General features: G+C 61.8%; 54 protein-coding genes, 1 tRNA gene and 2 pseudogenes. 26 read left to right on the forward strand and 31 right to left on the reverse strand.

Translation table 11 applies throughout. From position 1 onward, the window contains the following. Positions 1-164, forward strand: a pseudogene (locus tag HJC00_RS29310) (electron transfer flavoprotein subunit alpha/FixB family protein); the annotation flags it as partial. Between the two features lie 147 nt (positions 165-311). After that, complete coding sequence (locus tag HJC00_RS29315; protein WP_011426994.1) at positions 312-1,193, forward strand: 3-hydroxybutyryl-CoA dehydrogenase; 882 nt, start codon at positions 312-314, stop codon at positions 1,191-1,193. Positions 1,194-1,370: 177 nt separating this feature from the next. Here HJC00_RS29315 and tlpA read toward each other — a convergent pair whose 3' ends face one another. After that, positions 1,371-2,033 carry a thiol:disulfide interchange protein TlpA gene (gene tlpA, locus HJC00_RS29320; protein WP_210632876.1) on the reverse strand — a complete coding sequence of 221 codons (663 nt, stop codon included), beginning with the start codon at positions 2,031-2,033 and terminating at the stop codon, positions 1,371-1,373. 24 nt (positions 2,034-2,057) lie between these two features. Here tlpA and argH point away from each other — a divergent pair, with 24 nt between their 5' ends. From argH to HJC00_RS29340, 4 genes are all read left to right on the forward strand, one after another. Further along, positions 2,058-3,461, forward strand: a complete 1,404-nt coding sequence (gene argH / locus HJC00_RS29325) for an argininosuccinate lyase (protein WP_221147766.1) — start codon at positions 2,058-2,060, stop codon at positions 3,459-3,461. A 153-nt stretch (positions 3,462-3,614) separates the two neighbouring features. Next, entirely contained in the window at positions 3,615-3,809 is a 195-nt protein-coding gene (locus HJC00_RS29330) for an LPS translocon maturation chaperone LptM (RefSeq protein WP_003582619.1), read from the forward strand. Between the two features lie 12 nt (positions 3,810-3,821). Continuing rightward, a complete protein-coding gene (gene lysA, locus HJC00_RS29335; protein WP_221165041.1) occupies positions 3,822-5,090 on the forward strand; it encodes a diaminopimelate decarboxylase in 1,269 nt (422 codons plus the stop codon). Positions 5,091-5,358: 268 nt separating this feature from the next. Further along, positions 5,359-8,028 carry a TIGR02302 family protein gene (locus HJC00_RS29340; protein WP_221165042.1) on the forward strand — a complete coding sequence of 890 codons (2,670 nt, stop codon included), beginning with the start codon at positions 5,359-5,361 and terminating at the stop codon, positions 8,026-8,028. Positions 8,029-8,173: 145 nt separating this feature from the next. On the opposite strand, the gene HJC00_RS29345 is transcribed toward HJC00_RS29340, so the two are convergent. The 3 genes from HJC00_RS29345 to HJC00_RS29355 form a co-directional block, all read right to left on the reverse strand. Beyond that, entirely contained in the window at positions 8,174-8,533 is a 360-nt protein-coding gene (locus HJC00_RS29345) for a response regulator (RefSeq protein ID WP_010028815.1), read from the reverse strand. Positions 8,534-8,668: 135 nt separating this feature from the next. Continuing rightward, positions 8,669-9,211, reverse strand: a complete 543-nt coding sequence (gene hpt, locus HJC00_RS29350; protein WP_064805282.1) for a hypoxanthine phosphoribosyltransferase — start codon at positions 9,209-9,211, stop codon at positions 8,669-8,671. A 129-nt stretch (positions 9,212-9,340) separates the two neighbouring features. Continuing rightward, a complete protein-coding gene (locus HJC00_RS29355; RefSeq protein WP_221165043.1) occupies positions 9,341-9,994 on the reverse strand; it encodes a hypothetical protein in 654 nt (217 codons plus the stop codon). Between the two features lie 206 nt (positions 9,995-10,200). On the opposite strand from HJC00_RS29355, the gene ftsE reads away from it, so the two are divergent. The 4 genes from ftsE (at position 10,201) to HJC00_RS29375 (ending at position 13,540) form a co-directional block, all read left to right on the forward strand. Beyond that, complete coding sequence (gene ftsE, locus HJC00_RS29360; protein ID WP_064805284.1) at positions 10,201-10,860, forward strand: cell division ATP-binding protein FtsE; 660 nt, start codon at positions 10,201-10,203, stop codon at positions 10,858-10,860. Then, entirely contained in the window at positions 10,853-11,872 is a 1,020-nt protein-coding gene (locus HJC00_RS29365; RefSeq protein WP_210632881.1) for an ABC transporter permease, read from the forward strand. The genes ftsE and HJC00_RS29365 overlap by 8 nt, the downstream gene beginning before the upstream one ends. Positions 11,873-11,938: 66 nt before the next feature. After that, positions 11,939-12,655, forward strand: a complete 717-nt coding sequence (locus tag HJC00_RS29370; RefSeq protein WP_221165044.1) for a YdcF family protein — start codon at positions 11,939-11,941, stop codon at positions 12,653-12,655. 87 nt (positions 12,656-12,742) lie between these two features. Continuing rightward, positions 12,743-13,540: a 1-acyl-sn-glycerol-3-phosphate acyltransferase gene (locus tag HJC00_RS29375; protein ID WP_210632883.1), complete on the forward strand. Its 798-nt coding sequence runs from the start codon at positions 12,743-12,745 to the stop codon at positions 13,538-13,540. On the opposite strand, the gene HJC00_RS29380 is transcribed toward HJC00_RS29375, so the two are convergent. Then, positions 13,541-14,071, reverse strand: coding sequence for a gamma-glutamylcyclotransferase (locus HJC00_RS29380; RefSeq protein ID WP_210632884.1), 531 nt, complete (start codon positions 14,069-14,071; stop codon positions 13,541-13,543). A gap of 49 nt (positions 14,072-14,120) precedes the next feature. Here HJC00_RS29380 and HJC00_RS29385 point away from each other — a divergent pair, with 49 nt between their 5' ends. Then, complete coding sequence (locus HJC00_RS29385; protein WP_221165045.1) at positions 14,121-15,137, forward strand: DUF2125 domain-containing protein; 1,017 nt, start codon at positions 14,121-14,123, stop codon at positions 15,135-15,137. 28 nt (positions 15,138-15,165) lie between these two features. Here the strand turns inward: HJC00_RS29385 and HJC00_RS29390 are convergent, their stop codons facing one another. From HJC00_RS29390 to HJC00_RS29405, 4 genes are all read right to left on the reverse strand, one after another. Continuing rightward, positions 15,166-15,585, reverse strand: a complete 420-nt coding sequence (locus tag HJC00_RS29390; protein WP_221123588.1) for a GNAT family N-acetyltransferase — start codon at positions 15,583-15,585, stop codon at positions 15,166-15,168. Positions 15,586-15,594: 9 nt separating this feature from the next. Next, on the reverse strand, positions 15,595-16,521 hold the full coding sequence (locus HJC00_RS29395) for a prephenate/arogenate dehydrogenase family protein (protein ID WP_210632887.1): 927 nt from the start codon (positions 16,519-16,521) through the stop codon (positions 15,595-15,597). After that, positions 16,518-17,627 carry a histidinol-phosphate transaminase gene (gene hisC / locus HJC00_RS29400; protein ID WP_221165046.1) on the reverse strand — a complete coding sequence of 370 codons (1,110 nt, stop codon included), beginning with the start codon at positions 17,625-17,627 and terminating at the stop codon, positions 16,518-16,520. Before hisC ends, HJC00_RS29395 begins: the two co-directional genes overlap by 4 nt. 110 nt (positions 17,628-17,737) lie before the next feature. Continuing rightward, positions 17,738-18,514: a class I SAM-dependent methyltransferase gene (locus HJC00_RS29405; protein WP_210632889.1), complete on the reverse strand. Its 777-nt coding sequence runs from the start codon at positions 18,512-18,514 to the stop codon at positions 17,738-17,740. Between the two features lie 53 nt (positions 18,515-18,567). Here HJC00_RS29405 and gloB point away from each other — a divergent pair, with 53 nt between their 5' ends. Together gloB and HJC00_RS29415 are read left to right on the forward strand one after the other, a co-directional pair. Further along, positions 18,568-19,338 carry a hydroxyacylglutathione hydrolase gene (gloB, locus tag HJC00_RS29410; RefSeq protein ID WP_221123585.1) on the forward strand — a complete coding sequence of 257 codons (771 nt, stop codon included), beginning with the start codon at positions 18,568-18,570 and terminating at the stop codon, positions 19,336-19,338. Next, entirely contained in the window at positions 19,338-19,760 is a 423-nt protein-coding gene (locus HJC00_RS29415) for a cupin domain-containing protein (protein WP_221165047.1), read from the forward strand. Before gloB ends, HJC00_RS29415 begins: the two co-directional genes overlap by 1 nt. 3 nt (positions 19,761-19,763) lie before the next feature. On the opposite strand, the gene HJC00_RS29420 is transcribed toward HJC00_RS29415, so the two are convergent. Both HJC00_RS29420 and HJC00_RS29425 read right to left on the reverse strand, forming a co-directional pair. Further along, complete coding sequence (locus HJC00_RS29420) at positions 19,764-20,654, reverse strand: DMT family transporter (RefSeq protein ID WP_221123583.1); 891 nt, start codon at positions 20,652-20,654, stop codon at positions 19,764-19,766. 30 nt (positions 20,655-20,684) lie between these two features. Next, the gene (locus tag HJC00_RS29425) at positions 20,685-21,464 is read right to left on the reverse strand and encodes a DUF3108 domain-containing protein (RefSeq protein WP_210632893.1); all 780 of its coding nucleotides are present in this window, start codon (positions 21,462-21,464) and stop codon (positions 20,685-20,687) included. 237 nt (positions 21,465-21,701) lie between these two features. Here HJC00_RS29425 and rpmB point away from each other — a divergent pair, with 237 nt between their 5' ends. Then, complete coding sequence (gene rpmB / locus HJC00_RS29430; RefSeq protein WP_003567078.1) at positions 21,702-22,001, forward strand: 50S ribosomal protein L28; 300 nt, start codon at positions 21,702-21,704, stop codon at positions 21,999-22,001. A 109-nt stretch (positions 22,002-22,110) separates the two neighbouring features. Beyond that, positions 22,111-22,746, forward strand: coding sequence for a VUT family protein (locus HJC00_RS29435; RefSeq protein ID WP_221147761.1), 636 nt, complete (start codon positions 22,111-22,113; stop codon positions 22,744-22,746). Between the two features lie 9 nt (positions 22,747-22,755). Here HJC00_RS29435 and HJC00_RS29440 read toward each other — a convergent pair whose 3' ends face one another. The 5 genes from HJC00_RS29440 to HJC00_RS29460 all read right to left on the reverse strand — a co-directional run bounded on the left by HJC00_RS29440 (position 22,756) and on the right by HJC00_RS29460 (position 28,265). Continuing rightward, complete coding sequence (locus tag HJC00_RS29440) at positions 22,756-23,322, reverse strand: AAA family ATPase (protein WP_221123582.1); 567 nt, start codon at positions 23,320-23,322, stop codon at positions 22,756-22,758. A 58-nt stretch (positions 23,323-23,380) separates the two neighbouring features. Further along, on the reverse strand, positions 23,381-24,406 hold the full coding sequence (locus HJC00_RS29445) for an esterase-like activity of phytase family protein (RefSeq protein ID WP_210632896.1): 1,026 nt from the start codon (positions 24,404-24,406) through the stop codon (positions 23,381-23,383). A 24-nt stretch (positions 24,407-24,430) separates the two neighbouring features. Beyond that, on the reverse strand, positions 24,431-26,332 hold the full coding sequence (gene cobT, locus HJC00_RS29450) for a cobaltochelatase subunit CobT (protein WP_221103897.1): 1,902 nt from the start codon (positions 26,330-26,332) through the stop codon (positions 24,431-24,433). Positions 26,333-26,345: 13 nt separating this feature from the next. Then, on the reverse strand, positions 26,346-27,338 hold the full coding sequence (gene cobS, locus HJC00_RS29455) for a cobaltochelatase subunit CobS (RefSeq protein ID WP_210632898.1): 993 nt from the start codon (positions 27,336-27,338) through the stop codon (positions 26,346-26,348). Positions 27,339-27,647: 309 nt separating this feature from the next. Further along, on the reverse strand, positions 27,648-28,265 hold the full coding sequence (locus tag HJC00_RS29460) for a J domain-containing protein (protein WP_210632899.1): 618 nt from the start codon (positions 28,263-28,265) through the stop codon (positions 27,648-27,650). 102 nt (positions 28,266-28,367) lie between these two features. Here HJC00_RS29460 and HJC00_RS29465 point away from each other — a divergent pair, with 102 nt between their 5' ends. Then, positions 28,368-28,652, forward strand: a complete 285-nt coding sequence (locus tag HJC00_RS29465; RefSeq protein ID WP_210632900.1) for a BolA family transcriptional regulator — start codon at positions 28,368-28,370, stop codon at positions 28,650-28,652. Positions 28,653-28,699: 47 nt separating this feature from the next. On the opposite strand, the gene HJC00_RS29470 is transcribed toward HJC00_RS29465, so the two are convergent. The 3 genes from HJC00_RS29470 to HJC00_RS29480 are packed head-to-tail and all read right to left on the reverse strand — an operon-like array spanning position 28,700 to position 31,727. After that, entirely contained in the window at positions 28,700-30,013 is a 1,314-nt protein-coding gene (locus tag HJC00_RS29470; RefSeq protein ID WP_210632901.1) for an HlyC/CorC family transporter, read from the reverse strand. After that, the gene (gene aroB, locus HJC00_RS29475) at positions 30,010-31,143 is read right to left on the reverse strand and encodes a 3-dehydroquinate synthase (protein WP_221156634.1); all 1,134 of its coding nucleotides are present in this window, start codon (positions 31,141-31,143) and stop codon (positions 30,010-30,012) included. The genes HJC00_RS29470 and aroB overlap by 4 nt, the downstream gene beginning before the upstream one ends. Then, positions 31,140-31,727: a shikimate kinase gene (locus tag HJC00_RS29480; protein ID WP_221156632.1), complete on the reverse strand. Its 588-nt coding sequence runs from the start codon at positions 31,725-31,727 to the stop codon at positions 31,140-31,142. The genes aroB and HJC00_RS29480 overlap by 4 nt, the downstream gene beginning before the upstream one ends. Before the next feature lie 148 nt (positions 31,728-31,875). Between HJC00_RS29480 and HJC00_RS29485 the strand changes: the two genes are divergently transcribed. From HJC00_RS29485 to HJC00_RS29505, 5 genes are all read left to right on the forward strand, one after another. Then, a complete protein-coding gene (locus tag HJC00_RS29485; protein WP_221156631.1) occupies positions 31,876-32,052 on the forward strand; it encodes a hypothetical protein in 177 nt (58 codons plus the stop codon). A gap of 5 nt (positions 32,053-32,057) precedes the next feature. Continuing rightward, entirely contained in the window at positions 32,058-33,011 is a 954-nt protein-coding gene (gene xerD, locus HJC00_RS29490; protein ID WP_221165048.1) for a site-specific tyrosine recombinase XerD, read from the forward strand. Between the two features lie 63 nt (positions 33,012-33,074). Beyond that, a complete protein-coding gene (locus HJC00_RS29495) occupies positions 33,075-34,028 on the forward strand; it encodes an acetyl-CoA carboxylase carboxyltransferase subunit alpha (protein ID WP_210632906.1) in 954 nt (317 codons plus the stop codon). Between the two features lie 196 nt (positions 34,029-34,224). Continuing rightward, positions 34,225-35,457 carry a murein L,D-transpeptidase family protein gene (locus tag HJC00_RS29500; protein WP_210632907.1) on the forward strand — a complete coding sequence of 411 codons (1,233 nt, stop codon included), beginning with the start codon at positions 34,225-34,227 and terminating at the stop codon, positions 35,455-35,457. A gap of 5 nt (positions 35,458-35,462) precedes the next feature. Beyond that, the gene (locus HJC00_RS29505) at positions 35,463-35,687 is read left to right on the forward strand and encodes a sulfurtransferase TusA family protein (protein WP_210632908.1); all 225 of its coding nucleotides are present in this window, start codon (positions 35,463-35,465) and stop codon (positions 35,685-35,687) included. Positions 35,688-35,747: 60 nt separating this feature from the next. Here the strand turns inward: HJC00_RS29505 and HJC00_RS29510 are convergent, their stop codons facing one another. Next, a complete protein-coding gene (locus HJC00_RS29510; RefSeq protein WP_221165049.1) occupies positions 35,748-36,923 on the reverse strand; it encodes a GTP-binding protein in 1,176 nt (391 codons plus the stop codon). A 28-nt stretch (positions 36,924-36,951) separates the two neighbouring features. Beyond that, complete coding sequence (locus HJC00_RS29515; protein ID WP_210632910.1) at positions 36,952-38,085, reverse strand: D-alanyl-D-alanine carboxypeptidase family protein; 1,134 nt, start codon at positions 38,083-38,085, stop codon at positions 36,952-36,954. Positions 38,086-38,242: 157 nt separating this feature from the next. Here HJC00_RS29515 and HJC00_RS29520 point away from each other — a divergent pair, with 157 nt between their 5' ends. Beyond that, positions 38,243-39,406, forward strand: a complete 1,164-nt coding sequence (locus HJC00_RS29520; protein ID WP_221165050.1) for a M20 aminoacylase family protein — start codon at positions 38,243-38,245, stop codon at positions 39,404-39,406. Positions 39,407-39,460: 54 nt separating this feature from the next. Further along, positions 39,461-39,537: transfer RNA gene (locus HJC00_RS29525), tRNA-Arg, on the forward strand. A gap of 92 nt (positions 39,538-39,629) precedes the next feature. Here HJC00_RS29525 and HJC00_RS29530 read toward each other — a convergent pair. Then, positions 39,630-40,154: a DUF2937 family protein gene (locus HJC00_RS29530; protein ID WP_221165051.1), complete on the reverse strand. Its 525-nt coding sequence runs from the start codon at positions 40,152-40,154 to the stop codon at positions 39,630-39,632. Between the two features lie 146 nt (positions 40,155-40,300). On the opposite strand from HJC00_RS29530, the gene HJC00_RS29535 reads away from it, so the two are divergent. Beyond that, the gene (locus tag HJC00_RS29535) at positions 40,301-40,558 is read left to right on the forward strand and encodes a hypothetical protein (protein ID WP_210632913.1); all 258 of its coding nucleotides are present in this window, start codon (positions 40,301-40,303) and stop codon (positions 40,556-40,558) included. Between the two features lie 114 nt (positions 40,559-40,672). Further along, positions 40,673-40,825, forward strand: a complete 153-nt coding sequence (locus HJC00_RS29540; protein WP_210632914.1) for a hypothetical protein — start codon at positions 40,673-40,675, stop codon at positions 40,823-40,825. A 75-nt stretch (positions 40,826-40,900) separates the two neighbouring features. Here the strand turns inward: HJC00_RS29540 and HJC00_RS29545 are convergent, their stop codons facing one another. Both HJC00_RS29545 and HJC00_RS29550 read right to left on the reverse strand, forming a co-directional pair. Then, positions 40,901-41,191: a BON domain-containing protein gene (locus HJC00_RS29545; protein ID WP_221147758.1), complete on the reverse strand. Its 291-nt coding sequence runs from the start codon at positions 41,189-41,191 to the stop codon at positions 40,901-40,903. Positions 41,192-41,251: 60 nt separating this feature from the next. After that, positions 41,252-41,902, reverse strand: coding sequence for a hypothetical protein (locus HJC00_RS29550; RefSeq protein WP_210632916.1), 651 nt, complete (start codon positions 41,900-41,902; stop codon positions 41,252-41,254). A gap of 377 nt (positions 41,903-42,279) precedes the next feature. On the opposite strand from HJC00_RS29550, the gene dxr reads away from it, so the two are divergent. Further along, positions 42,280-43,470 carry a 1-deoxy-D-xylulose-5-phosphate reductoisomerase gene (gene dxr, locus HJC00_RS29555; protein WP_221147757.1) on the forward strand — a complete coding sequence of 397 codons (1,191 nt, stop codon included), beginning with the start codon at positions 42,280-42,282 and terminating at the stop codon, positions 43,468-43,470. A gap of 18 nt (positions 43,471-43,488) precedes the next feature. Here the strand turns inward: dxr and HJC00_RS29560 are convergent, their stop codons facing one another. The 7 genes and pseudogenes from HJC00_RS29560 to HJC00_RS29590 all read right to left on the reverse strand — a co-directional run. Next, positions 43,489-44,574, reverse strand: coding sequence for an ABC transporter ATP-binding protein (locus HJC00_RS29560; protein WP_221165052.1), 1,086 nt, complete (start codon positions 44,572-44,574; stop codon positions 43,489-43,491). A gap of 11 nt (positions 44,575-44,585) precedes the next feature. Continuing rightward, positions 44,586-46,508 carry a glycoside hydrolase family 127 protein gene (locus HJC00_RS29565; RefSeq protein ID WP_210632919.1) on the reverse strand — a complete coding sequence of 641 codons (1,923 nt, stop codon included), beginning with the start codon at positions 46,506-46,508 and terminating at the stop codon, positions 44,586-44,588. Between the two features lie 135 nt (positions 46,509-46,643). Beyond that, positions 46,644-47,507, reverse strand: a complete 864-nt coding sequence (locus HJC00_RS29570) for a carbohydrate ABC transporter permease (protein ID WP_210632920.1) — start codon at positions 47,505-47,507, stop codon at positions 46,644-46,646. Then, entirely contained in the window at positions 47,504-48,421 is a 918-nt protein-coding gene (locus HJC00_RS29575; RefSeq protein ID WP_210632921.1) for a carbohydrate ABC transporter permease, read from the reverse strand. Before HJC00_RS29575 ends, HJC00_RS29570 begins: the two co-directional genes overlap by 4 nt. Positions 48,422-48,494: 73 nt before the next feature. Further along, positions 48,495-49,733, reverse strand: a complete 1,239-nt coding sequence (locus tag HJC00_RS29580; protein WP_221147754.1) for a sugar ABC transporter substrate-binding protein — start codon at positions 49,731-49,733, stop codon at positions 48,495-48,497. A 55-nt stretch (positions 49,734-49,788) separates the two neighbouring features. After that, a complete protein-coding gene (locus tag HJC00_RS29585) occupies positions 49,789-50,766 on the reverse strand; it encodes a LacI family DNA-binding transcriptional regulator (RefSeq protein WP_221165053.1) in 978 nt (325 codons plus the stop codon). Between the two features lie 337 nt (positions 50,767-51,103). Further along, positions 51,104-51,245, reverse strand: a pseudogene (locus HJC00_RS29590) (5-aminolevulinate synthase); the annotation flags it as partial.

Below are 51,245 nucleotides of genomic sequence, written 5' to 3' on the forward strand. Positions count from 1 at the left end.
CCTGCGGCATCTCCGGCGCCATCCAGCATCTCGCCGGCATGAAGGATAGTAAGGTGATCGTCGCCATCAACAAGGACGAGGAGGCGCCGATCTTCCAGGTCGCCGACTATGGCCTCGTCGCCGATCTCTTCGAAGCACTGCCGGAATTGCAAAAGGCGCTCTGAGCGAGGCAAATGCCTTTCTTTCGCACTTGCGAATGACTGGAAAATTGTCTTTTATCGGTCTACTACATACTGCCGGACGATCCTTCGTCCGGCAGTATTGCTAATAATGCGGCAGCGCGGGGGCGAATGCCGAGCGGGGGTTTGGAGATGAGTGCGGTGTTGAAGAATATTGGTATCATTGGTGCCGGCCAGATGGGCTGCGGCATCGCGCATGTTTCGGCCGCCGCAGGTTACCGGGTCCACATCTACGATCTCTCACAGGACCGCATCGAATCCGGCCTCGCCACCATCAACGGCAATCTCGCCCGCCTGGTGACGAACGGCAAGATGACCGACGAGGAACGCAAGGCGACCTTGTCGCGCATATCAGGCTCCGCCGATGTCAACGATCTCGCCCCGTCCGATCTCGTCATCGAGGCGGCCACCGAGGACGAAAGCGTCAAGCGCAAGATCTATAGCCAGGTTTGTCCGGTGATGAAGCCGGAAGCGCTGCTGGCCACCAACACCTCTTCGCTTTCCATCACCCGGCTTGCTGCCGCCACCGACCGCGCCGAGCGCTTCATGGGCATACATTTCATGAACCCGGTGCCTGTCATGAAGCTGGTCGAGCTGGTGCGCGGCATTGCGACCGATGAGAAGACCTTCACCGCCGCCAAGGAGTTCGTCGGCTCGCTGGAGAAGACCGTCACCGTCGCCGAGGACTTCCCGGCCTTCATCGTCAACCGCATCCTGCTGCCGATGATCAACGAGGCGATCTATACGCTCTACGAAGGTGTCGGCACCGTCGACGCCATCGATACGGCGATGAAGCTCGGCGCCAACCATCCGATGGGGCCGCTGCAGCTTGCCGATTTCATCGGCCTCGACACCTGCCTGTCGATCATGCAGGTGCTGCATGACGGCCTGGCGGACTCGAAGTATCGCCCCTGCCCGCTGCTGGTGAAATATGTCGAAGCCGGCTGGCTCGGACGCAAATCCGGCCGCGGCTTCTATGATTATCGTGGCGAAGTGCCCGTCCCGACGCGATAAGCAGACATCATCAGAAAGGGCGAGTGGACCGCACGCCCGCGAAATGCTTTCCTTGCCGAGAACGGGAGGAATGCCATGTCGACCGAAACACCCATGTTCCTGCTGCAATGCTGCGTCCTGATCGGACTCGCGGGCGTCTTCCTCATAAGAGGAGATGGAGACTCCTGAGCAATATCCTCACGACCCGATCACAGCCTTGATCAGCGCCTTTGCATCTTCACTATCCCAGGCGGCAGGCCCGTTCATGGCGGAGATCAGGCAGCCTTTGTCGTCGAGCAGCAGCGTCACCGGCAGGCCGAAAGCGAGACCTTCCTTCTTCAAGCTGTTGAAGACGCCGATCGTATTGTCTCGGTAAAGCTGCAGCGCATCGACACCGGTCTCGGCAAGGAAACTCTTCGGCTTTTCATCATTGCCAGTGTCGATATTGACGGGCACGACCTGGAACTTGTCGCTGCCCATCTCCTTTTCCAGAGCGTTCAGCGCCGGCATCTCCTCGCGACAGGGCACACACCACGTGGCCCAGAGATTGAGAAGAACGGTCCTGCCGGCGAAATGATCGAGCGTCAGCGGTTTACCGTCCGGTTCGTTGAAGGAAACCGCGGTCAGCTTGCGCGGCTCGTTGGCGGCAACCATGGCGGCGACCTGCCCCTTCATGAGCGGCGCCAGATTGGCGGCGCGCTCCTTTGCCAGCGCGCATTCGGCTGAAGCGCTGCTGGCGATGCCATTGCCAATGCCCGTCTCCTTCACGTATACCGCTGCCGCACCTGCAACGACACCTGCGACGGCGGCGATTGCGATCAGTTTTCCGGACGGCAGGCCGAATGGTTTTTTCGTCGTCATTTCATTCTCCAGGACGGGCATCTTATGGCCGAGAACAATACGGACACCAAATCCTCCAACCAGATGTGGGGTGGGCGCTTCGCCTCCGGCCCGGACGCGATCATGGAGGAGATAAATGCCTCGATCGGTTTCGACAAGAAGCTATTCGCGCAGGATATCCGCGGTTCCGTCGCCCATGCGACGATGCTCGCCCATCAGGGGATCATTTCATCAGACGATAGGGACAAGATCGTTCACGGGCTAAACACGATCCTGTCAGAAATCGAAAGCGGCAATTTCGAATTCTCGCGCCGGCTCGAAGACATCCACATGAATATCGAGGCGCGCCTGGCGACGCTGATCGGACCGGCGGCCGGCCGGCTGCACACCGCCCGCTCGCGCAACGACCAGGTGGCGCTCGACTTCCGCCTCTGGGTGAAGGAAGAACTCGAGAAGACCGAGAAGATGCTCACCGGCCTGATCGCCGCCTTCCTCGACCGCGCCGAGGAACATGCCGAAAGCGTCATGCCGGGCTTTACCCATCTGCAGACCGCCCAGCCCGTCACCTTCGGCCATCACTGCATGGCCTATGTCGAAATGTTCGGCCGTGACCGCTCGCGCGTGCGCCACGCCATCGAGCACCTGGACGAAAGCCCGATTGGTGCGGCCGCCCTTGCCGGCACCGGCTATCCGATCGATCGCCACATGACGGCCAAGGCGCTTGGTTTCCGCGAGCCGACCCGCAACTCCATCGACACCGTCTCCGACCGCGACTTCGCCATCGAATTCCTGTCGATCGCCGCGATTACGGGCATGCATCTGTCGCGCCTCGCCGAAGAGATCGTCATCTGGTCGACCCCGCAATTCGGCTTTGTGCGCTTGTCCGACGCTTTCTCGACCGGCTCCTCGATCATGCCGCAGAAGAAGAACCCCGATGCGGCCGAACTGGTGCGCGCCAAGACCGGCCGCATCAATGGCTCGCTGATCGCGCTGCTGACGATCATGAAGGGCCTGCCGCTCGCCTATTCCAAGGACATGCAGGAAGACAAGGAGCAGGTCTTCGACGCGGCCGAGAGCCTGGAGTTGGCAATCGCCGCCATGACCGGCATGGTGCGCGACATGGCCGTCAATACAGCGCGCATGAAGGCGGCGGCCGGCTCCGGCTTTTCGACGGCGACCGATCTTGCCGACTGGCTGGTGCGCGAAGCGGGCCTGCCCTTCCGTGACGCCCATCACGTCACCGGTCGCGCCGTGGCGCTCGCCGAAAGCGAGGGCTGCGATCTTGCCGAGCTGCCGCTCTCCGATCTGCAGGCGATCCATTCCGCGATCACCGACAAGGTCTACGACGTGTTGACGGTGGAAGCCTCGGTCGCCAGCCGCAAGAGCTTCGGTGGCACGGCGCCCTCCGAGGTACGCAAGCAGATTGCCTTCTGGCGCGCCCGCAATTGAGAGATAGGGGGAGGCTGAAAGCCGCCTCCCCCTTGCTGCAAGCGCGGGAATGCCGTCCAACAATCAGGGTGCACAAGGCGGACAAACTTCGCTATGAAGATCCCGTCGTTCGAAATGAACGATATCAGCCATACGCCGCACAAGAGGATATCCATGCAGAAGAGCTTGCCGCACCTCATCCGCCTGACGGCGGTGCTCGCCGTCATCGGCCTTGCCGTTGCCGGATGCGGACGCAAGGGTGATCTCGATCCGCCGAGTGCTGCGGCGACGAAGGAAGGCGACGTTTCCAAGCCGACGAAACAGCCCGGCACCGTTGATAAGCCCTTCCTTCTTGACCCCCTCCTTTAAGGCGCGCACCCCGTGAACCATTTCGATTACCGCGACGGCATCCTTTACGCGGAGAACGTCCCCGTTCCCGAGATCGCCAGGGCGGTCGGCACGCCGTTCTACGTTTATTCCACAGCAACGCTGGAGCGCCACTATCGCGTTTTCTCGGAAGCCTTCGCCGATGTCGACTCCATGGTTTGCTACGCGATGAAGGCGAACTCGAACCAAGCCGTGCTGAAGACCCTGGGACGCCTCGGTGCCGGCATCGACGTCGTCTCGGAAGGCGAACTGCGCCGTGCGCTTGCTGCCGGCATTCCGGCCAGCCGCATCATGTTTTCGGGCGTCGGCAAGACGCCGCAGGAGATGGATTTCGCCCTCGAGGCCGGCATCTACTGCTTCAACGTCGAATCCGAACCTGAGCTCGAGATTCTCAACCAGCGCGCTGTCAACGTCGGCAAGAAGGCGCCGGTCTCCTTCCGCATCAATCCTGATGTCGATGCCAAGACCCATGCGAAGATCTCGACCGGCAAGAAGGGAAACAAGTTCGGTATCTCCTGGGATCGCGCCCGCGCCATCTATGCCCATGCCGCCAAGCTGCCCGGCATCGAAGTCACCGGCATCGACATGCATATCGGCAGCCAGATCACCGAGCTGCAGCCCTTCGACGACGCCTTCAAGCTGCTGCGCGATCTCGTCGCGACGCTGCGTGCCGACGGCCACTCCATCCATCACGTCGACATCGGCGGCGGCCTTGGCGTTCCCTACAAGGATGACAACAATCCGCCGCCGCTGCCCGATGCCTATGCGGCGATCGTTAAGAACCAGCTGCGCGGCCTGAACTGCAAGATCGTCACCGAACCCGGTCGGCTGATCGTCGGGAATGCCGGCATCCTTGTGACCGAAGTTCTGTACGTGAAGGACGGCGGCGAGAAGACCTTCGTCATCGTCGACGGTGCGATGAACGATCTCATCCGCCCGACACTCTACGAGGCCTATCACGAGATCCGTCCGGTGACGATTTCGGCAGCGAACGCGCCGCGCATCCGCGCCGACGTGGTCGGCCCCGTTTGCGAGACGGGCGATTATCTGGCGCTCGACCGCGAAATGGCGATGCCGAAGCCCGGCGACCTGATGGCCGTCAGCACTGCCGGCGCCTATGGCGCGGTGCAGGCCGGCACCTATAATAGCCGTCTGCTGGTGCCCGAGGTTCTGGTCAAGGGCAGCGATTTTCATGTGATTCGCCCGCGCAGGACCTATGCTGAGCTGATCAGCCTGGATTCCGTTCCGGCCTGGCTCGACTAGAGCATGTCGCGCAAAAGTGTGAAGCGGTTTTGCGATAGCGACATGCGTAAAACAAAGAGCTAAAGCGCAAGAAGCGAATCTGAATGATCGCGACGCGCTTTAGCAGCGCCATCACTTTTCGGCGAATAAACGTGAAAAGGCGGTATTCCTGCCCGTTCGCCCTCGCCTTCGCCACAAAGAGTGTTATCCTTTCATTCATGAGCGTATTGCCCCGCAATCGCCGGAAGCGCCCTCTGTACCAGAACGCCAGAGCGCGGAGACCGGCCCGATGACAAGCCCCTCGAGGCGGAACAAGGGTGCATTTGTGCTCCGGCCCTCGCTTGCCCGGCTGGTAACGACGAAACGCCTGCTGGCGCGCACCGTGCTCTTCTTCGAGCGGTTGCTGCCGCTGCTGATGCCGGTCCTCTGCATCGTCGCCCTCTATCTCTCAGCCTCTTGGTTCGGCATCTTCCGCAACGTACCGGACTGGCTGCGCATCCTGCTGCTGATCGCCTTTGCCGCGGCGTTCCTCGTCTCGCTTGTCCCCTTCCGCCATCTGCGCTGGCCGAAAACCGCTGTAGCCGATCGCATGCTGGAAGAGCGCAACGGCCTGCCGCACCAGCCAGTTGCCGTCCAGGAAGACGAACCGGCCTACGACACGCCCTTTTCGCGGGCACTTTGGCGTGAGCACCAGGTGCGCATGGCCGAAAATATCGCAGCACTCGACGCCGGCATGCCGCGGCCTGATATCGCCGCACATGACCGCTTCGCCCTGCGCGCCATCCCTGCTCTGCTGCTCTTCACCGCTTTTGGCTATTCACTGTCGCTCAACGGCGGCTCGATCGGCGACGCATTGCAGTCAGCGCCTGAGCAGGTGGCGGTCGATCCGGCGGTGCGCATCGACGCCTGGGTGACGCCGCCCTCCTATACCGGTCGCGCGCCGATTTACTTGACCGCGGACGGCAGCGAACAGGGACCGATCGGCATTCCGCAGTTTTCCGGTCTCACCGTGCGTGTCAGCGGCGGAAAGACGGCTGAAAAGGTCGTGTTCCGCAAGGCGAACGGCGAGGCGCGGGATATCGCCCTGCAGGCCGACGCAAAGCCGCCGCAGGTGCCTGCACCTGCCGGCGAGCAGCCGACGGCCGGCGCGCCTGCCAACAATGCCCTCGTCGCGCAGACGCATGTGATGAAGCTTGAGGAAAACGGCGCGCTCGAGGTCAATGGTCGCCGCTGGAGCTTCGACGTGCTGCCTGACAAGGCACCCGAAATCGCCTTTGATGGCATGCCGAAGGTCAGCGTCAATGGCGCGCTGGAAATCGGCTTCACCGTCAAGGATGACTACGGCGTCCAGGAGGCCCATGCGGAGATTATTCCCGTCGAGGCCGATCCGACGGCGACGCCGCTCTATCCGCTGCCGGAGTACCGGCTGGATATTCCCCGCCGCAACGCCCGCGACGCCAAGGGCGTGACCAGCCGGAATCTGACCGAACATCCGCTTGCCGGCAAGCCGGTGCGCATTACCCTCGTCGCCAAGGATGCCGCCGGCCAGACCGGCCGCAGCCCGCCCTATGAGATGACGCTGCCCTCGCGGCCTTTCAGCGAGCCGCTTGCCGCAGCCGTCGCCGAGGAACGGCAGGTTTTCGCGCTCGATACCCGTAAGATGCCGCAGGCGATCGCGCTGAACGAGGCGCTGACCATCCGTCCCGAGGAGACCATCCCCAAGCTTACCAACTACCTGCTGCTGCAATCGGCCTTGGCCCGCATGAAGCTGGCAAAAGGCGAGGAGGCGCTGAAGGATACGGCCCAATATCTCTGGGAGATTGCGCTCGGCATGGAGGACGGCGATCTTTCGCTTGCCGAACGCAAGCTGCGCGACGCCCAGCAGAAGCTTGCCGATGCGTTGAACCGCAACGCCCCCGACGAAGAGATCAGGAAGCTGATGGACGAGCTGCGCAAGGCGATGCAGGATTACCTGAGCGAGCTTGCCCAGCGCATGCAGAACGCCCCGACGATGCAGCCGAACCAGAATGCGCAGAACATCCTGCGCCAGCAGGATCTGGAACGGATGATGGACCAGATCGAAAATCTCGCCCGCTCCGGCAATCGCGACGCGGCGCAGCAGATGCTGTCGGAATTGCAGCGCATGATGAACAACCTGCAGGCCGGCCGGCCGCAGCGGGGCCAGCAGGGTCAGGAAAACAGCGAAGCCCGCAAGCAGATCGATAAGCTCGGCGAGATCCTGCGCGATCAGCAGAAGCTGATGGAAGAAACCTTCCGCCTCGATCAGCAGCTCAAGGACCGCATGCAGCGTGGCGAATCCGATATGGGCGAAAACGATCCGCTGCTCGACGAGATGATGCCGGGAGAGAATGGCGAGCCGCAGGATCAGCAGCAAGGGCAGCAAGACCAGCGCCAGCAAGGTCAGGGCCAGCGACCTTCCGACCAGATGACGGCCGAGCAGCTCAGGGAAGCGCTGAAACAGTTGCGCGCCCGGCAGGATGGCCTCGACAAGCAGCTCGGCGAATTGCAGAAAAAACTCGGCGAAATGGGCATGAAGCCCGGTCCCGGCTTCGGCCAGGCTCAACGCGAGATGGAGGGCGCCGGCCGCGAACTCGGCCAGGGCCGCGGCGACACGGCCGTCGAGAACCAGGGCCGCGCGCTTGAAGCCCTTCGCCAGGGGGCCCGCGACATGATGAACCAGATGATGCAGGCGCAACGGGGCCAGCAGGGACAGGGCCCGAATGGCCAAGTCGGCCAAGGCGATCAGAACGGCCGCGATCCACTGGGACGACCGCGCATGAGCAACGGCTATCTCGGCGACGACGGTGTGAAGGTGCCGGATGAGATCGACGTCCAGCGCGCGCGGGAAATCCTCGATGCGATTCGCGAGAAGCTCGGCAACAATCCGCCACAAGAGATGGAACGGCGATATCTCGAACGGCTCCTGGATATCCAGTAGGCGAGAGCAATTCCAGGAAAAGTACAAAGCGGTTTTCCCAGGCAAAGCGCGAAGCGCTTTTGCCGGGAATTGCTTAAGTCCAAAAGAATAGAGCGGTTCTGCGCTTCAGAAAAAGCTGAACCGCTCTTGCGTCATCAATATCAGGTTAAGCGACGAGTGCCCGGGCGACAGCCTTGCGAATATCGGGAAGCGCAAATGGCTTGGCGACGACGTCGATGATTTTTTCTGCGAGGTCGTCGGCGCGCTCGCGCTGCTCGGCATAGCCGGTCATCAGCAGGATCTTCAAAGCGGGGAAGGCGTCTTTCGCCTGATGGGCGAGTTCGATTCCGTCCATCACGGGCATGCGGATGTCCGACAGCAGCAGATCGTAGACCCCGTCCTTCAGCTTCTCCAGCCCCTCGGCGCCGTCGGCCGCCTCATCGGTCTCGTGACCGTCGAGCCGCAAGGCCCGGGCTACGAAAGACCGCAGGGAGTCCTCGTCTTCCGTAATCAGAATTCTTGCCATATGTGCATTGCTCCGTCTTCAGCCCCGCGACGGAAATCACCAGACTTTCCTTTTCGATCGGTAAAGATGGTGAAGCGATGGACGAGATGGTTAACAACCCGTCTTCACGCGGCAAGGGAGCGACGCCTGCATTCCTCAGGCGTCGCCGGTCACCACACCGACGAAGGGCAGTTCGCGAAACGCGTAGGCAACGTCCATACCGTAGCCGACGACGAAGTAATCGGGACATTCGAAGCCGACATAATCGGCCTCCAGCTTTTCCTTGCGCTTGACCCGCTTGTCGAGCAGCACGGCGATCGTCACGTTGCGCGCGCCACGTTCGAAGAGCAGTTCCTTGGCAAAGAGCAGCGTCCGGCCGGACTCGAGAATATCGTCGATCAGGAGGACGTCTCGGCCATGCACGTCGCTGTCGATATCCTTGACGATGCGCACGCCCTGCGAAACCGTGCCGGTGCCGTAGCTCGACAGCGTGATGAACTCGACCTCGGGGGCAAGCCCGGTGTCGTGCAGGGCGCGGATCAGGTCGGCGGCGAAGATGAAGGAGCCCTTGAGCACGGCAATGACGAGCAGGTCCTTGGTCGGCCCGTTGGCGATCTCCCGCGCCATGGCATGATTGCGCTCCGCGATCTGCTCGGCGGTGAAGAGCGGCTCGATGTTTTTTCCGCGCACAACAGGCATAAGGGCTTGCTCCATGAAAAGAAGGGTAAGCCGTTAGCACATATGCGCGCCTGAAACAGCCTCGCCGGTCAGGAAATCAACGGGATCGGCGCATCTTGCGGCGGAAAGCCATCACGAATCGCGTTATTTCTACGGCAGGAAGGAAAGCCGGACCTCGGGCAATTTTCCGCCGGCGTGCTGGACTCGGGCCGAAAAGCCACGGCTTTGGCCGCCGTAGATGACGTCGGCGGGCGGGTCGATGACGACACTTGCCGTCAGCCGTTCGTCCGCCACCAGATCGGCGCGAATCGGATGCACCGTCTGCGTGGTGCCGCTTTCGTTTTCGATGATGCCGTTGATGACGAGCACGCGCATGCCGTTCGCATCACGCGGTGTCACGGTGACATGGGTGAAATGCAGCGGCGCTCCGGAGGAGGCCCCCGCGGCGGAAAGGCCGGAAAAGCCGCCTGCGAGCCCGAAAGCGAGCACGGCGAGCGCCAGCACCAGTCCCGCGAAGCTGCGCAGCGACGCCCGCTGCAGCCAGGATTCCGCCCTTCGCAGAGCGGAAGCAGCCATCGCCAGCAGGAGCGGCGGCGGTGTAACGCGCGCTGCCGCCATGCGCCTGCTGTTGTCGTTATGGATCCTGGGGCCGAAGTCCTTCGGCCGGGTTTTGCCGACCGTCACGAATTTGGCGTCGGAAACATCGGCAGGACGTGTTGAACGATACTGGCGGCGTGCGGGTTCGGGCGGCAGGAAATCATAGGCCTGACCCGGTGTCCGGCGGCTGAAGGAGGATGCTTCCATGGTGGCTGCCCCGCAGATGTCCACATGGTTTCGCTGCCGCAAGAAATCTTGGCATTGAAACGAATCCTCCTCAGTCGTAAATTTTAATGGTTAATGCTTCGCAAAGATTGCCGCCAAACGGGCGTCTTTCCGGCAAAATTTACCGGCTGTTAACGGTGTTGGTTAACAAGTCACGCGGTGAAACCAAGAACAGACTGAGTTGCCCGTTGATCCACTTCGAGAATGTCGGTTTGCGCTATGGCATGGGCCCGGAAATCCTCCGGGACCTGACCTTCGACATTCCGAAAAAATCCTTTCAGTTCCTGACCGGCCCATCCGGTGCCGGCAAGACCTCGCTGCTGCGGCTGCTCTTCATGTCGCTGCAGCCGACACGTGGCCTGATCCGCATGTTCGGGCGCGACATTTCCGAAATCCCCCGGCCGGAGTTGCCGCTGCTACGCCGGCGCGTCGGCATCGTCTTCCAGGATTTTCGCCTGCTCGACCATCTCACGACCTATGAGAATGTCGCTTTGCCCTTGCGGGTGCGCGGCAAGGAGGAAAGCTCCTACAAGACCGACGTTCTGGAACTCTTGAAATGGGTCGGCCTCGGCGAACGCATCAACGTGCTGCCGCCGGTCCTCTCCGGCGGAGAGAAGCAGCGCGCCGCTATCGCCCGGGCGCTGATGGACAGGCCGGAAGTCCTGCTGGCCGACGAGCCGACGGGCAATGTCGACCCGCCGATGGCGAGGCGCCTGCTCAATCTTTTCCTCGAACTCAATCGGCTTGGTACGGCTGTCGTCATCGCCACCCATGACCTGACGCTGATGGAACAGGTGGAAGCCCGCCGTATGATCCTCTCGGAGGGGCATCTCGATATCTATGACTGAGCCCCCGTCCAGGAACCGAGAGAAGGCGCCAGCCCAGCCTGCCGCCCAGCAGAAGCGCCCGGAAATGCGCGTGCGCCCGACCGCGCCGATCCTTCCGCCTTCCAATATCCAGGGCAACGCCTTGATGGTGGTCATATCGATCATGGCCTTTCTCGCCTGCCTGACGCTCGGCGGCGTCAGCATGGTGCGTTCGACGGCAGCAAGCTGGGAGAGCCAGATCTCCCGCGAGATCACCATCCAGATCAAGCCGGACGACAATCTCGACATGGAAAAGGCGCTGACGCAGGCACGCGACCTGGCGCTGACATTCGTCGGCACCAAGAGCGGCCAGATCGTCGACGAGGCAGCCACCGCCCGGTTGCTCGAACCTTGGCTCGGCCCCGGCCTCGATCTCAAGGATCTGCCTGTTCCCCGTCTCGTCGTCATCACGATCGACGAAAGCAATCCGCCGGATTTCGACGCGATGCGGAGCCTCCTGAAGGACAGCATCCCGCAGGCGAGCCTCGACGATCACCGCACCTGGGTCGACCGCCTGGTCTCCATGGCGCACACGACGGTGCTGATCGGCACCGGCGTCCTGCTCCTGGTTTTCTCGGCAATGGTGCTGACCGTCGTCTTCGCCACGCGCGGTGCACTGTCGGGCAACCGCCACATCGTCGAAGTGCTGCATTTCGTCGGTGCCGAGAGCTCCTTCGTCGCTACCGAATTTCAGAAGCATTTTCTGAAGATCAGCTTCAAGGGCTCGGCGATCGGCAGCGCGCTTGCGGCTCTTTTCTTTGCCACCGCCGGCTTCTGGCAGAGCCGCACGCTGGCAACACCGGAAACAGATCAGGCAACGGCGCTGTTCGGCACCTTCTCCGTCGGCGTACTCGGTTATGCCGGCATCTTCGCGACGATGATCGTCATCGCGCTCCTGACGACCGTCACGGCGCGGCTGACCGTCATGCGGACGATCTATGAAATCGATACATTGCGTTCGGATCCGACACGCACCGACGGCATCGCAAGTTGATCGTGCCATGCCGTTTTATCGTGAAAGCGTCTGTTCCGCGCCGCAATCAGCGTATAATCACGATTCATGACCATGGGCGATACGACACGCAATCCGATTCGGCAGGACCCGGAGCTTGATCGTCCGGCGGGCCTGCCGCCGCGGCGTGGTCCAATCCGCCGCCTGCTGCGCTGGGGTGGCTTTGGCTGCGTTCTGGCGATCGCTCTGGTGTTCGGCGGCTTTCTGCGGTTTGCCGATTCCGTGACAACGCTCAGGCCCCCGGTCGAGCCGAAGGCGGATGCGATCGTCGTGCTGACAGGCGGCTACCAGCGCATCGACCAGGCCGTGGAATTGCTGCAGAAGGGGGCAGGCAAACGACTGCTGATCTCGGGCGTCCACCCGACGACCACGCCAGCGCAGATTCGCAAGATGACGCAAGGCTCGGCCGATCTTTTCTCCTGCTGCGTTGATATCGGCCATGATGCGATAGACACGATCGGCAACGCCGAGGAAACCTCCAACTGGATCCACGCCAGGGGATACAGAAGCATTCTCGTCGTCACCAACAATTATCATATGCCGCGCAGCCTCGCAGAACTCTCCTATGTCGATCCGGACATCGAATTCATCCCCTATCCGGTGGTCAATTCGGATTTGAAGACCCGCAACTGGTTTACCGACCCGAACGCAATGCGCGTCATGCTCGCCGAATATGCAAAGGTGCTGTTAACAAGCGCCCGCAACATCACCGGCTTCGGCCGCCATACCGGACTGCGCTCGGCAGCCGTATCCCCCTCAGACTGAGCTTTTGCATCACGGCGGCATCAAACGCTTTTTATGACGGGCAATATCGTGTAGGCCGGTCGCATGAGCATGCCTCGGGATAATTTCATGATCGCCCTGCGTTCCGTCCTCTTCAACACGATCTTCTATGCCAATCTCATCATCCGGATGATCGTGCTCTCGCCCTATTATTTCGTGGTGCCGCGCCTGACGGCCTACGCGATTCCAAAGAATTGGGCGCGCTCCAACCATTGGCTGATGCGCATGATCGTCGGGACGACCTTCGAGATCGAGGGGTTGCAGAACCTGCCTGAGGGCAGTTTTATCCTGGCGCCGAAGCACCAGTCCTTCTGGGACACCTATGCGCTGCTGCCCAACCTCAAGGATCCGGTCTACATCCTGAAGCGCGAGCTGATGTGGATTCCGCTCTTTGGCTGGTATGCGAAGAAGCAGCGCATGATCCCGGTCGATCGCGGCGCCCGCGGCAAAGTGATGGTAGAGGTGCTGAAACGCACTAGGGAAGAGCTTTCGACCGGCCGCCAGCTGATCATCTATCCTGAGGGCACCCGCCGCCCGCCGGGTGCGGAGCCGGTCTATAAATACGGCATCGCCCGCATGTACCGCGATCTTGGCATTCCCGTCGTGCCGGTTGCGATGCATCCCGGCCTCTTCTGGCCGCGGCGGAGCGTCCGTCGTTATCCCGGCCATTTCAAGGTCAGGATCCTGCCGCCGATCATGCCGGGAATGGATCCGGATGCTTTCTTCGCTCAGCTGATCGAGGTCACGGAGCGGGCGAGCGACGAGCTCCTCATCGATACCATCGAACGCAATCCGCATCTGCCGTTGCCGCCGACAGCGATCGCTCGGCTGGCCGAGCTGCGCAAAGTGAAGGCGGCGACGGTCTGATCAGCCGGCCCGCAGCCGCTCCACCTCGTTGCCGACCTGCTCCAGCCACGGGTCGCGAATGCCCATCTGTTTCAGGTGCGCAAGTGTGTTGAAGACATAGGCATCGTTCGGGCCTGACTGCCCCCTGGCTTCGTTCACCACCCGCGCGGCCGCAACCGCGTCGAGCGTGCCGGCATATTGCTCGTGGTCGCGATCAGCGATGTAGGTCACCGCTTCCGTTCGGCGGCCGCCGGCAAACTGCAGCCGAACCCGGCGCTCCAGATAGACATTGGTGACGAGTTCGCGGGCGCGGAGATAATCGATTACCTCGCCCCATTTGTGCGCCGAAACACGGAACGCCATGCCGCGGCAAGCTCCGCCCCTGTCGAGACCGAGCACCAGGCCCGGATTGTCGCGCGTGCCGCGATGAACGAAGGATCGGACGCATAGCGAACGCCTGTAACCATGCACCAGAGCTTCTGCCCGCTCTAGGAACTCGAAGCCCGGATTCCACATCAGCGAGCCGTAGCCAAACACCCAAAATTCGTCCATATCGCACGCCAGACCGGAATCACTTTGCGATTCACCATTGGAGAACATCATGGCAGCGTCAAGCCGATCCGGCAGCAGCCAAACCGGCAACAGCAAGAAATTCTCGTTGCTGGGCGGAGGCATCCTCCTGGTGATCGCGCTTTATACCGGCGGCTGGTTTTATGCCGCATCGGCTTTGAAAGCGACGGTGCTGAAAGCAATCGCGCCGCGCGATCAGGCAGGCGTCACCGGCGAATGCTCCGATATCGAATTCCGCGGCTATCCTTTCCGCATCGGTCTGTTCTGCTCCAAGGTCGATGTCGACGACAATGTCAACGGCGTCTCCGCCACCTTTGGCGCATTGCGCTCCGCCGCACAGGTCTATGCGCCGAGCCATATCGTCTGGGAGCTCGATTCGCCGGCCGAAATCCGCACCACAAACGGCCTTTCGGTCTCTGCCCAATGGGCGAATCTGCAGGCGAGCCTGACGACCAAGCTGCAGGGCGTTGATCACAGCTCCACCGTCATCGAGGGTCTTAAGGCGACGGCGGTTTCCTCCTATACCGGTCAGACCATCAGCTTCGATGCAGCTCGCACCGAAATTCACCTGCGCCAAAACGGCGCCGATCTCGACGGTGCAATCTCGGTGCAGGATGCGAACACGGCGATCAAGGATTGGCCGCGGCTCTTCCCGAAACTCTCCGCCAGTATCGATCTCACGATTGCCGGAAAAGCCGGCCTGATCGACGGCAGCGACCCGAACGGCCTCAATGGTTCAGCCGGCGAACTGCGTCGCGTCGTTGCCGATATCGGCGACGGTAAGGTGATGACGCTCACCGGCCCCTTTTCCTTCGACGAGCAGGGCTTTCTCTCCGGAAAATTCAAGCTGGAAATCGAACGGCTCGGCCCCTGGGGCGACAGCCTGAAACAGGCCTTCCCGGATATTGACTCGACCGTCAACACGGCGACGAAGATGCTGAAGGCGCTGGCCGGCGGCAGAGACAAGGTCTCGGTCGATCTCGTCGTCGACCGCGGCAATGCCACCGTCAGCGGCTTCATTCCGCTCGGCCAGATCCCGCCGATCTAAGACTTCCGGGTCAGAGTGCTGGAAGGCCCTAATCGATCCGCTTCATGAAAAACACCTCAGGCACCGATTGCAGGCCAGGCAGCTCGATCGCGCCGATTTCGGCAAATCCATTGCGGCGATGCCAGTCCTGCGGCCGGCTCTCGTCGCATTCGCTCGACGTCATCAGCAGGCGAGCGCCCTCACCGCGCATCGCTCCTTCCCAAGCAAGAAACAACGCGGTGCCGATGCCCGACCGGCGGTATTCGGGCAGGACGCGGATCATTTCCATATAGGGAATCCTGCCCCAGAAGCGGGAGAAACGCAGGAAGCCGACGATCTCCCCGGCCTGCCTGGCGACGAGATATTCACCGAACGCCACGCATCGCGAGACCCATGCCTTGCCTGCAGTGGCATCCTCGCGCGTCAACCAGTCGACCTCCGCCTGGCTCGCGCTCGCCACCTCCGCCATCGCTAGCCGCTACTTCTTATCAAGCGCGTGGGGGCGGCCGAAATCGGGCGCGTCGACATCCTGGCCAGCCTGGATGATCGAGCGACGGATGGCGCGCGTGCGGGTGAAGAGTTCGAAGATCTTGTCGCCCTCGCCCCAGCGGATCGCGCGCTGCAGATAGGCGAGATCCTCCGAGAAGCGCGCCAGCATTTCGAGGATGGCATCACGATTGTGCAGGCAGACGTCGCGCCACATCGTCGGGTCGGAAGCGGCGAGACGGGTGAAATCGCGAAAGCCGGATGCCGAATATTTGATGACCTCGGACTCCGTCACCGTCTCCAGATCGTCGGCGGTGCCGACGATGTTGTAGGCGATGATGTGCGGCAGATGCGAAACGATCGCGAGCACCTTGTCGTGATGCTCCGCATCCATCTCGTCGACCTTCGATCCGACCGCTTCCCAGAAGCCGCGCAGCCGCTTCAGCGCCGTCTCGTCGGTACCCGGAACCGGCGTGAAGATGCACCAACGGCCTTCGAAGAGGCCGGGGAAACCGGCATCCGGGCCGGATTTTTCCGTGCCGGCCAGCGGATGGCCGGGGATGAAATGCACGTCGTCAGGCATATGCGGCTGCATTTGCGCGATCACAGACGCTTTGGTGGAGCCGACATCGGTGACGATAGCGCCGGACTTGAGATTGCCGGCGATTTCCTTCGCTACGCCTTCCGAAGCGCCGACCGGCACCGAAACGATGATGAGGTCGGCATCTCGAACAGCATCGGCCGAAGAGGTCGTATAGCGGTCGCCGAGGCCGAGCTCTTCGGCGCGCTTCAACGTCTCGGCACTGCGCGTTGCGACGACGATCTCTTTGGTAAGCCCGAGCCGCCGGATGTCGTGGGCAAGCGAGGAGCCAATCAGCCCGATGCCGATCAGCGCGATGCGATCGAACAGCACACTCATGCCTGCCGTCCCATGAACTCACGCAGCGTGGCCATGACGCCGCGATTGGCCTCTTCAGGACCGATGCTCATCCGCAGCGCATTGGAAAAGCCGTAACTGCGCACGGCGCGCAGGATGTAGCCGCGGCTCGTCAGGAGCTCGTCGGCATCGGCCGCGCGCCTGCCGTCAACGTCAGGAAAATGAATGAGGACGAAATTGGCGACGGAGGGCGTCACGTTCAGCCCGATCGCTTCTAGGGCCTCGGTGAGCGTCTCCACCCACATCTGGTTGAAAGAGACGGCCTGCTGGACGAAGGCCTGGTCGCGGATGGCCGCGGCGCCGGCGGCGATCGCGGCCGCATTCAGGTTGAACGGAGCGCGGACACGGTTCACGGCATCGACGATCTCGGCGGGCGCATACATCCAGCCGACGCGCAGAGCCGCAAGACCATAGGCTTTCGAAAAGGTGCGGGTCATCACCACGTTGGAGCTGGAAGACACGACCTCTATGCCGGCTTCATAATCGTTGCGGCGCACATATTCGGCATAGGCCGCATCGAGCACAAGGACGACGTGTTTCGGCAGCCCGGCCTGCAGACGGCGGATTTCGCTGACGGGAACGTATGTACCGGTGGGGTTGCCTGGATTGGCGATGAAGACGATCTTCGTCCTTTCCGTCACCGCCGCCAGGATCGCGTCGACGTCGACCGTATAGTCCTTCTCCTTGACGACGACGGGCGTGGCGCCCGTGCCCATGATCTGGATCTTGTAGACGAGGAAGCCATGCTCGGTGATGATGCCTTCATCGCCGGCGCCCAGATAGACATGGCACAGCAGGCCGAGCAGCTCGTCGGAACCATTGCCGCAAAGGATGTTTGCCGGATTGAGGCCATGCACAGCGGCGATCGCTTCGCGCAGTTCGATCGCCTGCCCGTCGGGATAACGTCCCAGATTGTCGGCAGCTGCTTTGACGGCCTCGATCGCCTTCGGGCTGGCGCCGAGCGGCGTTTCGTTGGAGGAGAGCTTGTAAACGCGGGCGACACCCGGCGCATGTTCCTTGCCCGGCACATAGGATGCGATATCGAGAATACCGGGACGCGGAACGGGCTTGCTGATCTCAACGCTCATGGGTCGACCTTGGATTTCCGGAAAATGACCAAGTGGCATTAAAGCGGAATGTGATTGTTGTCGAGAGGTATGGGCGTGACACAAGTGTAAGGAGAATGACGGAATTAACTTCATCCGTTGCGTGCGGTCGGCACGCCGTGCGGCGCGAGAACAGGCACGAAGACGCGGCGGGAAGCGCGGGCGGCCACCGGCAACCCCTGATAGAGCCGCTTCTGCGCCTCGACGATGATGACACCCGAAAAAGCCGGCCATAAGGTTCGGCCGATCCGCTCGAAGGCGCGGCGTAGGCGCAGGATGGTCCTGAGTTTCGAGGGCGGAAAGAACAACGCTTCGGCGGTCGCACCTGGCGTGAAATTCGTCTCGCGCAGCAGATGCGTCAGCTGACCGCGGGAATAGGGCCGGCCCGAACCGAAGGGCGTGTGTTCCATGCGGGCCCAGACCCCGCGCCGGTTCGGCACCACGATGACAAGCCGTCCGCCCGGCGCCAGCACCCGCCAGAGCTCCTTCAGCGTCTCGCGCGGACTTTCCGCGAACTCGAGCGAATGCACCATCAGCACTCGGTCGATCGAGGAATCCGGCAGCGGCAGTTCCTCATCGAAAATCAGCGTCGTCGACGACAGCGAGCCCATCGGCCAGTTCACCGCGCCCTGTCCGGCCGGCATGAAGGCGAAGGTGCGTTCGGTATCGGCCTGGAAGCGATCGAGGAAAGGCACGGCATAACCGAGACCGACGAGACGCTCCTGCGGCAGGCGCACCCACAGCGACGAGAGCGCCATGGCGATCGACTGCTCGGCAAGACGCCCGAGGTCGGAGTGATAGAACTGGCGTAGGTCGACGATATCGGCGTGCATTGCGATAAATGTTATCAGCGGGCGGTTGGACTTCAAGGCCGGACTCTCTACATTCCCGCGAGAGTCGTGGGACAAGGGATTGTTTGAAGATGAAACCTTTGGAATTAGACGTTTTTCTCTGCCGCACCGACAATTTCGGCGTGCTCGTACACGATCCGGAGACGGGATATACCGCGGCGATCGACGCGCCGGAGGAGGCGCCGATCCTGGAAGCGGCGACACGGCGCGGCTGGAAGATCACCCACATCTTCACCACCCATCACCACACCGATCACGTCGCCGCCAACCTGGCGCTGAAGGAGCAATTCGGCTGCGAGATCATCGGCCCGATCAACGAGGCTATCGCCATTCCCGGTCTCGACCGGACGATGGCCGATGGCGACAGCTTCCTTTTCGGCGATCACACGGTCAAGGTCATCGAGACCCCCGGTCACACTGCCGGTCACATCTGCTATCACTTCGTCGACGACAAGCTGCTCTTTGCCGCCGACACGCTGTTTGCCCTCGGCTGCGGCCGCCTTTTCGAACGCCCCGCCGCCGACATGTGGCATTCCCTGCAGAAGCTCGCCGTGCTGCCGGACGAGACCGCCGTCTATTTCGGCCACGAATATACATTGTCCAACGCCCGCTTCGCGCTGACGGTCGATTCCGACAATGAGCGCCTGAAGAGCCGCGCCGCCGAGATCGAAGCCTTGCGCGCCGAGGGCAAATTCACCGTCCCGACGACGCTCGGGCTGGAGAAGGAAACCAATCCGTTTCTGCGCGCCGCCGATCCGGCGATCCGCCGCAATCTGATCATGGAAGGCAAGACGAATGAGGAGGTCTTTGCCGAGATCCGCAAGCGCAAGGACAATTTCTGATGTCGCCTGAGGGGATCATTCGCGAGCTCGGCATGCAGCCGCATCCCGAAGGCGGCTGGTACGTGCAGACATTCCGCGACACGGCGGGTGGAGAGCGCGGCCATTCGACGGCGATCTATTATCTGCTGACAAAGGGACAGCGTTCGCACTGGCATCGCGTCCATGACGCGGTCGAGGTCTGGCATTATTACGCGGGTGCGCCGCTGGCGCTGCACCGCTCGAAAGACGGGTTCGCAAGCGAGACGCTGACGCTCGGAACAAACCTTCCTGCCGGCGAGCGGCCGCAGGCAATCATTCCCGCCAATTGGTGGCAATCGGCCGAATCGCTCGGCGATTTCACCCTGGTCGGCTGCACTGTTTCGCCCGGCTTCGACTTTTCGAGCTTCGAGATGGCGCCGGCGGATTGGAAACCTGGCGACTGAGGGCTACTCGGCTGCCGCAGGCTGCGCCGGAATCTTGCGGCGGAACATTTCCTGGGCAGCGAGCACCGCTCCACCGGTGACGAGCAGGCAGGCGAGAGCAATGCGCCAGCTCGGCTCGGCAAATCCGAACAGCGTCAGGATGAGCGTCGACAGCAGCGGCGCGGCATAACTTGCCGCACCGAGAATCTGGATATCACCGTTCTTGACGCCATAATCCCAGGCGTAGAAGGCAGCCCCCACGGGCAGGAGCCCGAGCCCGATGACGGCAACCCATTCGAACATCGTCGCCGGCCAGACGGTCGCCTCCAGGCCGAGATGGCAGAAGAGCGACAGGACGGAAGTGACAAGGCAAAAGCCGGTAACGACATCGGTGGAAACGGCTTCAAAACGCCTGGTCAGCAGCGAATAGCCCGACCATGTGAAGGCGCAGAGGAAGGCCGCCCCATAACCGACCGCGTAGGCGCCGTCGAAATCGATGCCGTTGCGGCCGACGATCAGGAAGGTGCCGCAAAGCCCGGCGAGCGCGCCCGCCACGTGATACCAGCGCAACCGTTCGCCCGGCAGCAGCGCCGAGCCGACCACGATCAACAACGGCCAGAGATAGGCGATCAGTCCCGCCTCCACCGCCGGCGCGTTCCTGAGCGCCGTAAAATAGAGGAAATGATAGCCGAACAAGCCTGCAATACCTGTTATCCAGACCTTTGGCGGCTGCTTCAGCAACGCCAGCCGCGCCGGGTTGAGGACAAGCATGACGAGGCCGGGAATGCTGCCGATCGCAAAGCAGACGGCCGACAGCTGGAAGGGCGGCATCTTGCCGGAGCCGGCCGTCAACAGCGCCAGGAACGACCACATCAGAATGGCCGTAAAACCGATCAGCGTCGCGCGAAATTTCACCTGTCCTCCTTCACGGAGGCGAAAGCTCCGTCAGCCGACGCTGCCGTATTTGACGGCAGTGATCGTCACCATTCCATATTCGGTCGGAATGCGCACATAAACAGGAGCATATACATTTGCCGCGTCCGACTTGGCAAACCAGATTTCCATGCGGTCGCTCTTGCTGAGATAGTCGATGTCCTTGCGGCCCTTCTTGTAGCCTGAGCGCGGCACGAAACGCACGCCGCAGACGACCGCCTTGCCCTTGAAGCCATCGGTCTTGAAATCCTCGTCGCCTTTCGGCGAAAGCACCAGGTCCATGCGCGTCTCGCCGTCGAAGATCGGCAGCGTCTGCGCGCAGACCTTGGTGTCCCCGGTGAAAACAAGGCCGGAGATCGGATCGAGCACCGAACGCATGTCGCCCGGCGTGACGTCGATCCAGTTCTTCGGCCTTTTCGGCGGCGGCGTCGTCGTCGCCGATATGATGTCGCCGTTGCGGTAGCTGACCTCGTAGACGCGGGCCTTCTTGCCGCTCTTGTAATAGAGCGAATATTTCAGCGCCTGCAGCCGATCATTACGGACAACGCCGGTGACGCTGGTCTTAGCCGAGATGGTCTTGACGAGATCGGCAAGGCCGGCGGATTTGATATCGCCGGCGATCTTGTAAGAGTGATCGTCCTCGATCTGCGTCAGGAACGCCGCGCGCGCGATCGGCAGGCCGGCAAGCGTCACCCGATAGACCGTCTGATGCTGGACCTCGGCCGCCGATGCCGGTATGGCAAGCAGTGCGGCGATAGCCGAAATGAAAATGCGTCTGCCCGAATGAGCCATGAGTGAAGCCTTGTCTTGCCGCGCCGGCAGCCCTGTCGGGAGTTCTATACTCCTGCCTTGAAGGGAAGAAAACAGCAGCTTTTTGACGGAATTGCGGGAAAGACCAAGGTTTGGCTTGACGCGCGCAGCCTCTCTGACTATAGAACCGCAACTTTCCAATCATGCCTGTTGGATTGCGAGCCCGGTTTTGCCGGGGATGGCAATTCGATGGCCCGAGAAAACAAGAATAGGTGTTCAATGTCCCGCGTGTGCGAATTGACCGGCAAGGCCGTCCTGACTGGTAACAATGTCAGCCATGCCAACAACAAGACCAAGCGCCGGTTCCTGCCGAACCTGTGCCAGGTAACGCTGATTTCCGACGCTCTCAACCAGCGTTATCGTCTTCGCGTTTCGGCTGCTGCCCTTCGCTCCGTCGAGCATCGTGGCGGCCTCGATGCCTTCCTGATCAAGGCAAGCGAAAACGAACTGTCGATGCGCGCGCGCCTGCTGCGCCGTCAGATCGTCAAGAAGACCGCCGAAGCGGCTGTTGCTGCCTAAGCTTCTGCCCTTCTTTCATACGGCTTCGAAAGGCTTGGACGGATAAACCCGGTCAGGCCTTTTGCTTTGCCTGAGCACTCCAACTGGTGGCATCACCCAGGATAAAAAAATGCTGAAGACGCGCTATACGATTGCCTATGTCGCCCTGATGACGCTTGTCGTCGTCGCTTCCAACTTCCTCGTTCAGTTTCCGCTGAACGCCGAAGTCGCCGGCATCAACCTGGCCGACATCCTGACCTGGGGCGCCTTCTCCTATCCGGTCGCCTTCCTGATCACCGACCTGACCAACCGCCAGTTCGGCCCGCAGGCAGCCCGCAAGGTCGTCTTTGCCGGCTTCGTCGTCGGCGTGACGCTCTCCTTCTTTACGTCAGTGCCGCGTATCGCCATCGCTTCCGGCTCGGCCTATCTCGCCGGCCAGCTGCTCGATATCGCCGTCTTCAACCGCCTTCGCCGCCAGGCCTGGTGGCGCGCGCCGCTCGTCGGCTCGCTGATCGGCTCGGCGCTTGATACGGTGATGTTCTTCTCGCTGTCCTTCGCCGCGTTTTTCGTCTTCCTCGGTCCGAACGAGCCGTTCGCGCTCGAGCTGGCCCCGATCCTCGGTGTATTTTCCACTGAGGCCCCGCGCTGGATTTCCTGGGCGCTCGGCGATTTCGCCGTCAAGATGATCGTGGGCCTCGTCATGCTGCTGCCCTATGGCGCGCTCATGAACGTGTTGCGGCCGATGCAGCCTGTGCGCGTCGGCTAAACGATGGTTTCAACGACGCTGCCGGACCGCGCCGGCGGCGATGGCGGGATGCAGCAGAACCTCTGCAACCAGATCATCGATCTCTCGTGACGAATCGAGCCGCAGGACTGGGGCCGTCTGCGTTTCCAACCATTGCTCATGCGCCGCGAGGCTGCGACGTTCCGGGCCAGCCGTGTCGTAACTTGCCGCCCATTCCATGAATTCCCCGCTCTTGATTTCCATATCGCCGCCGGGCCCGATCCTGTCTCCGTAGCGGGCAATCTCCCGCGCACGGATGCGCGCCATCCGCAGCTCCGGCTCAATCCTGAGGAACACGATCAGATCATAGAACGGCTCGATCTGCCTCGCCCATTTCAGCGCCGATCCGGAGAGGATCCAGCCGTCATGCCGTGCCGCCTCGGCAAGAAGCAGTCTTATGCGTTCTTCGGCGTCGCGCGGCGTCGTGAATGGCGGATCGGTCGGCAGCCAAAAGAAATCATCGGTATCGAGATGGGCGATATCAAGCCGTTCGGCAAGCGTATGGCCGAGCGATGTCGTGCCGGAACCGGAGGCACCCATGATATGAACATGCACCACGACTGTCCCTCCGAAAACTGCTCTCGATGCGACCATGGGATAGCCGATGCATGTGACGTCAATCTGACGCCGCGCTGAGCACGTGGCGATCGGAGAGCCGGAATTCCAGCATCAGATTGCGCTGCAGGATCGAGTGGTTGTCGTCCGACACCATAATGATATTGACCGTGCCGTCGGCGGCCTGGAACACGTCAAGTCCTTCCATATTGTCAATCTGTGAGTTGAAATTGCCTTCGATCAGCAATTCGCCATCGACGACGGCCCCCGGCCGGATATCGGCGCCTTTGATGCGTCGAAGCCGCATGCCGATGCCTTCGGCCATATTGAACCGCCGCTCCAGGAGCAGCAGGTCGCCGTCCGGCAGGAAGGCGCCGTCGGTAACGTCGAAGCTGCCGTCGCGTTTGATCGAGAACACCCCTTTCAGCGGGCCGCTGAGAATGGCCGCCATCCGGTTGCCCTCGCTATCGAGACCGCGCTCGGAGACAATGACCATGCCGCCCTTCAACGGACTGGAGGCGGGCGCCACGGCAATGGTTTCGATACCGCGATTATCGCTCAGCATCGTGCGCGGGATGAGGATCGGCAGGGTCGCGATCGCGCGCGATTCCGCAAAGCCGGGATCGGGATAGGCGTCGACGCGATGATCTTGCTCGAAAGAGACCAAAATGCGGTCGCCGTCGAGCGCCAGGCCCTCGGCATCCATATAGCCCTTGCCCTCGAGGCTGCGGCCGGCGCGGTTCTTCATCGGGGTAATCTCGACCTGAGAAAGGCCCGAAAGCCTGCCCCCGGCATCGCGCTCGATGCTGCCGGTCAGCCACTGGCCGGTATCGAGCACGACGACGAAGTGTTTCTGGTCCGGCCGGAAACGGATTGAGGAAAGCGACCCGAACAGCGCGCGGCTGGAAACCATCTCCAGCCCACCGAGAAATTCCAGCGATCCGAACTTCGTCTGCGACGATCCGATCCTGAAATCGGTAATTTGCCGGCTAATGACGGGGATTTCGTCGCCGGCCATCGCTGCGGGAGCGCCCCCTGCGAGGCACAGCGAGACCGATGCCGCGCGGCAGAGGCGCTTGACCATCATTCCACGTGTTTCCTTGCAGGAGCGTCAGCCGGCACGGCGCAACCGGCCGCCGCGCGGCTGGGCGGATTGATCTTCGAAGAGTGAGGCAAGCTGTTCGGTCATCGCCCCGGCAAGCTCGTCCGCATCGACGATCGTCACGGCTCGGCGATAGTAGCGTGTCACGTCATGACCGATGCCGATCGCCAGCATTTCGACAGGCGAGCGCGTCTCGATCTGCTCGATGACGGCGCGCAGATGCCGTTCGAGATAATTGCCCGGATTGACCGACAGCGTCGAATCGTCGACCGGCGCCCCGTCCGAGATCATCATCAGAATGCGGCGCTGCTCGCGGCGGGCGAGCAGGCGGTTATGCGCCCAGATCAGCGCCTCGCCGTCAATGTTTTCCTTGAGCAGCCCTTCGCGCATCATCAGCCCGAGATTGGCGCGTGCGCGCCGCCAGGGTGCGTCGGCCGACTTGTAGATGATGTGACGCAGGTCGTTGAGACGACCGGGCGTCTGCGGTTTGCCGCCGGCGAGCCAGGTTTCACGCGCCTGCCCGCCCTTCCAGGCCTTTGTCGTAAAGCCGAGAATCTCGACCTTGACGCCGCAGCGTTCCAGCGTCCGGGCGAGAATGTCGGCGCAGGTGGCAGCCACGGTGATCGGCCGACCGCGCATGGAACCGGAATTGTCGATGAGCAGCGTGACGACAGTGTCGCGGAACTGCGTGTCGCGCTCCATCTTGAAGGAGAGCGGCTGCATCGGATCGATGATGATGCGCTGCAACCGGGCCGTATCCAGATAACCCTCCTCCAGATCGAAATCCCAGGAGCGGTTCTGCTGCGCCATCAAGCGGCGCTGCAGCCGGTTGGCAAGACGCCCGACCGCGCCCTGCAGATGCGCCAGCTGCTTGTCGAGGAAGGCGCGCAGGCGCTCCAGCTCGGCGGCGTCGCAGAGTTCCTCGGCGGTGATGATCTCGTCGAACTCTTCGGTATAGACGTGATAATCGACCTTTTCGTTGAAATCGGCAAAAGGCGTGTTCGGACGGCGGGTCTCGCCCGGCGTTTCGGAATCGTCCTCGCCCTCTTCCATCATGTCGTCGTCGGAGATTTCGGCGCCTTCAGTCTCGCCGTCCTCCATCTGCTCGTCGGAGACTTCGCTGTCCTCGACGGGGGCGGCATCGGTGCCGGCATCCTCGTCGACTTCGTCCTGATCCTGCTCGTCGCCGCTCGGCTGTTCTTCCTGCTCCGACTGATCGTCATTGTCGGCTTCGCTGTCGTCGTCGCCATACTCCTCGGCCATCTCCATCGCCGACAGCATGTTGCGGACGACCTTGGCGAAGGCTTGCTGGTCGTTGATCGCGCCCGACAGGTTAGCGAGTTCAGCCCCCGCCTTGTCTTCGATGAAACCGCGCCAGAGATCGAGCACCTTGCCGGCGGTTTCAGGCGGACGTTGGCCGGTCAGCTTCTCGCGCACCATCATGGCGACGGCTTCGCCGATCGGCGCGTCTTCCTGGCGCTCGATACCGGTGAAATTCGCCTTGGCATATTTCTCTTCCGTCATGGAGCGCAGGTTCGCCGCCACGCCCTCCATGCGCAGCGTGCCGATCGATTCGACACGCGCCTGCTCGACCGCATCGAAGATCGCCCGGGCGTCCGAGCCCTGCGGCGCCATGGTCGTATGCATCTTCTCGTCATGGCAGGCGAGGCGCAACGCCATGGAATCGCCGAGCCCGCGGGTGACCGCCAGCTCATGCGCCGTCGGCCGCTTGGAAAGCTCCGGCAGCCGGATGCGCTCGCCGGTCATACCAGGCCGTTCATTGGCGAAGGTCACCTCCACATCGCCGTCGCCGGCGATCGAGCGGACGCAACCGGATATCGCCCGGCGCAACGGCTCGACGTCGACGGGCGCACCGGGCTTTGCTTTCGAATTGTCACCGCGAGCTGCCATGGTCGGTCGGGCCTCAGGCTCCGAGGACGATGTTGGCGGCGCTTTCCTTCAGCTCCACGCCGAAGGCGCGCTGATAGTGCTCGGCGACCAGCGGGCGCTCCAGCTCGTCGCACTTGTTAAGGAAGGTGACGCGGAAGGCAAAGGCGAGGTCGCCAAAGATTTCGGCATTCTCGGCCCAGGTGATGACCGTGCGCGGGCTCATGACGGTCGAAAGATCGCCGTTCATGAAGGCGGCGCGCGTGAGATCGGCAACGCGAACCATCTTCGAGACGATATCGCGCCCTTCCCTGTCCTTGCCGAAGCTCTTCACCTTGGCGGCGACGATGTTCACTTCGTGATCATGCGGCAGGTAGTTCAACGTCGTCACGATCGACCAGCGGTCCATCTGCGCCTGGTTGATCTGCTGCGTGCCGTGATAGAGGCCTGTGGTGTCACCGAGGCCGATCGTATTGGCAGTGGCAAACAGGCGGAAAGCGGGGTGCGGCCGGATGACGCGACTCTGGTCGAGCAGCGTCAGGCGGCCGGACGATTCCAGCACGCGCTGGATGACGAACATCACATCGGGACGGCCGGCATCATATTCGTCGAAGACGAGCGCGACATTGTGTTGATAGGCCCAGGGCAGGATGCCGTCCTTGAACTCCGTGACCTGCAGCCCGTCCTTGACGACGATCGCGTCCTTGCCGACCAGATCGATACGGCTGACATGGCTGTCGAGGTTGATGCGCACGCAAGGCCAGTTGATGCGCGCCGCCACCTGTTCGATATGCGAGGATTTGCCCGTGCCGTGGTAGCCGGAGATCATCACGCGACGGTTATGCGCGAAGCCTGCGAGAATGGCGAGCGTCGTCTCGCGGTCGAACAGGTAGTCGGGATCGAGATCCGGCACATAGGCGTCACCCTTGCTGTAGGCGGGAACGCGGATGTCGGAATCGATGCCGAAGGTCTCGCGGACCGAAACGGTGGTGTCGGGCAGTTCTGAAATATCGAGGTCGATCTTGCTCATCATGTCTCCAAGGCGGGTGAAGCCACCCGGCCAAACTGTCTCAGGCCATGTCGCAACCGTGACGCCGCGATTTTATTCCGCGCCCGTCCAGGTCGGAACGTCGGCGATACTTCTCCGGGACTGAAACGAAACCTCGGCGGGATGATGACCGCGTGCGAGCATTCTTGAAAGAGTCCCGGACAAGAAACGCCGCGTCCGGAAGGTCGGCCGAGGCGATGTCGGGAAAACACGCAGATAGGAGCCGCGTTTGCCTGCGGCCTCAGCCGATTTGGACCATACCCGATTGAAGCCCAAGAGCAAGGACGGGAATTAACAAAAACCGTTCTGCTTCAACAATTGATAGGCCTGGATGACAGCGCGGAAGCGCTCTTCCGAGCCGCGGTCACCGCCATTGGCATCCGGATGGTGCTTCTTGACCAGCTCCTTGTAGCGGCTCTTGATCTCTGCCGACGTCGCGTTGGCATGCAGACCCATCGTGTCGAAGGCTTTGCTTTCGAGCGATTTCAGCTTGCGTGCCTGGGGAAAGCGCGGGCCGTTGCCCTTGCCGCCTTCCTTGACGAAGCCGAAGGGATCGCGAACGCGTGTATAGGCGCCGGAGCGTACCTCGGAATGCAGCGGACTGTCCTTCGCCGCCTTGTTGACGCCGACGGTCCATGTCGGCCGATGGCCGGTGATCGCCTCTTTCTGGTAGCGCGCGATCTCGCCGTCCGAAAGGCCGGAGAAATAATTGTAGCCCTTGTTGTATTCCTTGACGTGCTCGAAGCAGAACAAAAAGAACTGGCCTTCCGCATTGCGCCCTACCGGAGCGCGATGCGAGCCTTTTTTGTCGCAGCCGTCCCACTGGCAGGTAGGCGGCGCCTGCTCTGCCTCCTGCTCGCGTTTGCGGCGTGTGCGGATGCGATCGAAATATTTGGAATCAAGTCTCATGGCGGCGCTAATTATGAGGCTGTCGCGAGGCGACAACAAGAATTGACAAATGGGAATGTTGCTGGCTTGGTGGGAACCCTTTTCGCGAAGCAGCAAGACCGGATGATGACCCTGCGATCCCGCATCGAAGAAAAACTTGTCGAAGCCTTCGCACCCGAACGCTTGAGCGTCATCGACGAAAGCCATCTGCATGCCGGCCACCAGCCTGACATCACAGGCACCGGCGAAACCCACATGCGGGTGAGGATCGTTTCGGCAAAATTTGCCGGCCTCTCCCGCCTGGCGCGCCACCGGGCGATCACCGACCTGTTGAAACCGGAGCTCGATGCCGGCCTGCACGCGCTGGCCGTCGAACCGGCGGCACCGGGTGAACCCACCCGCTGGTAGCGGCCCAGCAGCCTATATGGGTATAAGGCGCAGGCAATCCAACCGGATCACACCGGTTTCGTATCGTCTTCCTGCGCGGGGCGGATGCGCAGCTTGGTGATGCGGTTTTTCTCCCGCTTCATGACGACGAAACGTTTGCCGTAGAAGGTGAAGGCCTGACGCTCTTCCGGGATGGTCATCGATTCATGGATGACGAGGCCGGCGATGGTCGTCGCCTCCTCGTCGGGCAGGTTCCAGTCGAGCGCGCGGTTGAGATCGCGGATCGGCACACTGCCATCGACGACGACCGAGCCGTCCGCCTCCTGGCGCACGCCCTGCATCTCGATATCGTGCTCGTCGGAAATGTCGCCGACGATTTCCTCGAGAATATCCTCCAGCGTGACGATGCCCTGAACCTCGCCATATTCGTCGACGACGACGGCGAAATGCTGCTTGCGTCGCAGGAAGGCGTTGAGCTGGTCCTCGAGATTGGTGCTGTCCGGCACGAACCAGGGCTTCTGCGCGATCTTCACGATATCGAGATTCTGCGGCTCCATGTGCGGTTCGGCAAGCGCCCGCAAGAGATCCTTGGCGTGGACGACGCCGATGATGTTGTCGATCGTGCCGCGCCACAGCGGCATGCGCGTATAGGGGCTTTCGAGAATGGCGCGCACCACCGCTTCCGGCGGATCGTCGGCATTGATCGCCCGCATCTTGGTGCGATGGACCATGATGTCGGAGAGTTCCAGCTGGCTGAGGTCAAGCACGCCGCCGAGGCGGTCGCGGTCGGCCTTCACTACCGATCCCTCGCGGTGCAGGAGATCGACGGCGCCGCGCAGCTCCTCATGCGCCGTCAGCATCGAAACTTCCCGCGAAAGATTGATGCCGAACAGCGCCAGGATCCGCCGCACAAGCGCGTTGACGAAGGAGGACACCGGGCCGACGATGGCGACGAAGAGTCTCGTGGGAAATGCGACGGCAAGCGCGAAGCGTTCCGGCGCCGAGATCGCCCAGCTCTTCGGCAGCACTTCGGCGAAGATGACGAGGATGATGGTCATGGCGAGCGTCGCCAGCGCCACGCCCGAACTGCCGAACAGCCCGAGGAAGAGGCTGGTGGCGATCGAGGAGGAGAGGATGTTGGCAAGATTGTTGCCGATCAGCAGCGTACCGATCAGCCGGTCGCGCCGTTCGATCAGCTGACGGACGAGGCCGGCGCGTTCGTCGCCGTTGACCTCAAGCGTGTGGATACGGCTGCGCGAAACGGCGGTGAGCGCAGTCTCCGTGCCGGAACAGAAGGCGGACATCAGTACGAGCGCCATGATCGAAAGGATCTCCGGCCAATAGGCCGCGACAAATGTCAGAACGCCTTCGATCGTCGTCAAGGATGTTTTTCCCTGAGAAAACTGAGCACTTCGGATGCCGGAACATCGTCGGCGACGAAGGACTGGCCGATACCGCGCGTCAGGATGAAGGTGAGCTTGCCGCTCTTGACCTTCTTGTCCTGTGCGATCGCCTCCATCAGCGATTCCGCCGGCGGCAGCTCGCCAGGAATTTCGGCCATGGTAGTCGGCAAGCCGACCTCCTTCAGATGCCGCTCGACGCGCCGTGCATCGTCGGGACTCGCAAGATTCATTCGTGCGGAAAACTCATGCGCCAGCACCATGCCGATCGACACGCCTTCACCGTGCACGAGGCGGCGGCTGTCATAGGCGGTCGCCGCTTCCAGCGCATGGCCGAACGTATGGCCGAGATTGAGCAGCGCCCGCTGGCCGGTCTCCCGCTCGTCGGCAACGACGACATCGGCTTTCGCCTGGCAGCTGGCAGCGATTGCCTCAATGCGGGCGGAGCCGCCTGTAAACACCGACTTCCAGTTCGCTTCCAGCCAGGCGAAAAAATCCGGTTTGTCGATCAGCCCATACTTTGCGATCTCGGCGTAACCTGCGCGGAATTCTCGCTCGCTCAGTGTATTCAGCACCTCCGTATCGGCCAGAACCAGGTCCGGCTGATGGAAGACGCCGATCAGATTCTTGCCATGGCGAGGGGAATTGATGCCGGTCTTGCCGCCGACGGAGGAATCGACCTGCGCCAGCAGCGAAGTCGGCACCTGCACGAAGCGCACGCCGCGGCGGACGATGCCGGCCGCAAAGCCAGAGAGATCACCGATCACACCGCCGCCGAGCGCGATCACGCAGTCGTTGCGCTCGACGCGGGCTTCGAGCACCTTGTCGCAGACATCGATGAGGTGTTCGAAGCTCTTCGTCTTTTCGCCGGCCGGCACCACGACCTCGGCCGAGACAATACCTGCCGCATTCAGGCTCGCGGCGAGGGTCTCGAGATAGAGCGGTGCGACATTCCCGTCGGTGATGATCGCCGCCTTGCGGGCCTTGAGACGCGAGGCGATCTCGGCGCCGGCCCGCCCAATCAGCCCCGGCCCGATCAGGATGTCATATGCGCGCTCGCCGAGCGGCACATGCACCGTCTGGTCTGATGAGGTGGAGCTTATCGCATTCATGATGCTGCACTTTCTTTCTGTTCGACCACGGCCTTCAGCACCTCGTCTGCCATGATTTCCTTGCGCACATCACGCGAGAGTACGGTGAGATCTGCCTGCGCATAGATCGGATAACGCGCGTTCATCAGGTTTTCGAGGGTCTGCTTCGGATTTTCGGTCTTGAGCAGTGGCCGCGTGTCACGCTTGTTGACCCGCTCCCAAAGCACGTCGAGGTCCGCCTTCAGCCAGATCGAAAGGCCGCACTTCTTGATATGCCTGCGCGTGCGGTCGTTGATGAAGGCGCCGCCGCCGGTGGAGACGACGCGTGGTCCACCCTTGAGGAGCCGTTTCATCACCCGCGTTTCCAACGCCCGGAACTCTTCTTCGCCATAGGCTGCGAAAAGTTCGGCGATCGTCATGCGCGACACCCGCTCGATTTCATGATCGCTGTCGATGAAGGGAATGCCGAGTTGGCTGGCGACGATGCGCCCGACGGAGGATTTGCCGGCGCCCATCAGCCCGACGAGGACCAGATTGCGTGAACCGAGCGCAGCGCGAGCTCTGTCTTTCAGGCTGTCAGCAACGGTCAGCAGCGGTTCACTCATCGGTCCATTCACACTTTGTTTGCAAACCGTATCGACAAATGCAGGTGGAGCGTCAAGTCGCGGACAAGGGAATCATGGCTTGAATAGCGCTTCTTGCACTTGCGAATACGCTTCTTATAACAGAAGCAGAGCATGAAGGAGTTGCCGGATGCCGACCCTGTTCCGTTTCCTGTTCTTCTGCGCGATCCTCGCCGGGGCGGTTTACGGAGCGATGTGGGCGCTCGTGACCTTCGTCGAGCCGCAGCAGCGCGACGTGACGATCCGTATTCCCTCCGAGCGGGTCAACCCGCCGGCGACGGGCACGATCAACACGACAGGGAAGTGAGTGAGATGATGGATCTAAGCCGCGTCCACGTGGAATCCTTCCTGGAAATGATGAGCGCCGAACGCGGCGCTGCCGCCAACACCCTGCAATCCTACCAGCGCGACCTCGACGATGTCAGCGCTTTCCTGAATGGCCGCAGCATAAGGTTGACCGAAGCCGCCTCGACCGACCTGGCCGCCTATCTCGCCTCGCTGGCGCGCCAGGGCTTCAAGCCCTCCTCGCAGGCACGCCGGCTTGCCGCCATGCGGCAATTCTACAAGTTCCTCTATGCCGAGGGCCTGCGGACCGACGACCCCACCGGTGTTCTCGACGCGCCGAAGAAGGGGCGTCCGCTGCCGAAGACGATGGGGGTCGAGGAGGTCGGCCGCCTGCTGTCCCAAGCGCAGGCCGAGGCCGACGATCCGGCCCCCGGCCAGTTGCAGCGCCTGCGAATGCTGGCGCTGCTGGAGCTGCTCTATGCCACCGGCATGCGCGTCAGCGAACTCGTCTCGCTTCCCGCCCGCGTGCTCGACCAGGAGGGCCGCTTCCTGATGATCCGCGGCAAGGGCAACAAGGAGCGGCTGGTGCCGCTGTCGCATTCGGCGATCGCAGCCCTGAAGTCGTATGGGCGCCTGCTGGCGGCCGAAACCGCCGCGGCGAAGGAGCCGCTGGAAAGCGCCTGGCTGTTTCCAGCCGTCTCCAAGGAGGGATATCTGCCGCGCCAGGTCTTCGCACGCGACCTCAAGAACCTGGCGATCCGCGCCGGCCTGACGCCGTCGCTGATCTCGCCGCACGTCATGCGCCACGCCTTTGCCAGCCACCTGCTTGCCAACGGAGCCGATCTCCGTGTCGTGCAGGAACTCCTCGGCCATTCGGACATTTCGACCACACAGATCTACACACATGTCCTCGAAGAGCGGCTGCAGCAGCTCGTCCAGACGCATCACCCCCTTGCCAAACAGGCGAAAAAGCACGAATAGGACCGGCGACAAGGGGCGGAGCCAGGAAAACGCCCCGCGGCACAAGGAACGGAAACGCACCTCATGCACAATTATCTCGACTTCGAAAAGCCGATCTCCGACCTCGAAGGCAAGATCATCGAGCTGAAGAAGCTCGCAACGGAAGACGAGAGCATCGACACCACCGATGAAATCGGAAGGCTGGAGGTTCGCGTCCGCGAGGCGATCGTCGAAATCTATTCCAAGCTTAATGCCTGGCAGAAGACGCAGGTCGCCCGCCACCCGCAGCGCCCGCATTTCATCGATTACGCCAAGACGCTGTTTCAGGAATTCACCCCGCTTGCCGGCGACCGCAAGTTTTCCGAGGACGCCGCCATCCAGGCGGGCCTCGCCCGCTTTCGCGGCCAGCCCGTCGCCGTCATCGGCCAGGAAAAGGGCAACGACACCAAGACGCGCCTGAAGCACAATTTCGGCAGCCCACGCCCTGAAGGCTACCGCAAGGCGATCCGCATTCTTGAAATGGCCGACCGTTTCGGCCTGCCTGTGATTTCGCTGGTGGATACGGCCGGCGCCTATCCCGGTGTCGGCGCCGAGGAGCGCGGCCAGGCCGAGGCGATCGCCCGTTCGACGGAAATGTGTCTCGGCGTCAAGGTTCCCCTCGTTTCCGTCGTCATCGGCGAGGGCGGCTCGGGCGGCGCGATCGCGATTGCCACCGGCAACAGGGTCTATATGCTCGAGCATTCGATCTACAGCGTCATTTCGCCGGAAGGGGCGGCCTCCATCCTCTGGCGCGATTCGACCCGCGCCCGAGAAGCGGCCACCAACATGAAGATCACCGCCGAAGACCTGAAATCGCTCGGCGTCATCGACGGCATCATTTCCGAGCCGCTCGGCGGCGCCCATCGCGACCCCGACAGCGTCATCGCCGCAACCGGCGACGTGATTGCCAATGCGCTCGGCGAAATGGCATCGCGTTCCGGCGAACAGCTGCGCAATGAGCGGCGTCAGAAATTCCTCAATATGGGGCGCAACCTCTAAGGCAAGTTGCGCTTTTCAGCGATTGGGGCCAAATCTTGGCCACATTGATATTATCTGTAACATTCGCGCTTGCGGGGATGTTCGAGGCACGTCATAGGCTGGTAAGGTTTTATAAAGTATAAGCCGCCTATGATTCCTTCCAATGCCCGAACTCCATAGGCGGACCGGGTCGCACTATCTTTATGGGCTAGTTTGGATGCGCATACGTCATTTTGCCTATGTTTCCCTCATGGCGCTGGCTCTCACCGGCTGCAATGACGCGTTGGAAACCGCGCAGGTCGATCTCTCCAAGGTCAAGAACAAGGTCGAGCAGCCGCTTCCTCCCCATATCCTCAACGCCATGGCCGCCAAGGGCATGGACCGCAATTCGCCCATCATGATCCGCATCTTCAAGGAAGAAGGTGCAATGGAGATCTGGAAAGCGAAGACCGACAACCGTTTCGACAAGATCGCCGATTACAAGATCTGCGCCTGGTCCGGCCGCCTCGGTCCGAAGGTCAAGACCGGCGACCGGCAGGCGCCGGAAGGCTTCTACGAGCTGACACGCGCCAACCTGAACCCGAATTCCAAATATTATCTGGCGATCAACACCGGCTTCCCGAACCGCTACGACGCGGTGAACGGCCGCACCGGCTCCGATCTGATGATCCATGGCGCCTGCTCGTCCTCGGGCTGCTATTCGATGACCGACCAGCAGGTGCTGGAGATCTACGCCTTTGCCCGCGACGCTTTCAAGGGCGGCCAGTCGACGGTGCAGCTGCAGGCGTTTCCGTTCCGCATGACGGCGGAAAACATGGTCAAGCATCGTCTCGACCCGAACAATGACTTCTGGAAGATGCTGAAGGTCGGCTACGACAATTTCGAAGTGACGAAGCGCCCGCCCGAGGTCAATGTCTGCGAGAAGAAATACGTCTTCAACCAGCAGGCAACCGATGGCGGGGCCTTCAATGCCGCCGGCAAATGCCCTGCCATGTCGACGCCGCCGGCACTGACAGCAGCCCTTGCCTCCTACGGCAAGACCTATGACGCCGAATATGCCAAGGCGATGAGCAAATATGACGGCATGGCCTGGTACGACCCGTCCGAAGCCGAGCGCAAAGCCGTGGTCGCCAAGACGCGCAAGGGCCGAGAACTGGCTTATGCCCCGACTGGCACCTCGCTCGAAGCCGGCCGCATGGTCAAGGTCGCCGAACTCGAAGAGCTGATGGCCAAGCGCACGACGCAGAGCCTCACCGCCAACTCCGCGGCCGGCGCCACACCCGCAACGCCGGCCCAGCCGCAGGCAACGAGCGTCGCCGCCGCGACACCTGCGGTCGTGCCGGTGCCGATGCAAAATCCGCTCGCTTATGCCGCGCCCGCGCCCGAACCGCAGGAGACGGCAGAAGCCGCGGCAAAGAAGCCGTTCTGGAAATTCTGGGCGCGGAACTGAACGGCTTGAACCCCGTTCTCTATGATCTTCGCGGCCTGAAATGCCCATTGCCCGTGATGAAGACACGCAAGAAGCTTGCCGCCCTGGCAAGCGGCACGCTCATCCTCGTCGACACCAGCGATCCGCTGGCGGTGATCGACATGCCGCATTTCTGCAATGAGGACGGCCACGACCTGATCGAGACGGAAAAGACTGAGAGCGGTCATCGCTTCCTGATCCGCAAGCGGTAAAACATGTCGCCAGCGCATCGGCCTGAGAATCGGACGCGATAGGAACGACGCGGCGCGCTATTAGATTCGCAAACCCGGAATGGCGAGTGGATTGTCGGACAGCGCCTGACGATCCGGTGTGTCGATCCGCGGCTTGCCGAGGAAGGCGTCAAAGAGATCCTTCACGAAGGCCTCAGACAGGTCCTTGGTGATCAGCACCATACGGGTGCGCCGGTCTTGCGGATCCGGCCACGCCGGCAGCCGCACCGGCGGGTGGAAGATACTCTGGACGCCGTGCAGCACCAACGGCCGTTCCGGCCGGTCGGAGACGGAGACGATCGCCTTCATCCGCAGCAGCTTTTCGCCATGAGCCGAGCGCAAGAGATCGACGAACATTTCGAGCGCTATTGGATCGATCGGCTTCTCTTCGACGATGGAGAAAGACCGGATAGAAGCATCGTGACGATTGACGTCGTGCGGATCCTGACCCGCATGGCCGTGATCATGGCGGCGGCCATGGTGGTGGTGACGGTGATCGCCATCGTGAGCCTGACCGTGGCCGTGAGCGTGGTGATGCGCCTCATGCGCATCCTCATCCCGCAGCCAGCGGCCGACATCGGCGATCTTCGTCGCCGGATCATAGAGCCCGTTCACCAACACGGCGGCGCTGCCGGCCTCGGCGCCGTCGGCATCCATCATCGCCGCGCGCGGATTGAGCGTCCGCAAGCGCTGTTCCAGCTCCGCCGTTGCGCCGGCCATCGATGTCTTCGAGACGATCAGCCGGTCTGCGACGGCCGCCTGCTTGCGTGCTTCCTCGTGATTGTCGAGCGTCTGCAGTCCGTTGACCGCATCGACGACCGTCACGACGCCGTCGAGTTCGAAATTTGTGGCAATGACCGGATTGCCCATGATCGCCTGCATGACGGGCGCCGGATCGGCAAGGCCGGTCGTTTCGATGACGACGCGCTTCACCGGCTTGACGCGGCCCGTCTGCACGGCGTCCATCAGGTTCGCCAGTGTATCGACAAGCTCACCGCGCACGGTGCAGCAGAGACAGCCATCGGACAATTCGATGATCGAATCGCCGGAACTTTCGACCAGCAGATGGTCGATGCCGACATCACCGAACTCATTGATGATGACAGCCGCGTCCTTCATGTCGGGGTCTTTGAGGATACGGTTCAGCAGCGTCGATTTGCCGGCGCCGAGAAAGCCGGTCAAAATGGTGACCGGAATCCTGTCGTTGAACGCGCTCATATCTGCCTTACCTTGGAGCCATCTTGTCTTAGAACGCGGTCGGGCGCGGCAGCGGCACCGGCACGTTGGCGATGCCGCCAGCCGTATCGCCGGTCGCCACCTTTTCCGGCTGCTGCGGCGGCTGCGGGTCCTGCCCCGGAATGAGCCCGGCGAAGACGAATTGCGGGTCGTGGTCCATTTCCAGAATATAGGGCGAGTGCACCTTCATGCGGCCGACCTCGTCGCGCGTTTCGCTGCGTATCTTGGCGCCCTTGGCGCTGCAGATATCGGCGGTGATGTCGGTCACTTGGTCTTGTCCCGGCCCGTAGGGCTTCAACGAACCGAGCGTGTCGCTGCCGGGAAACTGCGTCGTAAAGCCCTTCTGCAACAGGTTCGCCGTCGCATCGGCACGCGCCGCGAGACTGTCCGTGCCGAGCACGACGGAAACTAGCGTGCGGCCGTTGCGCGTCGCCGAACCAATCTGGTTGAAGCCCGAGGCGCAGATGAAACCGGTCTTCATGCCGTCGGCGCCAGCGAAACGGCCGATCAGCATGTTGAGGTTCGGGACGTTCTGCTGGCCGGTGGTGAATCCTTCAAGCGCGAAATAGCTGGCATATTGCGGAAACTCGCGGCGCAGCGCCACCGTCAGCACCGCAAGGTCGCGCGCCGTGGTGTACTGGCCTTTGCCGGGCAGACCGTTCGGATTGACGAAGTGCGAATCCGTCATGCCGAGCTTCAGTGCCTCGCCGTTCATCCGGGTCACGAAACCTTCCTGCGTACCGCCAATGGCTTCTGCGACCGCAACCGCAATGTCGTTGGCTGACTTCACCATCAGGATCTTCAAGGCACTGTCGAGCGTCAGCTTCTGGCCCGGCTTGAAATACATCTTGGCGGCCGGTTGGGCGGCGGCGCGTTTGCTCATGACGATGGGCGTATCGAGGCTGATTTGACCGGCGCGGATCGCATCGAAGACGGTATAGACGGTCATCAGCTTGGTGAGCGAGGCCGGATACCACTTGCGGAAGGCTTCTTCGTGTTCGAGTACGCGGCCTGTCTGCACGTCGACGAGAATATGCGGATTGGCCTGAACGAGCGAAACCGAGGCGACAAAAGCGGCAGTCGCGGCAATCATGAAACGAAACGGCCGCATGGCGGCAAACAAACGGAAGTGGCTCGTCGACACGGTTCGTCCTTCAGATGTCCGGAAAATCTCGCAACCTTCATCTATCTAGCCTATATGGCTATGACATGGCAAAGGTCATTGACGAAGTATTTGCATGGGCCTCACGCCCTTTTGAAGCGACGAGTGATTGTCGGGATTTGATAACAGGAACGCCAATATGCCGATTTTGAACAGAGCCGCGGAATTGCAGGACGAAGTCGCCGAATGGCGCCGCCATATCCACGCCCGGCCCGAGCTTCTTTTCGCAGTGGAAAACACGGCCGCTTTCGTCGCTGAAAAACTCAAGGAATTCGGGGTCGACGAGATCGTCACCGGCATCGGCCGCACCGGGGTCGTCGGCCTGATCAAAGGCAACGGCGCAGGCCGCCGCACGATCGGCCTGCGCGCCGACATGGATGCCCTGCCGCTGACCGAAGTTACCGGCAAGCCCTGGGCCTCGAAGACACCCGGCAAGATGCATGCCTGCGGCCATGACGGCCATACCGCCATGTTGCTCGGCGCCGCGAAATATCTCGCCGAAACCCGCAATTTCAACGGCAATGTCGCCGTCATCTTCCAGCCCGCCGAAGAAGGCGGCGGCGGCGGCAATCTGATGGTCAAGGATGGCATGATGGAGCGCTTCGAAATCGAAGAGGTCTACGGCATGCACAACCTGCCGGGCCTGCCTGTGGGACAGTTTGCGATCCGCAAGGGCGCCATCATGGCGGCGACCGACGAATTCACCGTCACCATCAAGGGCCGCGGCGGCCACGCCGCCCAGCCGCACCGGACGATCGACCCGATCGCCATCGCCGCCCAGATCGTCGCCAACCTGCAGATGATCGCCTCGCGCACCGCCGATCCGATCAGCTCGGTCGTCGTCTCGGTGACCAAGTTCAATGCCGGTTTTGCCCATAACGTCATCCCCAATGACGCGACCTTCGCCGGCACAGTCCGCACGCTGGACGCCGACATGCGGACACTTGCCGAAACGCGCTTCCGGCAGATTATCGAAGGCCTGGTCGCAGCCCATGGCGCCGAGGCCGAGATCAGCTTCAATCGCAACTACCCCGTCACCATCAACCATCCCGATGAGACCGAGCATGCCATCGCCATCGCCAGCGCCATTGCCGGTGAGGCGAACGTCAATGCCGAAATCGATCCGATGATGGGCGGCGAGGATTTTTCCTATATGCTGGACGCCCGCCCTGGCGCCTTCATCTTCATCGGCAACGGCGACAGCGCCGGCCTCCACAACCCGGCCTACGACTTCAACGACGAAGCCATAGCCCACGGCATCTCCTACTGGGTCCGTCTCGCCGAACAACGCCTCGGCCTTTGACAAGAATTAAGGCTTGGCTTCGCGCCAAGCCTTTTGTATGCATGGCATCCAAGTGGTCCCGTAGCTCAGCAGGATAGAGCACCAGATTCCTAATCTGGGGGTCGCGCGTTCGAATCGCGCCGGGATCACCATTTTTCAAGCGCTGAGCCATATGGCCACTGCGGGAATGGGTGGAATGACTGATCTCGTCTTGTAGATCACCGCCGAACGGCTTTGCCCCGTATTAAGCTCGCGGTACCTGACGATAGGCTCCTCGTCTCCTTATGATCCGCCGTGCCCCTAGCCCCGGCAGCGCCGCCACCGCCCATCCGCCGGCAAAACCGATTACGCCCCAGACGAGGCCGGCAAAGCTCATCGGCACTCCAGGCACGAAGTCGCGCCAGGTATTGGCGAAAACCACATCATCCGCATTCCTCAGCAGCACGAAGGGCTTGGCGACCGGGGCGGCGGTGCCGAGTTTCAGTTGCTGCGACTGCAGTGCTTCGTAACGGGTAATCGTGCTCTGCATCGAGACGCCGCGGTCGCGCAGGAAATCGTCGGAGGATTGGGCATAGGCGTTCAGCGCCTGCCGGCGGTCGAGATGGTGCTGAGCGGCTTGGCGGTTGAAGTCCTCGACGATGATACGCAGTTCATCGATCGCCCCGCCGATCCGCTGGCGATATTGCTGCGCAAATTCCGGCGCCTGCGAAAAGACCGTGCCGCCGGCAAGTCCGGCGGCAATGGCGATGATCCTTGCAATCTGTCCCACGATCGTGGCCTCCGGCTGTTCCCTGCGCTAACGATCCGCGGCCGCAAAAGTTTCTGCCTTCGACACAATCGGTAACGCTATGTGATTGAACCGGCGGCGCTTCCGGCGAGTTGAAACTATGACCAACTCAGAAAGAGAGGCTCGTCATGAAACAGCTCATTCTTGCTTGCACGCTCGCTGCAGCGTCCGTCCTTTCCGCCATGCCGTCCCAGGCGGCAAGTGTCACTATCACCACGGATAACCCGCGTCCTTATTATAGCGATTCGGAAGGGCCCTATTATCGCTACCGCCCCTACTACCGCCATCACATGATGCGCCGCGTCTCCGAGGATTGCTTCACCAAGACGGAAAGAATCCGCCGTCACGGCCATACGATCATCAAGGAGACCCGGATCTGCCGATAAGGCAGTGTCTATGCATGAAAAGCCCGGGCATTGGGGTCGGGCTTTTCCTTTGATTTCGCCAAGAGGAACTTCGCAACATCGGCCGCGTTTATCGCGAAAACGGGAGAACTCATCATGCGTATCAAGATGACTCTTTTGGCAATCGCCTATGTCGCCGTCAGCGCTCTGCTGCTCGCCATCGCCTATCACCCGCAGGGACCGGTGACAACAGCGAAGACCGATCGCTCGGCCGGCTCATCCTTCCTCGTCGAGCGATTCGCCGGTTAACCGGCCAAGCCGGCGTAACGCCGTGATAGCGTCGGCAAGGCCGGCGCTCGCAAGCGCGGGCAAGTTTCGACAATGTCAGTGCGGCTCTCCCACAGCAGACCCGCCGAGCAGGATTCGGTTCTGCACCGCAGTCACGCCTTCGACTGCCCTGGCGACGGCGGTTGCCCGCTCGATCTCCCCGACAGTACCGACGGTGCCTGTCAACACGACCTGATCTTCCTCCATCGTCACTTCCACATCCGACGCATCGATGCCGCCGGCAATTGCCAAAGCATTGGCGACGGCGGCCTCGAGAGATGCGCGATTGGCGATCTCCGCTTCCACTTCGGGCGCAAGCCCGTGAAATGTCGGCTCTTTGAAAACCATATTCCGTTCCTCCGAAAGACCTGAAGAAGAAACGCCATCGGCCTCGTTTGGTTTCCTGCGTTACCAGCTGACGCGATAACGGAGATTGACGCTGCCGGCCTCATCGGGAGAAAACGGATTGCTGACCGAGGCATCGAGGTTGAGGTTCGGCAGGATCGCCTGGTTGACCGCCACCGTGCTCGAGAAGTCGCCGCTCGCATTGCTGACGCCCGCGCCGGCCGAAAGCGAGGTTCCAGTCCAGGGATGGATCAGCTTCAGCGCCTGTGACGCCGTCACCGAAGTCTCCCTGGCGTCGACCGGATCGTAACGGACGCTGACGGAGCGGCTCGATTGCATGTCGAGCGAATCCGAGAGAATCCAGCTGCGCGAGCGGCTGAGTGTCAGCGCGCCGCTGCCGCGCAGCGTATCGACGCTGACCCTGGCCCCCTGCTGCGATTGGCCTGCCGGCGTGACGCTCGTCTTGGTGATCCTGCCCCAGAGCATGGCCTGTTCGGAATCGGGCAGCGGCGCACCGGCTTTTGTCGCTGCCAATGCGACGTCGGCACCAGCGCTCGTTTCCCATTCCGCCGGCAGACGAAAACCCATTGTCGCCTTGTACGATCGATCCGACACTTTGGCAGGCGACCAGATCAGCAGGTCGTCCGCCTTTGCAGCCACGCTCAGCGAAGGCACGGTGGCAAGAAGAATGATGGCTATTCTGAATATCGTCATGTGATCCGATCGTTTGCCCTGACACGTGCCGGCTCATCGAATGGCACGATACCGCACCAAAGTGCTCGCAGCGAACGCGAACGGGCAGCACGGCCAAGCCGTTCATCCCGATGTCATCCTCGATTTAATGTTGGCCGAAAAAGCCGAGGGCAGCCAAGTGCCCGTTTTTCAATAGCCGCCGCAGCGCCCCGATTACCCATGCGCCGACGAGAGGCCGCAGGGGAATCACATCCCTTCAGGAATGTCATAAGGATCCCATCCCGCTGCCGCTCTGTAAACCCCTACAGGGCTGATATCTGCTGCACCGCACACTTGCCGCACCCTCCAAACCCTAGTAGAGCCTGAGCCCACGAGAGACATTTTTCGCGAAATTCCAAATGATGACCGGCAAAACCGCGCCGCGGCGCCTCAGCATCTTCGGCTCGACCGGGTCGATCGGCCGTAATACCCTCAATGTTGTCGAACATCTGGGCGGGCGGGAGAACTTCGAAATTTCCGTTCTGACAGGCAACGGCAATGTCCAGCTGCTCGCCCGGCAGGCCAGATCCTTCGGCGCGCGGTTGGCGGTGACCGCAAACGACCGGCATTATGAAGCGCTTAAAAGCGAACTTTCCGGCAGCGGCATCGCGGTGGCGTCGGGCAAATCCGGCCTCATGGAAGCAGCCGACCGCGAAGCCGACTGGGTGATGGCGGCAATCGTCGGCACCGCAGGTCTGGCGCCGACGCTTGCAGCCGCACGCCGTGGCGCCGATATCGCCCTTGCCAACAAGGAATGTCTGGTCTCGGCCGGCGATCTCTTCATCGGGGCGATCCGCGCCGGCGGCGGCAGGCTGCTTCCCGTCGACAGCGAGCACAATGCGATTTTCCAGGTGCTGGAAGAAAACCAGCGCCATGCCGTCGAGCGTGTCATCCTGACCGCCTCGGGCGGCCCCTTCCGTACCGCCTCCTTGAAGGAGATGGCCGATGTGACGGTGGAAACCGCCCGCGCCCATCCGAACTGGTCGATGGGCTTGAAGATCTCGATCGACAGCGCCTCGATGTTCAACAAGGCGCTGGAGATGATCGAGGCCCGCCATCTGTTCGGGCTAAGGCCCGAGCAGATCGAGGTGATCTTCCATCCGCAGTCGATCATTCATTCCATGGTCGGTTATACCGACGGCTCGGTGCTGGCCCAGCTCGGCGCACCTGACATGCGCACCGCCATCGGCTATGCGCTGTCTTTTCCGCGCCGGCCGAACCTGCCGGTCGAGCGGCTGGATTTCGCCAGGCTCGCGAGACTTGATTTCGAGGCGCCGGATGAGGTGCGGTTCCCCGCCTTGCGGCTGGCGCGTCTTGCGATGACGCGCGGCGGCGTTCAGGGCGCGGTGCTGAACGGCGCCAAGGAAGTGGCGCTGGAGGCCTTCATCGATGGGCGCCTCTCCTTCCTCGCCATGGCCGAAGTCACCGAAAGGGTCATGGACGACCTGGCCGGCCTGCCGCCGGCTGCCGGCATGGACGACGTTTTCAACGCCGACCGGCAAGCCCGGCAGCGAGCGGCGGCGCTGATGAAACTCGATCTCGTCGGGTGAGGGTCCGGGCGGCTACAGCTATCGCAGCCGATTACCGCCCTCATCGAACAATCGGCAATTCGACGGCTCGAACTGCAGGCTGACCTCTTCGCCGGCCGCAATGCTGGTCGGCGACCGGTGCTCGACGGTGAGCGACTGGCCGTCGCCGAGCTGGCAGTAGAGATACTGCGTTCCGCCGAGATACTCCGAAAAATCGACCCTTGCCCTCAGGCTGCCAGTGAGCTCGGGCGCCACCTTCAGATGCTCCGGCCGCAGACCGAGCGTCACGGCTGCACCGGCCGGCCTTTCTTTCGGCAGCAGGCCGCTTTCGACGCGCCCGCCGGCAACGTCGACCAGACCGTCTTCGCCCCATCGGGCATTCAGGAGATTCATCCTCGGCGAGCCGATGAAGCCCGCCACAAATGTATTCGAAGGATTTTCGTAGATTTCCCGCGGTGTCCCGGCCTGCTCGACGCGGCCGTCGCGCAGCACGACGATCTTGTCGGCGAGCGTCATCGCCTCGGTCTGGTCATGCGTGACATAGATCATCGTGTTGCCGAGCTCGCGATGAAGGCGGGCGATCTCGATGCGCATGGAAACACGCAGTTCCGCATCGAGATTGGAGAGTGGTTCGTCGAACAGGAAAACATCCGGCTCGCGCACAATCGCCCGGCCGATCGCCACACGCTGGCGCTGGCCGCCGGAAAGCTGGCCGGGGCGCCGGTCGAGCAGATGGTCGATCTTCAGGATCGCCGAGGCTGCCTTGACGCGCATCTCGATCTCGGCGGGACTGGTGCGCGCCATCTTCAGTCCGAAGGCGAGGTTCTCGCGCACGCTCATATGCGGATAGAGCGCGTAGGATTGAAAGACCATGGCGATGCCGCGCTCGGATGGATCGAGATCGGTGACGAGCCGTCCCTTGATCTCGATCTCCCCATCGGTCACATCCTCCAAGCCAGCGATCATGCGAAGCAACGTCGATTTTCCGCAGCCGGACGGACCGACGAAAACGACGAATTCGCCCTCCTCGATCGTCAGGTCTATGCCGTGCACCACCTGCAGATTGCCATAGCTCTTTCGCACGTCCTGAAGGACGACGCTCTTGTTGCCCATACCGTTCGTCATCCCCAAACGACCTACTTGTCCGCCTGGACCCAGACAAGCATCTCTCCAGGCGCGCGGTTATCCCAGAGATGATAGGGCACGAAGCGTGCGGTGGCGACCCGCCTTTCGGCCGGCGCCTTGCGGTAGAGCGAATTGCCCCAATTCGATGTTTCCTCACGCTCGACCTTGAGATCGAGGGCGACGGCATCATTGAGGTCCTTCAGCACGACGGTTTCGGCAGCCGGGAGTTCGCGGGGCAGAACGATGGCGTTGAGATCTTTGCCATTGTCCGTTGTTTCCACGCAATAGACGAGCGGACCGCGCATCAAGGCGACGCGGCCGGCATCCTGGCGCACTTTCGGATTGGCATATTGCGGGCGAAGCGCCAGCGGCAGGTAGAGGGCCACCTTATCACCGTCCGCCCATTCGCGGTCGATCCGCGCATATCCATCGCGGACATGGGCACCGAGGTCGAGCATCGCCGCGTTGACGCTGAGGGTTGCGCCCTCCGCCCAGTCCGGAATGCGCAGCGACAGCGCAAACCGGGCCGGCTTTCTCAGCCTGGCAGTGAAGGCGACGGCGCCGTCCCACGGATAGTTGGTAGCCTGTTCCAACTCCACCTCGGCGCCGTTGGCAAGCTTCAGCCGGGCGGTGCTTTCGCCGTAGAGATGCACGGCGATCTCATCATCGGCAACTGCATACATGTATGAGCCGATCGACGTCACCAGACGGGCGATGTTCGGCGGGCAGCAGGGGCAATGGTGCCATTTCCAGCGGTGGTGCTTGCCGGCACTTTCCAGCGGGTTGTCATAGAAGAAGGTCTTGCCGTCTGTGGAAAGACCCGGCAGCGCGCCGTTATAGAGCGCCTGCTCCATGACGTCGGCATAGCGCCGGTCCGGCCCGCGCCCGAGCATGCGGCTTGCCCAGAAGACCAAACCGACAGAGGCGCAGGTTTCCGCATAAGCTGTATCATTGGGCAGGTCGTAATAATCGGTGAAGCCTTCATTGGACGCGGCCGGGCCGATGCCCCCGGTGATGTACATCTGCTTGGTGGTCAGATCGTCCCAGAGCGTTTCCAGCGCCGTCGTCAGGCTGTCGTCCTTGTATTCGGTGGCGATATCGGCCATGCCGGAATAGAGATACATGGCGCGCACAGCATGGCCGACGACCTTCGTCTGTTGGCGTACCGGCAGGTGCGCCTGGCCATATTCATAGGTCTTCTGATGGAAGTCGGCAGCGCTGCGGCCATCGCGAGCAGCCTCGGCCGTGAAGAAGTGCGGCTCGGTGCCGCGTTCGTCGATGAAGAATTTCGAGAGGTCGAGATATTTCTTCTCGCCGGTCACGCGGGCAAGTTTGACCAATGCCAGCTCGACTTCCTCATGGCCGCAATAGCCTGGTATCTGCCCCTCGCCATGACCGAAAACCTTGATCATGTAATCGGCGTAGCGGCACATGATATCGAGCAGCTTCCGCTTGCCGGTCGCCTGATAATAGGCGACCGCGGCTTCCATGAGATGGCCGGCGCAATAGAGCTCGTGATGGTCCCGCAGGTTGGTCCAGCGGCGGGATGGCTCGACGCGCTGGAACCAGGCGTTCAGATAGCCGTCCTTGTCCTGCATCCTTTCATACATGTCGATGATCTCGTCGGCCCGCGCCTCGAGCTTCGGGTTCGGCCGGCGATAAAGCGAATAGGCGATCGTCTCGATCGACTTGCCGAGGTCGGAATCCCAGAACATCTGCGTCGTCCCGCCCCAGGGCTGGATGGGAATGACGACGCCCGGGCTCGGCTGGCTGACGTCGATCGCCTTCAACATCCCGGCTTCGACGCAGCGGTCGAGCAGGGTCTCGGCGGTCGAATTGCAGACGGCATCCTGCCACTTGCCCCAGAAGCCGCCGAGCTCGACATCGGGAACGGCGACGGGGCGAAACTGGCGGTCGTTGCTTGACTTGGTCATGGGCTCCACTTTCCCTAGAGCATGATGCCGAAAAGTGTGAGCGGTTTTTCCGGACGACATCATGCTCTAACTCTCTAATTTAGAACAGGATTCGAATTTAAGGACCGACCCGGCCTTAAATCATCCTGTTCGAGGTCATTTCACCGCGCCGGCCATCAGCCCGCGCATGTAGTAGCGTTGCAGGAGCAGGAAGACGATCAGGCAGGGGATCGTCATGACGACGACACCGGCCTGCACCGCTCCCCAGTTGATGGCGCCGAGCCGCCCGGCGCGGACCGCCGTCATCAGCACCGGCAGGGTGTATTTCTCATTGCTGGAAAGCAGCACGAGCGCGGCGAGAAACTCGTTCCACGCATTGAGGAAGGCAAAGATCGCCACCGTCGCGACGCCTGGAAGTACCAGCGGCAACAGAACGCGCGCCAGCAGCCTGAGGTCGCGGGCGCCGTCGATGCGGGCGGCCTCTTCGATCTCCTTCGGCACGGCGTCAAAGGCGTTGCGCATCATGAAGACGGAGAAGGGCAGCTGCAGCGTCACATAGACGAGCGTCAGCCCGAGCAGCGAATTGTTGAGGCCGAGTTTTGCCAGGATGATGAAGAGCGGCGTCAGGATCGACTGGAACGGGATCATCAGCGTGGCGATGATCAGCACAAAGAGTGCATTCTTCATCGGAAACCGGTAACGCGAGAAACCGTAGCCGGCGAGCAGGCTGACGACGACGGTCAGCACGACGGTCGCCACCGAAACGAACAGCGAATTGATCATGTGCTGCCAGATGCCGGCCCCGAACGTATCGAGCAGCGCATAGGCATCGAAGCTGACGCCGGATGTCGGCCACGGCGGCAAGGGCGGCAGGCTGGCTTCGGTACCCGGCCGGAAGGAGGCGAGCAGCGTGATCGCGAAGGGCGCCAGGAAAAAGATCGAGATGGCGATGCCGGTGAGATGATAGGCCGATTTCGTACGGATGGCCTTGCGGGCGCGGCGTTGCCTTGACGTCGTCATGGACGCTCCTCCCCGACGCGAAGCAGCCAGAGCTGCACGATGCTGATGGCGACCAGGATGGCGAGAAGCGCGATCGAAAGCGCTGCGCCGTAACCGAGATTGAACGAAACGAAGGACTGGTTGAAGATGTAATAGACCACCGAGATCATCTTGTTCTGCGGTCCACCGGCCGTCATGATGTAGAACTGGTCGAAGGCGAGGATCGAGCCGGTGACCGAGACGATCAACGCCAGCGCGATCGTCTTACGCATCAGCGGCAGCGTCAGATGCCGGAAACGTTGCCAGCGGCCGGCGCCGTCGATGCGGGCTGCCTCCGTCAGCTCGGACGGAATGGCCTGCAGCCCGGTCAGCAGAATGATCATGGTGAAGCCGGCGATCTTCCAGACGACCATCACCACAACAGTCAGGAAGGCTGTGTCGAAGGTCGCAAGCAGATTGGGGCTCTTTTCCAGAAGACCGAGTGCCTTCAAGGCCGGGCCGATGAAACCGCTATCGACATTGGCAAGCCAGACCCAGAGCAGCGAGGCTGTGGCAAGGCCGACCACAACAGGCAGGAAGATGATCGTGCGGTAGGCGCTGACGAACTGCCTATCCCTCTCGACGAAGATGGCCAGCGGAAAGGCGATGGCGAAGATCGCGATGGTGACGATCACGGTGTAATAGGCGGTGAAATTCAGTGCCGCCATGAAACGAGTATCGTTGAACATGCGGAAATAATTGTTGAAGCCGATCCAGCGCGACGCTCCCATCAGCGGCCAGTTATGAAGGCTCATCCACCCCGTGAAGAGAACCGGCATGACGAAGAAGACGATGACCAGCGCCATCGCCGGCGCGATGTAGGCAAGGCCGCGCCAGTTGGATCTGCGCCGACGCTTGCGCCGAGGCAATAGGGTCTCTGAACCGGAACCGGTCATCAATCGCTCCGCATCTGTCTATGGAAATTGGCCGGGAAGCTGCCACCGCTCCCCGGCCGCGGCCTTGGGAGAGTTATTGGCCGCTATCGATGATCGACTGCATTTCCGACTGGGCGCTGGAGAACGCACCGTCGACGTCGTCGCCGAAGATCGCCGCGTTGGTGAAGCTTGCCCACGGACCATTGGCGCTGTTGATGAGGTCGTTGAACTGCAGCGTATAAGGGGTCTTGGCGACACTGATCGCCTTGAGGCCGACTTGCATTCGCGGGTCGAGGCCCTCAAGCACCTTGTCGGCGATGTCGCCGCGTGTCGGTAGGCTGCCATATTTCGCCATGATCTTCTGGCCGTCCATCGAATAGATATATTCAAGGAACTCCTTCACCGCGTCGATCTTCTTCGTGCCCTTGGTAATGACGAAGTTGTCGCCGCCGGCAAAGGACGACGGCTTGCCGTCGACGCCGGGAATGAGGGTCACGCCGAAATTGATCTCGGGATGCTGAGTCACCAGTGTGCCGATAGCGAAGGCACCGAGGCTTTGCTGGCCGATCTTGCCATTGGTGAAGGTCAGGAAGTTCGTACCGTTGTCGCTGGCCGCACCCGCCGGCACCAGGTCCTTCTTGACCATGTTGCGGTAGATATCGATGGCCTTGCGCATCTGAGGCGTATCGAGCGTCGCTTTCTTGCCGTCGGCCGACAGGATATCGGCGCCGGCACCCCAGGTGAGCGGGGTGAAGGTGAAGATCATGCAGCCGCCACAGCCGCCGCCGGAGAAATAGAAGCCGTAGGTATCGTCACCGAGAGCCCGGATCTTCTCCCCATTGGCGGTGATTTCGTCCCAGTTATCAGGCGCCTTTTCCGGGTCGAGACCGGCCTTCTTGTAGAGATCCTTGTTCCAGGCGAAGACCGATGTTTCGACGGAAAGCGGCAGCCCGTAAATCTTGTCCTGATAGGTGCCGAGGCGGACATGCGACGGCGAAAGCGAGTTGAAATAGGGAAGCGACTTCGCCCAATCCGTCAGGTCTTCCAGCTGTCCGGCCGCGGCAAAGGCAGGATTGTAGATGAGGTCCATCGACAGGGCATCTGGCGCCTGTCCGCCGGCGATTGCCGTCGCATATTTCTGCACCAGCTCGGAGAACGGCACTTCGGTCATCACGACCTTGTTCTCATGGCTGGAATTATAGGCTTCGACGACCTTCTTAAAGGCATCGCCAATCCCCGATCGGACCCACATTTCGACGTTCTCGGCAGCCGATGCAGCCGACACCAGGCACAAGGTAGCGATGCCGGTCGCCGCCAATAGACGCTTGATCATGACACTCCTCCCAATATGGCGCATCTCCTCGCGCCTTTGTTCATTTCCCTGATTATCATTCCTCGGGGGTCCTACCTCCGCATGACCGCCGGACGACGAGCCGGCAGGGCAACTTCCTCACTCCCGGCTCGACAGGCCGTCCTTCCGCAAGCGCCAGCACCGTCAATCCGGCCTGCCGCCCCAACTCCTTCAGCTCCATATCCACCGTCGTCAGCGGCGGCCGCGTCTGGGCCGCGACAATCTCCCAATTGTCGAAGCCGATCACCGAGACGTCCTGCGGCACCTTGACGCCGCGCTCGCGCAGCGCATCCACCGCACCCCGGGCGATCTGGTCGTTGCCGCAGAAGAGCGCATCCGGTTTTTCTCCCGGCCTCTTCCAGAGCTGTTCGACCGCCTCATGGCCCCAGCTTTCAGACCAGACGCCATAGAGCACCGGCTCGCCGTGTCCCGCCACCTGATGATAGGCCCCTGCCCGTTCCCGCACCGAAAAGAAGTCCTCCGGTCCGGTGATATGGGCAATTCGCCGCCGCCCGATCGTTGCGAGCCATTCGACGGCCAGCCTCGCCCCCTGTTCATCATCCGAACGAAACGTAACGCTGTTCTGCGTCCCCTCCGTGAAGGCGTAGACGACAGGCACATGCAAATTCGACAGGTCGACAGGCAGACGCCTGTCCAGCCGCTTGCCGGTTGCAATGATTCCGTCGACCTGCTTGTCCAGCATCGCGTCGACATGGATCTGGGCGAGCGCCGGATCGTCTTCAATGGCGCACAGGAAAACTGAAACGCCATGATCGACGAGAGCGTCAGAAATGCCCGCCATCACAGGCAGCGTGAAACGGCCGTAAGTGTCGTTCGTCAGCAGCCCGATGGTGAAACTGCGTTTGCTGAGAAGACCTCTCGCCAGCGCATTCGGCCGATATCCGATTTCGCCGGCGATCCGCTTCACCCGCTCGCGTGTTTCCGCTCCCATCCGACCGGTGTCGTTGAGCGCCTTCGACGCCGTCGAGATGCTCACGCCGGCAGCCGACGCCACCTCATGGATGGTGATCCTGCCCCTTTTTCCTCCCGATATGTTCAGGCCTTCCTCCTGCTGAATTGGTTTGAGAAAAGCTTTTACCAATCTCTCTGTCAAGTGAGAAAAGGTTTTCTCATGCATTTCAAGAGACGGAGCAGTGAGGCGTGGATCGCAGGAAGGAAGGCGTGGATACGGCCGATGCGAATCCATGGGACCGCATTGCATCATTCGCCCCTAGAGCGATAGGGCAGCGCTGATAATCTTGTCCAGCTAATGAATACGAACAAACAATCGGCGTCAGAACCTCCGATGGGAGGTTCTGATTCGGCGCGTGAGAACCCAGGCGATCGTTAGATCAGGCGACGTGCCTCGCCAGCGCGCAGCGCGACCAAAGCGAATGCAGGGCGTCGACCAGATGGGCGATATCGGCGTCGGAATGCAGCGGTGTCGGCGTGATGCGCAGCCGCTCGGTCTTCTTCGGCACGGTGGGATAGTTG

This window comes from Rhizobium sp. NLR22b (genome assembly GCF_019685295.1).
Lineage (GTDB): Bacteria > Pseudomonadota > Alphaproteobacteria > Rhizobiales > Rhizobiaceae > Rhizobium.

Excerpts from the sequence above, each read along its gene's own strand:
- HJC00_RS29315 (WP_011426994.1), top strand. The coding sequence starts at position 312 with ATGAGTGCGGTGTTGAAGAATATTGGTATCATTGGTGCCGGCCAGATG.
- tlpA (WP_210632876.1), bottom strand. The coding sequence starts at position 2,033 with ATGACGACGAAAAAACCATTCGGCCTGCCGTCCGGAAAACTGATCGCA.
- argH (WP_221147766.1), top strand. The coding sequence starts at position 2,058 with ATGGCCGAGAACAATACGGACACCAAATCCTCCAACCAGATGTGGGGT.
- HJC00_RS29330 (WP_003582619.1), top strand. The coding sequence starts at position 3,615 with ATGCAGAAGAGCTTGCCGCACCTCATCCGCCTGACGGCGGTGCTCGCC.
- HJC00_RS29340 (WP_221165042.1), top strand. The coding sequence starts at position 5,359 with ATGACAAGCCCCTCGAGGCGGAACAAGGGTGCATTTGTGCTCCGGCCC.
- HJC00_RS29345 (WP_010028815.1), bottom strand. The coding sequence starts at position 8,533 with ATGGCAAGAATTCTGATTACGGAAGACGAGGACTCCCTGCGGTCTTTC.
- hpt (WP_064805282.1), bottom strand. The coding sequence starts at position 9,211 with ATGCCTGTTGTGCGCGGAAAAAACATCGAGCCGCTCTTCACCGCCGAG.
- HJC00_RS29355 (WP_221165043.1), bottom strand. The coding sequence starts at position 9,994 with ATGGAAGCATCCTCCTTCAGCCGCCGGACACCGGGTCAGGCCTATGAT.
- HJC00_RS29365 (WP_210632881.1), top strand. The coding sequence starts at position 10,853 with ATGACTGAGCCCCCGTCCAGGAACCGAGAGAAGGCGCCAGCCCAGCCT.
- HJC00_RS29370 (WP_221165044.1), top strand. The coding sequence starts at position 11,939 with ATGACCATGGGCGATACGACACGCAATCCGATTCGGCAGGACCCGGAG.
- HJC00_RS29375 (WP_210632883.1), top strand. The coding sequence starts at position 12,743 with ATGATCGCCCTGCGTTCCGTCCTCTTCAACACGATCTTCTATGCCAAT.
- HJC00_RS29380 (WP_210632884.1), bottom strand. The coding sequence starts at position 14,071 with ATGGACGAATTTTGGGTGTTTGGCTACGGCTCGCTGATGTGGAATCCG.
- HJC00_RS29385 (WP_221165045.1), top strand. The coding sequence starts at position 14,121 with ATGGCAGCGTCAAGCCGATCCGGCAGCAGCCAAACCGGCAACAGCAAG.
- HJC00_RS29390 (WP_221123588.1), bottom strand. The coding sequence starts at position 15,585 with ATGGCGGAGGTGGCGAGCGCGAGCCAGGCGGAGGTCGACTGGTTGACG.
- HJC00_RS29395 (WP_210632887.1), bottom strand. The coding sequence starts at position 16,521 with ATGAGTGTGCTGTTCGATCGCATCGCGCTGATCGGCATCGGGCTGATT.
- hisC (WP_221165046.1), bottom strand. The coding sequence starts at position 17,627 with ATGAGCGTTGAGATCAGCAAGCCCGTTCCGCGTCCCGGTATTCTCGAT.
- gloB (WP_221123585.1), top strand. The coding sequence starts at position 18,568 with ATGAAACCTTTGGAATTAGACGTTTTTCTCTGCCGCACCGACAATTTC.
- HJC00_RS29415 (WP_221165047.1), top strand. The coding sequence starts at position 19,338 with ATGTCGCCTGAGGGGATCATTCGCGAGCTCGGCATGCAGCCGCATCCC.
- HJC00_RS29425 (WP_210632893.1), bottom strand. The coding sequence starts at position 21,464 with ATGGCTCATTCGGGCAGACGCATTTTCATTTCGGCTATCGCCGCACTG.
- rpmB (WP_003567078.1), top strand. The coding sequence starts at position 21,702 with ATGTCCCGCGTGTGCGAATTGACCGGCAAGGCCGTCCTGACTGGTAAC.
- HJC00_RS29435 (WP_221147761.1), top strand. The coding sequence starts at position 22,111 with ATGCTGAAGACGCGCTATACGATTGCCTATGTCGCCCTGATGACGCTT.
- HJC00_RS29445 (WP_210632896.1), bottom strand. The coding sequence starts at position 24,406 with ATGATGGTCAAGCGCCTCTGCCGCGCGGCATCGGTCTCGCTGTGCCTC.
- cobT (WP_221103897.1), bottom strand. The coding sequence starts at position 26,332 with ATGGCAGCTCGCGGTGACAATTCGAAAGCAAAGCCCGGTGCGCCCGTC.
- cobS (WP_210632898.1), bottom strand. The coding sequence starts at position 27,338 with ATGAGCAAGATCGACCTCGATATTTCAGAACTGCCCGACACCACCGTT.
- HJC00_RS29460 (WP_210632899.1), bottom strand. The coding sequence starts at position 28,265 with ATGAGACTTGATTCCAAATATTTCGATCGCATCCGCACACGCCGCAAA.
- HJC00_RS29465 (WP_210632900.1), top strand. The coding sequence starts at position 28,368 with ATGATGACCCTGCGATCCCGCATCGAAGAAAAACTTGTCGAAGCCTTC.
- aroB (WP_221156634.1), bottom strand. The coding sequence starts at position 31,143 with ATGAATGCGATAAGCTCCACCTCATCAGACCAGACGGTGCATGTGCCG.
- HJC00_RS29480 (WP_221156632.1), bottom strand. The coding sequence starts at position 31,727 with ATGAGTGAACCGCTGCTGACCGTTGCTGACAGCCTGAAAGACAGAGCT.
- HJC00_RS29485 (WP_221156631.1), top strand. The coding sequence starts at position 31,876 with ATGCCGACCCTGTTCCGTTTCCTGTTCTTCTGCGCGATCCTCGCCGGG.
- xerD (WP_221165048.1), top strand. The coding sequence starts at position 32,058 with ATGATGGATCTAAGCCGCGTCCACGTGGAATCCTTCCTGGAAATGATG.
- HJC00_RS29495 (WP_210632906.1), top strand. The coding sequence starts at position 33,075 with ATGCACAATTATCTCGACTTCGAAAAGCCGATCTCCGACCTCGAAGGC.
- HJC00_RS29500 (WP_210632907.1), top strand. The coding sequence starts at position 34,225 with ATGCGCATACGTCATTTTGCCTATGTTTCCCTCATGGCGCTGGCTCTC.
- HJC00_RS29510 (WP_221165049.1), bottom strand. The coding sequence starts at position 36,923 with ATGAGCGCGTTCAACGACAGGATTCCGGTCACCATTTTGACCGGCTTT.
- HJC00_RS29520 (WP_221165050.1), top strand. The coding sequence starts at position 38,243 with ATGCCGATTTTGAACAGAGCCGCGGAATTGCAGGACGAAGTCGCCGAA.
- HJC00_RS29535 (WP_210632913.1), top strand. The coding sequence starts at position 40,301 with ATGAAACAGCTCATTCTTGCTTGCACGCTCGCTGCAGCGTCCGTCCTT.
- HJC00_RS29540 (WP_210632914.1), top strand. The coding sequence starts at position 40,673 with ATGCGTATCAAGATGACTCTTTTGGCAATCGCCTATGTCGCCGTCAGC.
- HJC00_RS29545 (WP_221147758.1), bottom strand. The coding sequence starts at position 41,191 with ATGGTTTTCAAAGAGCCGACATTTCACGGGCTTGCGCCCGAAGTGGAA.
- HJC00_RS29550 (WP_210632916.1), bottom strand. The coding sequence starts at position 41,902 with ATGACGATATTCAGAATAGCCATCATTCTTCTTGCCACCGTGCCTTCG.
- dxr (WP_221147757.1), top strand. The coding sequence starts at position 42,280 with ATGATGACCGGCAAAACCGCGCCGCGGCGCCTCAGCATCTTCGGCTCG.
- HJC00_RS29560 (WP_221165052.1), bottom strand. The coding sequence starts at position 44,574 with ATGACGAACGGTATGGGCAACAAGAGCGTCGTCCTTCAGGACGTGCGA.
- HJC00_RS29565 (WP_210632919.1), bottom strand. The coding sequence starts at position 46,508 with ATGACCAAGTCAAGCAACGACCGCCAGTTTCGCCCCGTCGCCGTTCCC.
- HJC00_RS29570 (WP_210632920.1), bottom strand. The coding sequence starts at position 47,507 with ATGACGACGTCAAGGCAACGCCGCGCCCGCAAGGCCATCCGTACGAAA.
- HJC00_RS29575 (WP_210632921.1), bottom strand. The coding sequence starts at position 48,421 with ATGACCGGTTCCGGTTCAGAGACCCTATTGCCTCGGCGCAAGCGTCGG.
- HJC00_RS29580 (WP_221147754.1), bottom strand. The coding sequence starts at position 49,733 with ATGATCAAGCGTCTATTGGCGGCGACCGGCATCGCTACCTTGTGCCTG.